At 63.4% G+C, this 57,056-nt stretch carries 50 protein-coding genes (1 of these 50 running past the window's edge); 22 read left to right on the plus strand and 28 right to left on the minus strand.

Features of this window, described 5'->3' with window-relative positions; genetic code table 11:
- Positions 1-338: 338 nt before the first annotated feature.
- Positions 339-1,046 carry a Crp/Fnr family transcriptional regulator gene (locus AC5ZGW_RS29050; RefSeq protein ID WP_130228645.1) on the minus strand — a complete coding sequence of 236 codons (708 nt, stop codon included), beginning with the start codon at positions 1,044-1,046 and terminating at the stop codon, positions 339-341.
- A gap of 607 nt (positions 1,047-1,653) precedes the next feature.
- Here AC5ZGW_RS29050 and AC5ZGW_RS29055 point away from each other — a divergent pair.
- The 5 genes from AC5ZGW_RS29055 (at position 1,654) to AC5ZGW_RS29075 (ending at position 5,652) form a co-directional block, all read left to right on the plus strand.
- Positions 1,654-3,234, plus strand: coding sequence for a flagellin N-terminal helical domain-containing protein (locus AC5ZGW_RS29055; RefSeq protein ID WP_130228644.1), 1,581 nt, complete (start codon positions 1,654-1,656; stop codon positions 3,232-3,234).
- Between the two features lie 169 nt (positions 3,235-3,403).
- Positions 3,404-3,784: a flagellar biosynthesis repressor FlbT gene (flbT, locus tag AC5ZGW_RS29060; protein ID WP_028162388.1), complete on the plus strand. Its 381-nt coding sequence runs from the start codon at positions 3,404-3,406 to the stop codon at positions 3,782-3,784.
- A gap of 244 nt (positions 3,785-4,028) precedes the next feature.
- The gene (locus AC5ZGW_RS29065; protein WP_130228646.1) at positions 4,029-4,412 is read left to right on the plus strand and encodes a response regulator; all 384 of its coding nucleotides are present in this window, start codon (positions 4,029-4,031) and stop codon (positions 4,410-4,412) included.
- A 32-nt stretch (positions 4,413-4,444) separates the two neighbouring features.
- Entirely contained in the window at positions 4,445-5,320 is an 876-nt protein-coding gene (locus tag AC5ZGW_RS29070) for a CheR family methyltransferase (protein WP_130228643.1), read from the plus strand.
- A 2-nt stretch (positions 5,321-5,322) separates the two neighbouring features.
- Positions 5,323-5,652, plus strand: a complete 330-nt coding sequence (locus AC5ZGW_RS29075; RefSeq protein WP_028162385.1) for a hypothetical protein — start codon at positions 5,323-5,325, stop codon at positions 5,650-5,652.
- A gap of 98 nt (positions 5,653-5,750) precedes the next feature.
- On the opposite strand, the gene AC5ZGW_RS29080 is transcribed toward AC5ZGW_RS29075, so the two are convergent.
- Positions 5,751-6,062, minus strand: coding sequence for a hypothetical protein (locus AC5ZGW_RS29080; RefSeq protein ID WP_130228642.1), 312 nt, complete (start codon positions 6,060-6,062; stop codon positions 5,751-5,753).
- A 150-nt stretch (positions 6,063-6,212) separates the two neighbouring features.
- On the opposite strand from AC5ZGW_RS29080, the gene AC5ZGW_RS29085 reads away from it, so the two are divergent.
- Positions 6,213-6,860, plus strand: coding sequence for a response regulator transcription factor (locus AC5ZGW_RS29085; RefSeq protein WP_028162383.1), 648 nt, complete (start codon positions 6,213-6,215; stop codon positions 6,858-6,860).
- Between the two features lie 82 nt (positions 6,861-6,942).
- Here the strand turns inward: AC5ZGW_RS29085 and AC5ZGW_RS29090 are convergent, their stop codons facing one another.
- Together AC5ZGW_RS29090 and AC5ZGW_RS29095 are read right to left on the minus strand one after the other, a co-directional pair.
- A complete protein-coding gene (locus AC5ZGW_RS29090; RefSeq protein ID WP_130228641.1) occupies positions 6,943-10,071 on the minus strand; it encodes a PAS domain S-box protein in 3,129 nt (1,042 codons plus the stop codon).
- A 315-nt stretch (positions 10,072-10,386) separates the two neighbouring features.
- A complete protein-coding gene (locus tag AC5ZGW_RS29095; RefSeq protein WP_130228640.1) occupies positions 10,387-11,106 on the minus strand; it encodes a GntR family transcriptional regulator in 720 nt (239 codons plus the stop codon).
- 112 nt (positions 11,107-11,218) lie between these two features.
- Between AC5ZGW_RS29095 and AC5ZGW_RS29100 the strand changes: the two genes are divergently transcribed.
- From AC5ZGW_RS29100 to AC5ZGW_RS29125, 6 genes are all read left to right on the plus strand, one after another.
- Positions 11,219-12,226: an ABC transporter substrate-binding protein gene (locus AC5ZGW_RS29100; RefSeq protein ID WP_245474946.1), complete on the plus strand. Its 1,008-nt coding sequence runs from the start codon at positions 11,219-11,221 to the stop codon at positions 12,224-12,226.
- A 4-nt stretch (positions 12,227-12,230) separates the two neighbouring features.
- Positions 12,231-12,995, plus strand: a complete 765-nt coding sequence (locus AC5ZGW_RS29105; RefSeq protein WP_130228639.1) for an ABC transporter ATP-binding protein — start codon at positions 12,231-12,233, stop codon at positions 12,993-12,995.
- A gap of 11 nt (positions 12,996-13,006) precedes the next feature.
- On the plus strand, positions 13,007-13,870 hold the full coding sequence (locus tag AC5ZGW_RS29110; RefSeq protein WP_130228638.1) for an ABC transporter permease: 864 nt from the start codon (positions 13,007-13,009) through the stop codon (positions 13,868-13,870).
- Positions 13,867-15,612 (plus strand): L-arabinonate dehydratase, encoded by a 1,746-nt coding sequence (gene araD, locus AC5ZGW_RS29115; protein WP_130228637.1) that lies wholly within the window; start codon positions 13,867-13,869, stop codon positions 15,610-15,612. Before AC5ZGW_RS29110 ends, araD begins: the two co-directional genes overlap by 4 nt.
- 216 nt (positions 15,613-15,828) lie before the next feature.
- The gene (locus AC5ZGW_RS29120; protein WP_130228636.1) at positions 15,829-16,548 is read left to right on the plus strand and encodes a ribonuclease activity regulator RraA; all 720 of its coding nucleotides are present in this window, start codon (positions 15,829-15,831) and stop codon (positions 16,546-16,548) included.
- Positions 16,549-16,648: 100 nt separating this feature from the next.
- Positions 16,649-18,091, plus strand: coding sequence for an aldehyde dehydrogenase family protein (locus AC5ZGW_RS29125; RefSeq protein ID WP_130228635.1), 1,443 nt, complete (start codon positions 16,649-16,651; stop codon positions 18,089-18,091).
- A 34-nt stretch (positions 18,092-18,125) separates the two neighbouring features.
- On the opposite strand, the gene AC5ZGW_RS29130 is transcribed toward AC5ZGW_RS29125, so the two are convergent.
- From AC5ZGW_RS29130 to AC5ZGW_RS29155, 6 genes are all read right to left on the minus strand, one after another.
- Positions 18,126-18,686 carry a flavin reductase family protein gene (locus AC5ZGW_RS29130; protein WP_130228634.1) on the minus strand — a complete coding sequence of 187 codons (561 nt, stop codon included), beginning with the start codon at positions 18,684-18,686 and terminating at the stop codon, positions 18,126-18,128.
- 306 nt (positions 18,687-18,992) lie between these two features.
- A complete protein-coding gene (locus AC5ZGW_RS29135) occupies positions 18,993-21,107 on the minus strand; it encodes a S9 family peptidase (RefSeq protein ID WP_245474945.1) in 2,115 nt (704 codons plus the stop codon).
- 196 nt (positions 21,108-21,303) lie between these two features.
- Positions 21,304-22,488 carry a pyridoxal-phosphate-dependent aminotransferase family protein gene (locus AC5ZGW_RS29140; RefSeq protein WP_130228632.1) on the minus strand — a complete coding sequence of 395 codons (1,185 nt, stop codon included), beginning with the start codon at positions 22,486-22,488 and terminating at the stop codon, positions 21,304-21,306.
- A gap of 74 nt (positions 22,489-22,562) precedes the next feature.
- Entirely contained in the window at positions 22,563-23,396 is an 834-nt protein-coding gene (locus AC5ZGW_RS29145) for an LssY C-terminal domain-containing protein (RefSeq protein ID WP_130228631.1), read from the minus strand.
- 47 nt (positions 23,397-23,443) lie between these two features.
- Complete coding sequence (locus AC5ZGW_RS29150; RefSeq protein ID WP_130228630.1) at positions 23,444-24,169, minus strand: thermonuclease family protein; 726 nt, start codon at positions 24,167-24,169, stop codon at positions 23,444-23,446.
- Between the two features lie 77 nt (positions 24,170-24,246).
- A complete protein-coding gene (locus AC5ZGW_RS29155; RefSeq protein ID WP_463327074.1) occupies positions 24,247-25,971 on the minus strand; it encodes a hypothetical protein in 1,725 nt (574 codons plus the stop codon).
- A 381-nt stretch (positions 25,972-26,352) separates the two neighbouring features.
- Here AC5ZGW_RS29155 and AC5ZGW_RS29160 point away from each other — a divergent pair, with 381 nt between their 5' ends.
- Positions 26,353-27,189 (plus strand): caspase family protein, encoded by an 837-nt coding sequence (locus AC5ZGW_RS29160; RefSeq protein WP_130231469.1) that lies wholly within the window; start codon positions 26,353-26,355, stop codon positions 27,187-27,189.
- Between the two features lie 108 nt (positions 27,190-27,297).
- Here the strand turns inward: AC5ZGW_RS29160 and AC5ZGW_RS29165 are convergent, their stop codons facing one another.
- The 6 genes from AC5ZGW_RS29165 to AC5ZGW_RS29190 all read right to left on the minus strand — a co-directional run bounded on the left by AC5ZGW_RS29165 (position 27,298) and on the right by AC5ZGW_RS29190 (position 32,879).
- Positions 27,298-28,179, minus strand: a complete 882-nt coding sequence (locus AC5ZGW_RS29165; RefSeq protein WP_130231470.1) for an efflux RND transporter periplasmic adaptor subunit — start codon at positions 28,177-28,179, stop codon at positions 27,298-27,300.
- Between the two features lie 140 nt (positions 28,180-28,319).
- Complete coding sequence (locus tag AC5ZGW_RS29170; RefSeq protein ID WP_130231472.1) at positions 28,320-30,152, minus strand: carbamoyltransferase family protein; 1,833 nt, start codon at positions 30,150-30,152, stop codon at positions 28,320-28,322.
- Positions 30,153-30,162: 10 nt separating this feature from the next.
- Complete coding sequence (locus AC5ZGW_RS29175; RefSeq protein WP_165435635.1) at positions 30,163-30,312, minus strand: DUF5989 family protein; 150 nt, start codon at positions 30,310-30,312, stop codon at positions 30,163-30,165.
- A 10-nt stretch (positions 30,313-30,322) separates the two neighbouring features.
- Positions 30,323-30,742 (minus strand): hypothetical protein, encoded by a 420-nt coding sequence (locus AC5ZGW_RS29180; protein ID WP_130231474.1) that lies wholly within the window; start codon positions 30,740-30,742, stop codon positions 30,323-30,325.
- Between the two features lie 533 nt (positions 30,743-31,275).
- Entirely contained in the window at positions 31,276-32,280 is a 1,005-nt protein-coding gene (locus AC5ZGW_RS29185) for an SGNH/GDSL hydrolase family protein (RefSeq protein ID WP_130230254.1), read from the minus strand.
- A 104-nt stretch (positions 32,281-32,384) separates the two neighbouring features.
- Positions 32,385-32,879 (minus strand): MarR family winged helix-turn-helix transcriptional regulator, encoded by a 495-nt coding sequence (locus tag AC5ZGW_RS29190; protein ID WP_130230256.1) that lies wholly within the window; start codon positions 32,877-32,879, stop codon positions 32,385-32,387.
- 81 nt (positions 32,880-32,960) lie between these two features.
- Here AC5ZGW_RS29190 and AC5ZGW_RS29195 point away from each other — a divergent pair, with 81 nt between their 5' ends.
- The gene (locus AC5ZGW_RS29195; RefSeq protein ID WP_165435588.1) at positions 32,961-33,392 is read left to right on the plus strand and encodes an anthrone oxygenase family protein; all 432 of its coding nucleotides are present in this window, start codon (positions 32,961-32,963) and stop codon (positions 33,390-33,392) included.
- Positions 33,393-33,469: 77 nt separating this feature from the next.
- Here AC5ZGW_RS29195 and AC5ZGW_RS29200 read toward each other — a convergent pair whose 3' ends face one another.
- Both AC5ZGW_RS29200 and AC5ZGW_RS29205 read right to left on the minus strand, forming a co-directional pair.
- Positions 33,470-33,655 carry a hypothetical protein gene (locus tag AC5ZGW_RS29200; protein WP_080663593.1) on the minus strand — a complete coding sequence of 62 codons (186 nt, stop codon included), beginning with the start codon at positions 33,653-33,655 and terminating at the stop codon, positions 33,470-33,472.
- Between the two features lie 796 nt (positions 33,656-34,451).
- Entirely contained in the window at positions 34,452-36,461 is a 2,010-nt protein-coding gene (locus AC5ZGW_RS29205; RefSeq protein ID WP_130230260.1) for an AsmA family protein, read from the minus strand.
- Positions 36,462-36,652: 191 nt separating this feature from the next.
- On the opposite strand from AC5ZGW_RS29205, the gene AC5ZGW_RS29210 reads away from it, so the two are divergent.
- Positions 36,653-37,327 carry a Crp/Fnr family transcriptional regulator gene (locus tag AC5ZGW_RS29210; protein WP_130230262.1) on the plus strand — a complete coding sequence of 225 codons (675 nt, stop codon included), beginning with the start codon at positions 36,653-36,655 and terminating at the stop codon, positions 37,325-37,327.
- A 2-nt stretch (positions 37,328-37,329) separates the two neighbouring features.
- Here AC5ZGW_RS29210 and AC5ZGW_RS29215 read toward each other — a convergent pair whose 3' ends face one another.
- The 4 genes from AC5ZGW_RS29215 to AC5ZGW_RS29230 all read right to left on the minus strand — a co-directional run bounded on the left by AC5ZGW_RS29215 (position 37,330) and on the right by AC5ZGW_RS29230 (position 43,855).
- A complete protein-coding gene (locus AC5ZGW_RS29215; protein ID WP_130230264.1) occupies positions 37,330-40,473 on the minus strand; it encodes an efflux RND transporter permease subunit in 3,144 nt (1,047 codons plus the stop codon).
- Complete coding sequence (locus AC5ZGW_RS29220) at positions 40,473-41,408, minus strand: efflux RND transporter periplasmic adaptor subunit (RefSeq protein ID WP_130230266.1); 936 nt, start codon at positions 41,406-41,408, stop codon at positions 40,473-40,475. The genes AC5ZGW_RS29215 and AC5ZGW_RS29220 overlap by 1 nt, the downstream gene beginning before the upstream one ends.
- Before the next feature lie 152 nt (positions 41,409-41,560).
- Positions 41,561-42,220 carry an OmpA family protein gene (locus AC5ZGW_RS29225; RefSeq protein WP_130230268.1) on the minus strand — a complete coding sequence of 220 codons (660 nt, stop codon included), beginning with the start codon at positions 42,218-42,220 and terminating at the stop codon, positions 41,561-41,563.
- 147 nt (positions 42,221-42,367) lie between these two features.
- On the minus strand, positions 42,368-43,855 hold the full coding sequence (locus AC5ZGW_RS29230) for a caspase family protein (protein ID WP_463327073.1): 1,488 nt from the start codon (positions 43,853-43,855) through the stop codon (positions 42,368-42,370).
- Positions 43,856-44,225: 370 nt separating this feature from the next.
- Here AC5ZGW_RS29230 and AC5ZGW_RS29235 point away from each other — a divergent pair, with 370 nt between their 5' ends.
- Positions 44,226-45,032 (plus strand): N-acyl homoserine lactonase family protein, encoded by an 807-nt coding sequence (locus AC5ZGW_RS29235; protein ID WP_463327072.1) that lies wholly within the window; start codon positions 44,226-44,228, stop codon positions 45,030-45,032.
- 384 nt (positions 45,033-45,416) lie between these two features.
- On the opposite strand, the gene AC5ZGW_RS29240 is transcribed toward AC5ZGW_RS29235, so the two are convergent.
- Positions 45,417-45,950, minus strand: a complete 534-nt coding sequence (locus AC5ZGW_RS29240; protein ID WP_130228955.1) for a MarR family winged helix-turn-helix transcriptional regulator — start codon at positions 45,948-45,950, stop codon at positions 45,417-45,419.
- 133 nt (positions 45,951-46,083) lie between these two features.
- On the opposite strand from AC5ZGW_RS29240, the gene AC5ZGW_RS29245 reads away from it, so the two are divergent.
- The 5 genes from AC5ZGW_RS29245 to fahA all read left to right on the plus strand — a co-directional run bounded on the left by AC5ZGW_RS29245 (position 46,084) and on the right by fahA (position 51,681).
- Positions 46,084-47,697 (plus strand): FAD-dependent oxidoreductase, encoded by a 1,614-nt coding sequence (locus AC5ZGW_RS29245; RefSeq protein WP_130228956.1) that lies wholly within the window; start codon positions 46,084-46,086, stop codon positions 47,695-47,697.
- Between the two features lie 7 nt (positions 47,698-47,704).
- Complete coding sequence (locus AC5ZGW_RS29250; RefSeq protein WP_028162352.1) at positions 47,705-47,935, plus strand: DUF2783 domain-containing protein; 231 nt, start codon at positions 47,705-47,707, stop codon at positions 47,933-47,935.
- A gap of 12 nt (positions 47,936-47,947) precedes the next feature.
- Entirely contained in the window at positions 47,948-48,904 is a 957-nt protein-coding gene (locus AC5ZGW_RS29255; RefSeq protein WP_130228957.1) for an MBL fold metallo-hydrolase, read from the plus strand.
- 2 nt (positions 48,905-48,906) lie between these two features.
- Positions 48,907-50,253 carry a homogentisate 1,2-dioxygenase gene (gene hmgA / locus AC5ZGW_RS29260; RefSeq protein WP_165435476.1) on the plus strand — a complete coding sequence of 449 codons (1,347 nt, stop codon included), beginning with the start codon at positions 48,907-48,909 and terminating at the stop codon, positions 50,251-50,253.
- A 156-nt stretch (positions 50,254-50,409) separates the two neighbouring features.
- Positions 50,410-51,681 (plus strand): fumarylacetoacetase, encoded by a 1,272-nt coding sequence (gene fahA / locus AC5ZGW_RS29265; protein ID WP_130228959.1) that lies wholly within the window; start codon positions 50,410-50,412, stop codon positions 51,679-51,681.
- 100 nt (positions 51,682-51,781) lie between these two features.
- Here fahA and AC5ZGW_RS29270 read toward each other — a convergent pair whose 3' ends face one another.
- A complete protein-coding gene (locus AC5ZGW_RS29270; RefSeq protein WP_130228960.1) occupies positions 51,782-52,093 on the minus strand; it encodes a DUF1272 domain-containing protein in 312 nt (103 codons plus the stop codon).
- A gap of 86 nt (positions 52,094-52,179) precedes the next feature.
- Positions 52,180-52,656, minus strand: a complete 477-nt coding sequence (locus tag AC5ZGW_RS29275) for an Lrp/AsnC family transcriptional regulator (protein ID WP_165435477.1) — start codon at positions 52,654-52,656, stop codon at positions 52,180-52,182.
- A gap of 121 nt (positions 52,657-52,777) precedes the next feature.
- Here AC5ZGW_RS29275 and hppD point away from each other — a divergent pair, with 121 nt between their 5' ends.
- The gene (hppD, locus tag AC5ZGW_RS29280) at positions 52,778-53,893 is read left to right on the plus strand and encodes a 4-hydroxyphenylpyruvate dioxygenase (protein ID WP_130228962.1); all 1,116 of its coding nucleotides are present in this window, start codon (positions 52,778-52,780) and stop codon (positions 53,891-53,893) included.
- A 110-nt stretch (positions 53,894-54,003) separates the two neighbouring features.
- Here the strand turns inward: hppD and AC5ZGW_RS29285 are convergent, their stop codons facing one another.
- From AC5ZGW_RS29285 to AC5ZGW_RS29295, 3 genes are all read right to left on the minus strand, one after another.
- On the minus strand, positions 54,004-55,110 hold the full coding sequence (locus AC5ZGW_RS29285; protein WP_130228963.1) for a CaiB/BaiF CoA transferase family protein: 1,107 nt from the start codon (positions 55,108-55,110) through the stop codon (positions 54,004-54,006).
- Positions 55,111-55,260: 150 nt separating this feature from the next.
- Positions 55,261-56,061 (minus strand): FAD binding domain-containing protein, encoded by an 801-nt coding sequence (locus tag AC5ZGW_RS29290; RefSeq protein ID WP_028162344.1) that lies wholly within the window; start codon positions 56,059-56,061, stop codon positions 55,261-55,263.
- A gap of 15 nt (positions 56,062-56,076) precedes the next feature.
- On the minus strand, positions 56,077-57,056 hold the 3' end of the coding sequence (locus AC5ZGW_RS29295) for a xanthine dehydrogenase family protein molybdopterin-binding subunit (protein ID WP_130228964.1). 1,360 nt of this gene lie beyond the right edge of the window; 980 of the gene's 2,340 nt are visible here — the last part of the coding sequence; its start codon lies beyond the right edge, outside the window; its stop codon occupies positions 56,077-56,079.

Below are 57,056 nucleotides of genomic sequence, written 5' to 3' on the forward strand. Positions count from 1 at the left end.
CAGCCAGCATGGTGAATCAGAAACCGCCTGATTTGGGAATCCCAAATCGATTCAAGCTAACTTCATTCCGCTTTAGAGCGTATCTCGGCCTGGCAGCTGACACACGCTGACCGAGTTGCAAGATGGCCTTGCCACGCATCGCGGGCAAGGAAAACCTGTTCATTTGACTGATGTCGTTTGATACTCGTCGGCGACTGTGGCCTCAGCGACGCAGGTTCCGCTGCTCAGAGCGTTTTCGAGCGAAGCGGAGACCGGTTCGCGTGAAGAAAACGCGTCAGAACAAGAATCTGGAGCTTCGGTTCTGATTCCATCAGAACCGAAAGTGCTCCAGAGGCTTCTCATTCCGTGTTGAGCAGTCGACCGCATTGCGTCCTCACGACGGTGTAGCACTCACAGGCGGTTTTCTGCAGACCTTCGAGATCGATGATTTCGATATTCCCGCGGCTGTAGCGGATCAGCCCAGCTTCCTGGAATGCGTGTGCCACGATCGAAATGGCATTACGCCGGACGCCGAGCAACTGCGACAGACATTCCTGCGTCAACGGGAGTGGTTCTCCGCCGCACAACTCTCGCGCGTGCAGCAGCCAGCGTGACAGCCGGGATTCGACCGTGTGAGATGCATGACATGTCGCGGCTTGCTGGGCCTGCACGGACATCGCCTGCTGGTGCCTGACCAGAACTTGCCGCAGAGTGCTGCTCGTCTCCATCGCGGCGCGCAGGCGATCGGTTGCGAGAACCGAGGCGATGCCGGGTATGATGACGACGGCATCCGCCAGCGATGGTCCGTCATGGAGCACGGCAGTGCCGCCGACAATGCTGTCGCGTCCAATCTTGGCGACTTCGACGGTTTCACCTTCCGTGAAGCCGACGATCAGTGAAACCACACCGCTATGCGGCAGATAGACATCGCCGATCGGCGCACCGGCCTCGAACAGCACGGCGTCTTTCGTCAGCTCGACGATTGCGAGATGCGGCCGCAGCAACTCGATTTCCGCCGCCGGCAGAGTCTGCAACAGATGATTGGACGGACGCGATGATCCAGACATTCCTTCTCCTGCCGAAAGGCGGGAGCTCACCGTCTCGCGTCACCTACTCATGGCATGTCGGATAGCGCGAAGAATAGCTTTCCCTCACGATTGCACAAGAGCTACACGCGCGTGGCTATACACCTTACCGGGCAGATAGACGTTTTCGTTTGCGACCGAACCAAAAATCGCGCGCTGATTCGTGCGAGGTGGGACAAGCGATCAACGGCGAAACGGCTGTGCGAATGGCGGCGCTGTGTGTATGCGAAATACCACGCACGATCGAAAGGAACTTGTTCGCGCAACGTGGCTGTCTTCTCCGACGAGACGAGCACGAAACATTCCAAATCCATCACGCTCGCTTTGTCTGTCGACGACGAGAGTTGCTGCTGTGCGATCCGCGATCGCAATCCATCATGCGTGCTGCTGTTTCGATCTGCGCGTTCACACTTGCGATCATCTCAGTAGAACTACTGAGAAATGCGTCTGCGCGCGGAGTTTCTGGGTATTTGTACTGAGGAGCGATTTAACGAACGGGTAGCGCCGCCGGAACAGTGTGGCACGGTCGCCGGAGTGAAGTTTCCGGCGGCTGCGTCAATCGTGTGTTCATCCAGAAGGGTATCAAACTATGTCCGGCATTATTCTCTCGGCTTCGGTTCGCCAGAACCTGCTCTCGCTGCAGTCGACCGCTGATCTGCTCGCCACCACGCAGAGCCACCTTTCGACCGGCAAGAAGGTCAACTCGGCCCTCGACAATCCCACCAACTATTTCACCGCCGCCTCGCTCGACAACCGCGCAAGCGACATCAACAACCTGCTCGATGGCATCGGCAATGGCGTGCAGGTGCTGCAGGCAGCCAACACCGGCATCACCTCGTTGCAGAAGCTGGTCGACAGCGCCAAGTCGATCGCCAACCAGGCGCTGCAGGCGACCTCAGGCTATTCGTCCAAGTCGACCGCCACGTCGGCGGCCGTGACCGGCGCGACGGCCACGAACCTGCTCGGCAACGCCGATACGGCCGCGACCGTGTCGGGCACCGCGGTCACCAACCTGGCCGGCACCGAAACCACCACCGCGGCCGGCTTTGCCAATGGCGACTCGTTCACCGTCAACGGCAAGACGATCACGTTCGCGACCGGCGGCGCTGGTGCCACCGCGGCCTCGACCACGGACGCTGCGGGCAACGTCACGATCAACCTGACATACACTGCCGGCGCCACCGACTCGACCGTGGCGGATGTTCTTACCGCGATCAATGGCATCACCGGTGGCACGTCGTCGGTCAGCGCCGGCAACGTCCTGACCATCAGCAACGCCGCCGCCGACAAGACCAACAGCATCACTCTTGGTGGGTCCAGCACGGTCCTCGCCAAGCTGGGTCTTACGGCCGGTGAGACCAAGCCGACCAATACCAAGGATAACCAGGTCCTCAGCATCGCTGCGATCGGCACCAAAGCGGCTCAGAACATCACCATCGGAACCGGCGCCGGTGCGGTGAACACCCTGGACGACCTCAACAAGAAGCTCGCCGACAGCAACCTGACGGCTTCGATCTCCAGCGATGGCAAGCTGAGCATCACGACTGCGAACGACGATGCGTCGGTTGATCTGACCGGCAAGATCACCGGCAGCGCCACGGGTGCTGGCGGTCTGCTCGGGACTCTCACCACGACCGCGCCTGTCAAGGACATCAACGCGCAGAACACCCGCGCCGATCTGGTCCGCCAGTACAATACGGTGATCGACCAGATCAAGACGACGGCGCAGGATGCGTCCTTCAACGGCATCAACCTGCTGAACGGCGATCAGCTCAAGCTGGTGTTCAACGAAACCGGCAAGTCGACGCTGACGATCAACGGCGTGACCAACGATCCGGCCGGCCTCGGCCTGGCGTCGTTGACTGCCGGGACCGACTTCATCGACAACGACAGCACCCAGACGGTTCTCACTTCGCTGAACAACGCGTCGAGCACGCTGCGTTCGCAGGCGTCGGCCTTCGGTTCGAACCTGTCGATCGTGCAGATCCGTCAGGACTTCTCCAAGAACCTGATCAACGTGCTGCAGACCGGCTCGTCCAACCTGACGCTGGCCGACACCAACGAGGAAGCGGCCAACAGCCAGGCGCTGTCGACCCGCCAGTCGATCGCGGTGTCCGCGCTGGCGCTTGCCAACCAGAGCCAGCAGAGCGTGCTCCAGCTCCTCCGCTGAGCGCTGCGACGAAACCGAACACGGAAGCGGCGGAGGCAACTCCGCCGCTTTCGGACTGACGAATTGCGAGACCGGATGGCGTCGCACCTGCTGCCGGTTTGCGCGACGAAGATTTCGAAGATTGAGGGCGAGCATGCCCCCGCGCCGTTGCCTAGAAAAGGAGACGATCATGCCGTTACGCGTCGAGCTGAAGCCGTTTGAACGGATCGTCATCGGCGAGACCGTGCTGATCAATTCCGGCACCCGCACGTCCTTCCTGATCGACGGCGAAGCGCCGATCCTGCGCGAACGGGACACCGTGACCGCGGAGACCGCCAACACCCCGGCGAGGCGGCTCTATCACTGCGTCCAGACCATGTATCTGAAGAACGAGGTCCAGCGTTATCGGACCGCCTATCTCGGCTTCGTCAAGGAGCTGCGGGAGGCCGATGCCAGCACGCGCGAGGCGCTCGATCTGGTTAACCGTCATGTCGCGGATGGCGCGCTTTACAAGGCGCTCAAGGAAATCCGCAAGCTGATGCAGCGCGAGCAGCAGCGCGCCGCGGCCTGAGCCTGCCGGCTCCGCCTCACACGCGAAAACTCCAGCGAATTCATTGTCTTCGTGTCTGGGCGCGCGACGGCCGTCGATGACGCGCCTCGGCGGTTCCCTGCCGCACGGTATCAACATGCCATCCGTATTCGCACGGACGGTAAAATTAAGTGGTTGTGAGCCGCCAAGGCCTATCGATTGATCAGCATCTACAAGAACAATCGAGAGGCGAATTCAGATGGACGATCCTCGTGTCGGCGAGCAGGTGCGGACCTGCCTTGTCGTCGATGATTCCAGCGTGGTGCGGAAAATCGCGCGCCGCTTCCTGGAAGAACTCAATTTCCAGATCATCGAGGCCGAGAACGGTGAGCGGGCACTGGACGCCTGTCGTCGTGCCATGCCCGCAGCGGTGCTGCTCGACTGGAACATGCCGGTGATGGACGGCCATGAATTCCTGCTCCATCTGCGCCGGCTGCCTGGCGGCGACCTGCCCAAGGTCGTGTTCTGCACGACCGAGAACAACATGGATCACATCTCGCGCGCGCTTGAGGCGGGCGCCGACGAATACATCATGAAGCCGTTCGACAAGGACATCATCGCCGCCAAGTTCCACGAAGTCGGCCTGTGTGCGGCCTCGATGCCCGCCTGATCATTCGAAATCTTTTGCGCCAAGAGGCCATCGTGAACGCTTCCGACTACGAGTATCTGCGCAAATTGCTCAAGGACCATTCCGGTCTCGATCTGTCCGCGGACAAGCAATATCTGATCGAAAGCCGCCTGCTGCCGCTGTCGCGCAAATGCGGTCTCTCCGGCATCGACGATCTCGTGCAGAAGATGAAGGGCGGATCGGCTCGCCACATCGCGCAGGTGGTCGAGGCCATGACTACCAACGAGACCTTCTTCTTCCGCGACAAGGCGCCGTTCGATCATTTCCGCGATACGATCATCCCGGAGCTGTTGAAGGCGCGGGCGGGCCGCAGGACGATCCGGATCTGGTGCGCCGCCGGCTCGACCGGGCAGGAGCCCTATTCGCTGGCGATGTGCCTGAAGGAGATGAGCGCGCAGCTTGCGGGCTGGCGCACCGAGATCCTCGCAACCGATCTGTCGCAGGATGTGCTGGAGAAATCCAAGGCCGGAATCTACAGCCAGTTCGAGGTGCAGCGTGGCCTGCCGATCCAATTGCTGGTGAAGTATTTCAAGCAGAACGGCGAGCTCTGGCAGGTCAACGCCGACATCCGCGCGATGGTGCAGCACCGGCAGCTCAACCTGCTGCATGACTTCGCGCAGCTCGGCACTTTCGACGTCATCTTCTGCCGCAACGTCCTGATCTATTTCGACCAGGACACCAAGATCAATATTTTCAACCGCCTCACCAGGTCGCTCGAAGGAGATGGCTTCCTGGTGCTCGGCGCGGCCGAAACCGTCGTCGGTCTGACCGACGTCTTCAAACCCTGTCCTGAAAAGCGCGGCCTCTATCGGCCGACCGGCACCCGTCCCGCGGTCGCCCCGATGGCGGCTGCCGCAATGCCCAGGATGGCCGCGATCGGAGGACGCTGACGATGAAGGAGACCAGCAGGGCAGCGGAGCGAGTGACATTCAGTCGCGGCTATGAGGTATGCATCATGGCTATCGATGGAACCTGGCGGCGCAATTGCGTGCTCAACGCCATCTCCGAGAATGACGCGGCCCTGAACGTCGAAGGCTCCATCCAGGGCCTCAACCTTAAGGAATTCTTCCTGCTGCTGTCCTCGACCGGGCTTGCCTACCGCCGCTGCGAACTGGTCCGCGTCAACGGCACCGAGATCGACATCCAGTTCATCCGGGGCAAGCCTGTGAGAAAGCGCCTCGCCGCGGCGTCGGGAACTGAAAGCCCCAAGACGGCCGGCTAAAGCGCGATAACTTTTCCTCGAATCGTCATCCCGCTCTAGCTCTTTGTTTGAGCATGATCTTTTTCGGAAAACCGGTTTCCACTTTTCCGGATCATGCTCTAGTTTAGCTGGTGCTCCATTGCCTTCGCCTCGAGCAGGAACTCGAGGGCCGCGCCGAGGCCGGCGTCGCATGCCTTCAGCGCCGCTCCCGCTACGGCATAGCGGGGCGTGACGTCATCAAGCACGAAAATGTCGGCGTCGGCGGCTTCCATGGAAGCAAGCGAGGTCTCGCAGACGATTGCGTTCTCGATCCGCGACAGGCTCGCCTGCACCTGCCCGATCAGGCACATCAGGTCCGAGACGATCGATTCATAGGCGTCGTTTCCATCGACGGCCTCGGCGGCGATATTGTTTCCTGCAGCTTTCTGCATGCGCATTCTCCACGGGAGCCTATCTTTAGCGACCGCGGTGCTACTTGTGCGTTAAGCCGTCGTCCCGTACAAATACGGGCCAATGCGATGCGATGTCGGTCGGAGCCATTGTTTCGGTTGCAGGTTTCACCAGTAGGGACGGAATGACCTATGGCTGAGAGTGCCCCCTCCCGCGGGGAGATTTTCGTAGTCGATGACGATCCCGCCGTCCGCGACACGCTTTCGATGGTGCTGTCCGCAGCCGGCTATCAGGTGATCTGTTTCGCCGACGGCGCCGCGCTGCTGTCGGTGGCGCGAACCAGGACGCCGGCCTGCATCCTGCTCGACGTCCACATCCCCGGCAAATCCGGCCTCGACATTCTCAAGGAACTGCACGGCGAGGAGTATCCGGCGCCGATCTTCATGATCTCGGGACAGGGCGACATCGCGATGGCCGTCAGCGCCATCAAGAACGGCGCGCTCGACTTCATCGAGAAGCCGTTCCGTGGCAGCGAGATCGTCGCTCGCCTCGACGAGGCGATCGGCGCCTATACGCGGCGCCAGGCCGACAGTTCCGCATCGCAGATAGCGACGCTGCATTTCCCGGGACGCGAGCCATTGACGCGGCGTGAGCGCGAGGTGCTGGAACAATTCACGGCGGGCGCTTCCAACAAGGAAGCGGGACGTCACCTCGGCATCAGCCCGCGCACGATCGAGGATCACCGCGCCAACATCATGAAGAAGCTCGGCGCCAGGAACGCCGCCGACCTCGTGCGCATCGTCATGACCGCGCAGCAGCAACAGCAGCGCTCGGCCTAGCCGTCGTCCCGGCTCAAGGCCCGGACGACATCGTCTTTTTTGCGCGGGCTAATTGCGACGTCTGATGCGATCGATTGCGTCGCTATCCAGCCAGCGCCTTGCGGATCATGATGGCCATGTCCGACTTGCGATAGGGCTTCGCCAGCAACAGCACGCCTTCGTCGAGCCGGCCGTGATGGATGATGGCATTCTCGGTGTAGCCCGAGGTGAACAGCACCTTCACGTCGGGCTTCAGCTTGTGGATCTCTTCCGCTAGCTGGCGGCCGTTCATGCCGGGCATGATCACGTCGGTGAACAAGAGGTCGAACGGTTTGCCGGCGCGGGTGATGGCGAGCGCGTCGGCAGCGTTTGCGGCATCCAGCGTGACATAGCCGAGCGAGTGCAATTGCGTCAGCACATAATCGCGCACCAGCTTGTCGTCCTCGACGACGAGGATGGTTTCGTTGCCGCCCTGCAGTTTCGCCGTGAGCGTCGGCTCGATCGTGGCCGTGGCGCTGGTCGCAGGCGGCAAGTACATCTTGACCGTGGTGCCGTGGCCTTCCTCGCTGTAGATCTTGATGTGCCCCGCCGACTGCTTGATGAAGCCATAGACCATGCTGAGGCCGAGCCCGGTGCCCTTGCCGGGCCCCTTCGAGGTGAAGAACGGATTGAACACCTTGTCGATGATGTCGGAGGGAATTCCGGTGCCGGTGTCGCTCACCGCGATCATCGCATAGCGCCCCGGCCGCACGTCGCCCTGCAGTCTTGCGTAGGTTTCGTCGAGGAACACGGTTCCCGTCTCGAGCACGAGCTTGCCGCCATCAGGCATCGCATCGCGGGCGTTGAGCGCGAGGTTGAGGATCGCGGTAACGAGCTGGTTGGGATCGACGATGGCAAGGCAGGTCTCGTCCTCGAAGATCGATTCGATTTCGACATGCTCGCCGAGCGTTCGCTGCAATAGCTTGGTGGTCTCGACGATCAGGAGATTGACGTCGATCTCGCGCGGGTCGAGCGGCTGCTTGCGGGCGAATGCAAGGAGATGCTGCGTGAGTTCGGCGCCGCGCGCGGCCGCCTCGTCGATCATCTTGGTGATCGCGGCAAGCTGCGGCTCGGTCTTCACCGCGTCGGCCAGGATCTCGATCGTGCCGGTGATGACGGTCAGGATGTTGTTGAAGTCATGCGCGATGCCGCCGGTGAGCTGGCCGACGGCCTCCATCTTCTCGGCCTGCCTCATGCGCTCTTCGGCGGCGATCTTATCAGTGAGATCGCGGACGAAGCCGTTGAACACGAAGCCGTCGCGGGTCTTCAGCGCGGCGATGCTCAGTTCCGCGGTGAACTCGGTGCCGTCGCGCCGCCGTGCCTGCACCTCGCGGCGCGGTTGTTGCAACTGTACGCCGCCTGAGTGCAGGAAGGCCCCCAGCGCCGCCTTGAGCGGGCCGTCCGGCCGCCCGAGCAGCTCGAACACGTTCTTGCCAAGCGCCTCGTCGCGGGGCCATCCGAACAGGCTCTCGGCTTGCGGATTCCAGTAGCGAATGATGCCCTTCTGATCGATCTGCACGAAGGCATCGAGCGCGCTGTTGATGATGCCGCGCGCCAGTTGCTCGCTCTCGAGCAAATTTTCCTGCGCCTTGCGGCTTTCGGTCATGTCGCGCGCGGTCTTGCAGATGCCGATGATGGCGCCGGATGCCGACTTGATCGGCGAGATCGAGAGCGAGACCTCGACCGGCTTGCCGTCCTTGCGCAGGCGCACGGTCTCGTTGTTCGCGATCGCCTCGCCACAGCCGATCCGGCGCAGCACGTCGTCGGTCTCCGCGGCGCGGTCGGGCGGCACGATCAGCGAGATGTGCCGGCCCACCGCCTCAGTCGCGGTGTAGCCGAACAGGCGCTCCGCGGCCGGATTCCAGCCGGTGACGATGCCGTCCAGCGACTCCGTGATGACGGCGTCGTTGGCGGATTCGACCGCGGCGCTGAACAGGCGCTCGCGCCCGGCGAGGCGGTCGCGCGCGGCTTCGGTCCGCAGATGTTCGACCACCTCACGCTCGAGCGCAACCGTCTTGGCATTCACCTCACTGATCACGCGCACGAAGGCGCGCGCCAGCACGCCGGTCTCGCCCGGCGCGTCGACCGGAATGGCGTCGGTGCCCTTCTGTGCGACGCTCTCGACCGCCGCCGTCAATTGCCGGATCGGCCGCATCAGCGATCTCGCGATCAGGATCGCCAGTCCCGCCGCGGCCAGCACGGCGAGCAGGCCGACCACGATCGAGCTGTTGCGGATCGTCGCCGCCGGCGCCATGAACACCGCGTTCGGAACCGTCTCGATCACCGCGATCCATTGATTGTCGACCAGCAGCGCGGGCGCCAGCGCGACGCCGTTCGGCCGTCCGCCCGCGCCTTCGACCATGCGCGAGAAGCCCTGCGTGGTCCCCTGCGCCGACGCCAGATAGGGGAAGTCGCGCCGCCAGTCGGCTCCCGATCCTGTCTGCCCGCCGAATTCGCGCGTGCGGTCGGGATGGACGAGGTAGTTGCCTCTGCCGTCGACCACATAGGCCGTTTCGCCCTGCCGTACCGAGTTTCGCGCGCGGTCCAACTCGCTGCGCATGTCGATCTCGATCAGGATGATCCCGAACGGCTTGCCGTCGGTCGCCGGCACCGGCGTCGCCACCCGCAGGATCGGCGCCGGCTGCGCCGCGCCGGCGTCCTTGTCCAGTTCGACCGGCGAGACATAGATTCCGCCGACGCCAAGCGCGAGCGTGTCGCGGACATAGGGCGCGTCGCCGGCGCGCGGCAGCTCTGCTTCGGGCACGGCGCGAACGGCGCCATGCGGCCCCGAACGGTCGACGCGGACGATCTCGTGCCCGCCATCGGCAACGCCGATATAGCGCAGCTGCGCGTAAGCCGGCTTGATCGCAAGCTGCGCGGCGAGGCGGCCTTCCAGCCGCTCGCGCCACACTGCCTCGCCGACATGATCGACCGGATCCGTTCCATCATTGAGACGGGCCCGCATCATTCCGATCACCGCGGCAAAATCGCGAAAGATCACGATGTCGGCGCGCGCGCTGTCGGTATAGGTGGCGAGGTCGCCCGCGACGAAGCGCGAATGCGCCTCGATCCGGTCGAGCACGCGCGGCACGATCTCCTGTTCCAGGCTGCGATGGCTCAGCCACGCGACCGCGCCCACTGTGATCGCAACCAGCGCAATCATGGCGATGGCGAGTCTGGTTGTGAGCGTCATCTGTGCGGTCGCGGCCTTCCTCTGTCCGGACCAGGCGACGGGGTGTCGCCATGGCCCGGGCGACCGATGCTAGAGCATGATCCGGAAAAGTGGAAATCGGTTTTTCGCTCGCGACAAACGCAAAAGCGTTTGCGCGGAGATCATGCTCCTACAAAGAGCCGAAGCGGGATGACAATTCGAAGAAAAGTCAGTTCGACGCCTGCGCGCCGCGCGCATTAGAGCGTTTTCGAGCGAAGTGGACACCGGTTCGCGTGAAGAAAACGCGTCAAAACAAAAACCTGGAGCTTCGGTTCTGATTCCATCAGGACCGAAGCTCTAGTCGTTGAAATAGTGCGGATGCCGCGCGCGAATCTGCGCGAGCTCGCTCAGCGTCCCCGACAAATGGGTTCGCAGATGTTTTTGCGCTTCCTCCGGCTCGCCGCCGGCGATAGCCTTGGCGATCAGCTTGTGATGGCGGACGATATCCTGCGCCTTGCCGGGCGAGGGCAGATGCAGCCGGCGCAACCTGTCGATGTGGCCGCTGCGGCTGCGGATGAGGGTCCAGATTTCCTGCTTGTCGGCGGCCTCGTATAGCTGCGCGTGGAACTCGTTGTCGGCGGCCATGAATTTCTCGAACGCGCCGGCCTTTGCGAACTGCTGTTGCCGCGCGATGGTGGAGTTGAGATCGGCGACGAGCGCCTCGTCCGGTTGCAGCGCGAGCACGCGCACGATCTCCAGCTCGACCGCCTGGCGCAGGAAATGTGCCTGCTGCGCGCGGCGCAGGTCGATCCGGCTGACGACCGTCGCATATTGCGGGAACACCTCGACGAGACCTTCCTCCTCGAGCCGCTTCAGCGCGTCGCGGATAGGCGTCGAGGACACCCCGAACTGTTCTGCCAGCGCGGCGCGCGACAGCGGTGAGCCCGGCGGCAGTTCCAGTGCGATGATCATGCCGCGCAGGCGCTCAAACACTTGCGGCGCCGCCTGACGGTCGCGATCGAGCAGCCCGCTCGATCGCGGGACGACACGACGCTGGCCGATGACCGGTGGATCCATTTGAATTGCCGTTACGCCCGCGAGAGGCTTGCCAACGATGCACTAATACATTAGTGCATTTCCGCAGGGGTGGTCAATCCGCAACCCTGAGAGGAAGCGCGTAATGAACAGGATGATGTGGCGGGCGCTTGCGAGCGCCGCCGTGGCGTTTGGTTTGCTGCAGGGACCGGCGGCACTGGCGCAGCAAAAGACGGAAATCGCCTTGTCGCGGCAGCCGGGTATTTTCTATATTCCGAGCCACATTATCGAGAAGCAGAAGCTGATCGAGAAACATGCCGCAGCGCTTGGCGTGCCCGGCATCACCACCAAATGGCTGACATTCTCCAGCGGCGGCGCGCAGACCGATGCGCTGCTTGCGGGCGGCGTCGACATCCTCAATACCGGCACCGGCAATCTCTTGCTGCTGTGGGATCGGACCCGCGGCGGCGTGAAAGGCATTGTCGCCACTTCCGCGCAGCCGATGACGCTGATCAGCCGCGATCCCAACATCAAGTCGCTGAAGGATTTCGGGCCGAACGATAAAATCGCGTTGCCGACCGTGAAGGTCTCGACGCAGGCCATCGTGCTGCAGATCGCGGCAGGCGAGTTGTTCGGCTCGGATCAATGGTCGAAGCTCGATCCCAACACCGTGCAGCTCGGCCACCCCGACGCCTATGCGGCAATGTCCAATCCGCAGCATGAGGTGCGCAGTCATTTCTCGATCCCTCCCTATACCTTCCTTGAGCTGAAGAATGTGCCGGGCGCGCATGTCGTGCTGAACTCGCCTGACGTGATGGGCGGCCCGCTTAGCCAGGCGCAATTCTTCACCACGACGAAATTCGCCGACGCCAATCCAAAAATCATCCAGGCCGTGCGGCTGGCGACCAAGGAAGCGCATGACCTGATCCGAAGCGATCCCAAGCTCGCGGTCGAAATCTATAAGGAGATCACTGGCGACAAGACGTCAGTTGAAGATCTGCTGGCCTGGCTGAAGGAGCCCGGCATGATGGAGTGGAATCTGGAGCCGCAGGGCACCATGAAATTCGCCAACCATCTCTTCAAGACGGGCACGCTGAAGACGCAGCCCAAGGCGTGGACCGACTATTACCTGCCGGTCGCGCATGACCTGAAGGGCAGTTGATCCCATGGCGCCGCTCCTTGACGTCTCCGATGTGACGCTGCGCTACAAGACGTCGAACGCGGTCATCACAGCGACCGAACGCGTCTCCTTCACGGTTGATCGCTCCGATCGCTTCGTGCTGCTCGGGCCGTCCGGCTGCGGCAAATCCACGCTGCTGAAGGCGGTCGGCGGCTACTTGCGGCCCAGCGAGGGCAAGATGCGGATTGACGGCCGCGAGATCGTCGAGCCGGGCGCCGATCGGATGATGATCTTCCAGGAGTTCGATCAACTCCTGCCGTGGAAAACCGTGCTGGAGAATGTGATGTTTCCGCTCCTGACCGCGCGGCGGCTACCTCGCAAGAAAGCCGAGGCGAAGGCTCGGGCCTATATCGAGAAGGTCGGGCTGACTCGCGTGGTCGATAGCTATCCGCATACGTTGTCTGGCGGCATGAAGCAACGCGTCGCGATCGCGCGCGGCATGGCGATGGAGCCGGACATTCTGCTGATGGACGAGCCGTTCGCGGCGCTGGACGCGCTGACGCGTCGGACTTGCCAGGACGAATTGCTGCAGCTCTGGTCTGATACCAAGTTCACCGTGCTGTTCGTCACCCATTCAATCGCGGAAGCTATCAAGATCGGCAACCGCATCCTGCTGCTGTCGCCGCATCCGGGCCGGGTGAAGGCCGAAGTCGTTGACGTCGACCGCGTCTCCAGCGAAGACGGCAGCGCTGCACGGCTGGAGAAGCAGATACACGATCTGCTGTTCGCTGAGCCGGCAACCGCACACTGAGGAGAGGCGCGATGGGAGAAGCAACGATCCTGCTGCGCGAGAGCAATGCAGTGGCCGCGCCGGCCGCAGGCGAGGTCGAGCGCAAGCTGAGTGTGTGGGAGCTGCTCTGGGACGACGGCTTTGTGCGCAAGGGGCTCATCATTGTCTTCCTGGCGGCAGCGTGGGAAGCTTACGGTCTGTGGCTCGACAATCCCCTGTTGTTCCCGACCTTCCATGATACCCTCGTCACCATGTTCGAGAAGGTGCGCGACGGCACCATCCCGATGCGGGCCTGGGCGTCGCTAAAAGTACTGTTCATGGGTTATTCCGCCGGCATCGCCCTGGCCTCGATCTTGACCATCCTCGCGATCTCGACCCGCATCGGCACGGATTTCCTCGAGACGATCACGGCGATGTTCAACCCGTTGCCGGCGATTGCGCTCCTGCCGCTTGCACTGATCTGGTTCGGGCTTGGCAATGGCAGTCTTGTGTTCGTGCTGATTCATTCCGTTCTCTGGCCGGTGGCGCTCAACACCCATGCCGGTTTCAAGGGCGTGTCCAACACGCTGCGCATGGTCGGTCGCAATTATGGCCTGCGCGGACTACCCTATGTGGCGCGCATCCTGATCCCCGCGGCTTTCGGTTCGATCCTGACCGGGCTGAAGATCGGTTGGGCCTTTGCCTGGCGCACGTTGATCGCCGCCGAACTGGTGTTCGGCGTGTCGTCGGGACAGGGCGGGCTCGGCTGGTACATCTTTGAGAACCGCAACCTGCTCGACATTCCCGCCGTGTTCGCCGGATTATTGACGGTGATCATCATCGGCCTGATCGTCGAAAACCTGATCTTCCGCACCATCGAGCGGAACACGGTCCAGAAGTGGGGCACCCAGACATGAGCGACAAAAGCAAGAAGAAGCGCCCCGACCAACTCCGCAGCGCGCGCTGGTTCGCGCCCGATGATCTCAGGGCCTTCGGCCACCGCTCGCGCGCCATGCAGATGGGCTACGCGCCGGAGGAGTGGAAGGACCGGGCGGTGATTGCGATCATCAACACCTGGTCGGACGCCCAGCCCTGTCACATGCATTTCAAGAGCCGCGTCGACGACGTCAAGCGCGGCGTGTTGATGGCCGGCGGCTTTCCGATGGAACTGCCGGCGCTGTCGCTGTCGGAATCGTTCCTGAAGCCGACCACCATGCTCTATCGCAACATGCTGGCGATGGACGCGGAAGAATTGCTGCGCGGCCATCCGGTCGACGGCGTCGTGCTGATGGGCGGCTGCGACAAGACCACGCCGGCGCTGTTGCTCGCCGCCACCTCCATGAACCTGCCCACGATCTATCTGCCGGCCGGTCCGATGCTGCGCGGCAACTGGAAGGGTCGCACGCTGGGCTCGGGATCGGACGCCTGGAAATATTGGGATGAGCGGCGTGCCGGCAAGATTTCCGATGATGATTGGGTCGACATGGAAGCCGGCATCGCCCGCAGCTACGGCACCTGCATGACCATGGGCACCGCCTCCACCATGACCGCGATCGCCGAATCCATCGGCATGACGCTGCCGGGTGCCTCCTCGATTCCGGCCGCGGACGCCGGTCATATCCGCATGGCCTCCGAATGCGGCCGCCGCGTCGTCGAGATGGTCTGGGAGGATCTGACCCCGCAACAGATCCAGACCCGGAAGGCGTTCGAGAACGCGATCACGGTGGCGATGGCGATGGGCTGCTCGACCAACGCGATCATCCATCTGATCGCGCAGGCCCGCCGCGCCGGCCAGGACATCTCCCTCGACGATTTCGAGAAGGCGAGCCGCGAGGTGCCGGTCATCGCCAATGTCCGCCCGAGCGGCGATCTCTATCTGATGGAGGATTTCTTCTACGCCGGCGGCTTGCCGGCGCTGATGAGCCAGATCAAGGATCATCTGCATCTCGACTGCCTGACCGTGACCGGCAAGACGCTGGGGGAGAATATCGCCCGGGCCGAAGTCCATAACGACGATGTCATCCGCAGCGTCGCCAACCCGATCTACAAGGAGGGGGCGCTCGCGGTGCTCAAGGGCAATCTCGCGCCCGACGGCTGCGTGATCAAGCCCAGCGCCTGCGATCCGCGCTTCCTGAAGCATTCCGGCCCGGCGCTGGTGTTCGACGATTACCCCTCCATGAAGAAGGCGGTCGACGATCCCGATCTGGATGTGACGGCCGATCATGTGCTGATCCTGCGCAATGCGGGGCCGCAGGGCGGTCCGGGCATGCCGGAATGGGGCATGCTGCCGATCCCCACAAAACTCGTGAAGCAGGGCGTGCGCGACATGGTGCGGATCTCGGACGCGCGGATGAGTGGCACCAGCTACGGCGCCTGCATCCTGCATGTCGCGCCTGAAGCCTATATTGGCGGTCCGCTCGCGCTTGTGCAGAACGGCGATCTTATCACCCTCGACGTCGCCGCCCGCAGCATCACCCTCGATGTGCCGCAGGAAGAGCTCGTACGTCGCCGCGCCGCCTGGAAGCAGCCGGAGCGCCGGTACGAGCGCGGCTATGGCTGGATGTTTACGCGCCACATCAAGCAGGCCAACGAAGGCTGCGATTTCGATTTTCTTGAAACCGGCTTCGGCAAGCCGGTCGATGAGCCGTCGATCTATTGACTCTTGTTTCACCTCTCCCGCTTGCGGGAGAGGCGTAGGCCGCCTTCGGCGGCCGTTCTTAAAGGACGCCGCAGCGAAGCTTCGGCTACGGCATAGCGCCGGGTGAGGGCTCTCTCCGCTGGGGGACTCGTGGAGAGAACCCTCACCCCAGCCCTCTCCCGCAAGCGGGAGAGGGCGCCGCAGCATCTCTCCCGGAATGACGAAGGAGCAGTTCACATGTCCAAGCTCAGCGACACCACCCGCAGCAAGCTGAAAGCCATCTCTACCGCCACCGTCGCCACCGCGCTGTACAAGCGCGGCTTCCGCATCCAGTGCATCCAGGACGTCCACCCCTTGAGCCCGGACCAGCCGACCATGGTCGGCGGAGCCTTCACGCTGCGCTACATGCCGGCGCGCGAGGACCTCAACAAGCTCGAGGTCTTCCGCGACCGTTCACATCCGCAGCGCAAGGCGATCGAGGATTGTCCGCCCGGCGCGGTGCTGGTGATGGACAGCCGCAAGGATGCGCGTGCCGCCTCAGCCGGCGCGATCCTGGTGACGCGCTTGATGAAGCGTGGCGTTGCTGGCGTCGTGACCGACGGCGGTTTTCGCGACTCCGCCGAGATCGCCAGGCTCGGCTTTCCCGCCTATCATCACCGGCCGAGCGCGCCGACCAATTTGACGTTGCATCACGCGATCGAGATCAACGTTCCGATCGGATGCGGCGACGCGCCGGTGTTTCCCGGCGACGTGATCCTCGGCGATGCTGACGGCGTCATCGTCATCCCCGCGCATCTCGCCGACGAGATCGCCGAGGAAACCTTCGAGATGACCGCATTCGAGGATTTCGTCGCCGAGGAAGTCCATAGCGGGCGCGGCATCTTCGGCCTCTATCCCGCCACTGATCCGCAGACATTGACCGATTTCGCGGCGTGGCGGAAAAGGAACGGACGCTAGATTTCGTTGTTCGAGCTGACATCGGCCCAAACGTTTCCGAGTCGGGCTCGAACTCTTAAACCGATCTTTGGCGCCAAGCCCATCAAGACGGAGGAAAGCCATGCTGATGTTCAACAATCTGATCGACGGCGAATGGATGTCGGACGGCGCGCGCTCGCCCAATGTCAATCCATCCGATACCAACGACATCGTCGGCGAGGCCGTGCGCGGCACCCGTGCTCAGCTTGATGCCGCGGTCGCGGCCGCCAAGGCGGCATTCCCGGCATGGTCGCGCGCGACGCCGCAGGCCCGCTATGACATCCTCAAGAAGGCGTCCGACGAAATCCTGGCGCGCAAGGATGAACTGGGCCGCCTGCTGTCGCGCGAGGAGGGCAAGACCCTGCCCGAGGGCATCGGCGAGGCCGCGCGTGCGGGGCAGATTTTCGCGTTCTTTGCCGGCGAGTGCCTGCGCATGGCCGGCGAGAAGCTGTCTTCCGTGCGGCCTGGCATCGACGTCGAGATCACCCGCGAGGCCCTCGGCGTGGTCGGCCTGATCACGCCCTGGAACTTCCCGATCGCGATTCCGGCCTGGAAAATCGCGCCCGCGCTCGCCTATGGCAACACGGTCGTGATCAAGCCGGCCGACCTGGTGCCGGGCTCGACCTGGGCGCTGGTCGATATCCTGCAGGGTGCCGGCCTGCCCAAGGGCGTGCTTAACCTCGTGATCGGCCGCGGCTCGGAGGTCGGCGCCGCGCTGCTCGAACATCCCGATGTCACGGCGATCAGCTTCACCGGATCGGTGGCAACCGGCCAGAAGGTCGCTGCGGCCTGCGTGGCATCGCGGCCGATGAAGAAATTCCAGCTTGAGATGGGCGGCAAGAATCCGCTGGTCATTCTCGACGATGCCGACCTGAAGGTCGCAGTCGAATGTGCCGTCAACAGCGCGTTCTTCTCCACCGGCCAGCGCTGCACGGCGGCCTCGCGGCTGATCGTCACCAAGGGCATTCACGACAAATTCGTCGCCGCGCTCACCGAGCGTCTGGGCGGCCTCAAGGTCGACGACGCCTTGAAGGCCGGCACCGATATCGGCCCGGTCGTCGACCAGAACCAGCTCGATCAGGACCTGAAATATCTTTCGATCGGCAAGGACGAGGGAGCCAAGCTGGTGTTCGGCGGCGAACGGCTGAAGCGCGATGCGCCCGGCTTTTATCTGCAGCCGGCGCTGTTCACCGAAGTGACCAACAAGATGCGGATCGCGCGCGAGGAAATCTTCGGCCCGGTGGCGGGCGTCATTCGCGTCAACGACTACGCCGAGGCGCTGGCGACCGCAAACGATACCGAGTTCGGCCTCTCCGCCGGCATCTGCACCACCAGCCTGAAATACGCCAGCGACTTCAAGCGCAACGCCGAGGCGGGCATGGTGATGGTCAACCTGCCGATCGCCGGCGTCGACTATCACGTCCCGTTCGGCGGCAGAAAAGGCTCGAGCTATGGTCCGCGCGAGCAGGGAAAATACGCGGCCGAGTTCTACACGACGGTGAAGACCGCCTATACGAATCCGTAAGAACGCATTCGGGCGGCGGGGCTCGGTCCCGCCGCTACAACATCTCCGGCTTGAACAGCTTGCGATATTTCCGCGTATTCTCGCCGGAGATCATGAACTCGCCGTCGCCGCGATAATGAATCGTCTTCGGATATTTCGGCGAGGTCGCGACATGCGCCTTCACCACCTCCAGCACGAACAGGCTGTATTTCCGGGTCAGGCTTGAATCGATCAGCCGGCATTCGAAATTGGCGTAACACTCCTCGATCAACGGCGCGCGCACCTGCTCGCCGGGCCTCGGTGTGAGGCCAAACGCGGCGAACTTGTCGATGTCGCGCCCGGAGCTGTTGCCGATCTTCACGACGGTCGGCGCCAGCTCTACGGTCGGCACATTGATCACGCACTGTTTGCTGCGGCGGATCAATTCGAACGAGTGGTTGGCGTCCCAGATGTAGCAGCCGATCAGCGAGGGCTGAAACTCCATGATCATGTGCCAGCCCATGGTCATGATGTTGGTCTCATTCCTGTGCGCGGAGGAGACCAGCACGATCGGCCCCGGCTCGAGAAAGCGGCGCACGTTGTCGACAGGAAAATCCGTCTTGGTGTAGCGCGGCATCGGGCCTCCTCTCAGTCGTCGTCCTCGTTTGCGCTTCAAACTCCGCCGTCGTCCCGGCCAAGCGAAGCGCGAGCCGGGACCCATAACCACAGGCAGTTATGGTGACGAAGACTCGGAGTTACCGCGTGGTTCAACAACGATGTTTGGTGGTTATGGGTCCCGGTCAAGCCCGGGACGACCTAGGGAGAGAGCGGCCGCTCATTCGCGCACTCGTAGCCCGTAGGGTGGGCAAAGCGAAGCGTGCCCACCATCCACGCTCGGTGCAAGTGAAGGTGGGCACGCTGCGCTTTGCCCACCCTACGTTTGCTACGCCGCCGCGTCCGCCAATCCCACTGCCCACAGCGCGAACGCATAGACGATCGCGATTTCATCGAGCCGGTTGAATCGTCCCGATGCGCCGCCGTGTCCCGCGCCCATGTTGGTGCGCAGCAGCACCGGCCCGCCGCCGGTCATGGTGGCGCGCAATCGCGCGATCCATTTCGCCGGCTCCCAATAGGTGACGCGCGGATCGGTCAATCCACCCATTGCGAGGATCGCGGGATAGTCCTTCGCCGCGACATTGTCGTAGGGCGAATAGGACAGGATGGTGCGAAAATCCTTCTCACTCTCGATCGGGTTGCCCCATTCCGGCCATTCCGGCGGCGTCAGCGGCAGCGTGTCGTCGAGCATGGTGTTGAGCACGTCGACGAAAGGCACCTCGGCGACGATGCCGCCGAACAATTCGCCGGCGCGGTTCGCGACCGCTCCCATCAGCATGCCGCCGGCCGAGCCGCCATGGCCGACGATGCGTTTACTGCTCGTGTATTTTGCATCGATCAGCGCGCGGGCGGAGGCCGCGAAATCATCAAAGCTGTTGGTCTTCTTCTCGCGCTTGCCGTCGAGATACCAGCCCCAGCCTTTGTCGGCGCCGCCGCGGATATGCGCGATCGCGTAGACGAAGCCGCGGTCGACCAGCGACAGGCGGTTGGTGCTGAAGGAGGCCGGCATTGCCATGCCGTAGGAGCCGTAGCCGTAGAGCAGCAGCGGCGCTGTGCCGTCGCGGACGAAATCCTTGCGGTGCAGGATCGAGACCGGGACCTCTGCGCCGTCATGCGATGTCGCCATGATGCGCGTGGTGACGTAATCGGCCGGGTCGTGGCCGGAGGGAATCTCCTGGCGCTTGCGCAGCACCCGTGTCCGCTTCGTCATGTCGTAGTCGTAGACTTCCGACGGTGTCGTCATCGACGAATAGGAGAAGCGCAGGTTTGTCGTCTCGAATTCGTAGGAGCCCATGGTGTCGAGCGAATAGGCCGCCTCGTCGAAGGCGATCGCATGCTCCTCGCCCGTGGCGAGATCGCGGATCACGATCGCGGGCAGCGCGTTGGCGCGCTCGAGCCGCACCATATGCCCGGAGAAAAGCTCGAGATCGAGGATGTAGATGCCTTCGCGATGCGGGATCAGGTCGTGCCAGTTCTTGCGCTCCGGCGCGGCGAGCGGCGCCGTCATCACCTTGAAGTCGATCGCGTCATCGGCGTTGGTGAGAATGAACAGCTCGTCGCCGCGGTCGGCGATCGAATATTGTACGCCTTCCTCGCGCTCGGCGATCAGCCGCGGCGCCGCTTCGGGATTTTGGAGGTCGATCAACCGCTGTTCCGAGGTCTCGTGGTCGCCGCCCGCGATCACGCAGAAGCGCCCGCTCGCGCTCTCATGCAGATGGGTGAACCAGCCGGAATCCTGCTCTTCATAGACCAGCACGTCGTCGGCCTGTTTGGTGCCGAGACGATGGCGCCAGACCTGCATCGGGCGGTGGTTGTCGTCGAGCTTGACGTAGAAGAAGCTCTTCGCGTCCGCGCTCCAGACCACACCGCCATCGGTCTCCTCGACGAGGTCGTCGAGATCGGCGCCGCTTGCCCAGTCGCGCACGCGGATCGAGAAATATTCCGAGCCCTTGGTGTCGGCGCTCCAGGCATGCAGCCTGTGGTCGGGCGAATGCCGGCTGCCGCCGAACCTGAAATATTCGGTGGCTTTCGCCAGCTCGTCGCCATCGAGCACGACATGCGCCTCGCCGCCGTCGCGCGGCATGCGGCCGAACATCTCGTGCTGTCCGCCCTCGCGGAATTTGCGGAAATAGGCGAACGGGCCGTCGGGCGAGGGGACGCTGGAATCGTCTTCCTTGATCCGCCCGCGCATCTCCGCAACCAGCTTCTTCTGCAACGGTGCGGTGTGGCCGAGCAGGCTCTCGGTATAGCTGTTCTCGGCTTCGAGATAGCTCCTGATGTCAGGATCAAGGATCGAAGGATCGCGCAGCACCTCCTGCCATTTCGGATCCTTCAGCCAGCCGTAATCGTCTGACACGGTGATGCCGTGCCGGGTGAAGGAGTGCGGCCGTCGCGGCGCAACGGGCGCGGGGTGGGCAGGTTTCTTGGTGGCGGATTGGTCCACTCGGTCCTCGTATGGTCTTTCGGTTCCGTGGTCTTGTTCGCTCGTCATGCGCGGTCTTGACCCGCGCATCCATCAAAGAAAGGCGTTTTTCGCAAGATGATGGATTGCCGGGTCGAGCCCGGCAATGACGACCACCGTCGGAACGAGATGTCATCGAGACATATATCGGTTCGAATGGGTGGATTGCCAGATGCGGTCAGGCGCGCACGCTTTCACCGAGCCATTCAATCGCGGCCTCGGTTCCACCCTTGCCGTGGGGAATGCCGAGCGCGTTGAGCGCGACCTCGACCACGCCGAGTGTGCCCAGGATCATCGGCGCGTTCACATGGCCCATATGGGCGATCCGGAAGGCCTGGCCCTGCAGATCGCCGATGCCGGTCCCGAGCACGACGCCGCATTTCTCTTTGCAATAGCGCTGCAGCGCCGCCGGGTCGTGGCCGTTCATGGTGACTGTGGTCACCGTGTTGGAGCGCTCGGCAGCCTCGGTGATGTTGAAGCCGAGCACCTGGCCCTCTGCCCATACCGCAACGGCACGCCGCACCGCTTCGGCAAGCAGGCGATGGCGCAGATGCGCGTTCTGCAGTCCCTCGGCCGTCAGCATGTCGATCGCCTTGCGCAGCGCGAACAACAGATGCACCGGCGCGGTGCCGGCATATTTGCGATAGTGCTCGGTGCCCTCGCGTTCGGTCCAGTCCCAATAGGGCGTGCGCAAATCGGCGCGCTTGTGCACCTCTTGCGCGCGCGCATTCGCCGCGACGAAGCCGAGACCCGGCGGCGTCATCAGGCCCTTCTGCGAGCCGGACATCGCGACGTCGATGCCCCAGGCGTCCATCTCGAACGGCATGCAGCCGAGCGAAGCCACGGTATCGACCATGAACAGCGCTGGATGGCCGCTCGCCTTGATCGCCTTGCCGATCGCCTCGATGTCGTTATAGGCGCCGGAGGCGGTGTCGACCTGCACCGCGAGGATCGCCTTGATCGTGTGCTCCCTGTCGCGCCGCAGCCGGTCTTCGACTTCCGCGGGCCGGATCGCGCGGCGCCAGTCGCCCCTCAACACTTCGACCTCGGCGCCCATTGCGGACGCGGCTTGGCCCCAGCCGATGGCGAAGCGGCCGCTCTCGAGCACCAGCACCTTGTCGCCGCGCGACAGCACGTTGGAGAGCGTCGCCTCCCAGGCGCCATGGCCGTTGGCGATATAGATGTAGGATTTGCCTTTGGTGGCGAACAGCTTTGAGAGATCGCGCAACAGGCTCTCGGTCAGTTCGACCATCTCTGCCGAATAGATATCGAGTGCCGGGCGATGCATCGCCTGCAGCACCTCGTCGGGCATCGTGGTGGGTCCGGGGATGGCCAGAAATTCCCGGCCCGCGCGAACGGTCATTGTTGGCTTCCTGCTTGATCTGCCCCGCAGAGGTGGATGCAGGGATTGGCCGCAAATTTCAACCCACAGGAGCGTTATTTTCCGATCGCATTGGCCACTGCATGCCAGATCTGATCCTTGATCTCGATCGCGGGCGGGCTCGGGATCGTCGTCGCCGGGCCGTCGCGCGGCTTGCATGCTTCCACCAGCCGCAGGATCCAGATCTCGCCATCGGTGTAATAGAGGTCGCCGCCGCCATTGCGGCCCGCGATCGTCGGGCCGATGCCGGTGACCTGATATTTCGCGGTGACCATGCGGGCGTTTTCCAGGTCGGCCGTGAGCAGGGCCCGCTCGGCATCGAGGTCGGGACCGATGTGATGCGTGATCGCGCCGGTGTAGTGGCTGACGCCGACGCTGCGATCTTGCGTGGCGGCGCCGAGCCACACCGGGCGGCCCTCCTCGCCCTTGTCGAGCACCTGCCAGTAGCGGACATGGTTGCGGCGATCGGCGCTGTTTCCGATCGGCTTCTCGAACGCGAGGTCCTCGCGGCGGCCGAGATAGAAGAGATTGCTGACCGGCGCGTCGCGATAGGGGCGGTCGAGCAGCACGCTGCCGACGATCTCGATCGATGATTTCAGCGTGATCGGATCGGCGGGATACCAGCCGGCGGCGTGCATGGCGCAGACCACGTCATACTTGTCGCCGATCAATCCGATATTCATGGGATCGCCGGGAATCCCCTGCGCGGTGCGCGTCACCATCGGCAGATTGGCGAGGCCCTTCTGGTGCTCGTGATGGGTCCACAATGCCGGCAGCAGCAGATAGGCGGCGAGGCCGTAGACTGCGAGTATGAAGACCAGCAGCAATTGGATGCGCCGGACCCGTCGCCGCCGCGCCGAAGGTTGCGCCTTGTCGTCGAGCTCTGTCACCGTGCCGCGCTCTCGAACCGAGGTTGCGCAGGCAGTTTAGAGATTGTTCAGCGCCTTGTCTCGCGGCAGCCGGCGGCTTCCGCCTCCTCGACCGAGCAGAACCAGCGCGTGCCCTTGGCGATCTTCATCTGGATCTTGGCGTACCAGCGGCTTTGCGGCGTGTGATAGATGCATTCGCCCGAGGTGTTGACATTGCCCTTGATGGTGCAGTCGGGCGAGGGCGCGACCGGGCCGGAGGCGGACGCGAGCAGGATGTTGCGGGCGTTCTCCGGCGGCTTCACGGCGCCGAGGATCGGCGTCTTCTTGTTGCGGATGCGCCAGTCCCAGGGTGCGATGAAGGCGCCCTGCCACATGCCGGCCTTGGCTTCGCGCGCGGCCTTCTCGTCGGCCTCGTACTCGTGCGACGCGCGCGTATAGGCCAGCGCCCAGCCGTTTGCCACCAGCCATCTCTGGATGTCCTGCCCCTCGACCTCGCAGCGCGCCAGGGTGCGGCCGCGGCGGTCGGTCGTGCCGCGGGTATGGCAGGTCCAGCTCTTGCCGCCGGCATGCTTGATCAGTTCGTCGCGCGCGGCGATCCCGCAGGTCCAACGCTCGCCCATGGTGTTGAGGCAGAGCTGGTCGGTGGAGGGCGCGTCGATGCCGCCGAGACGGATGCGGGCGGAGCCGATCTGGATCTGGTCGCCCTCGCGGATTTTCGGCACGCCGGTGATGTCTGCGGCCTGCGCCAGCGCGGGCAACAGCAGGAGGGCGGCGGTGAGGAGCAGCGGTCGCATCGGCAGGTTCACGGATTGGCGAGCAATTGTGCGGAGATTCGGGCAGGCAAACCAGTAGCGCGAACGCGGCAGCCTTTTCAACTTCGCGTCATTGCCCGCCGCGCCAGCGCCAGCGCCATCAGCACGAAGGCTGAGGTCACCTCGGGGCCGCCGACCAGGATCCGTGTCGGCGTCTTCATCTTGTTCCACTCATAGGCCTTGTATGGGGAACGCCGGCCGCCTTCGCCGAAGCTCGCGACGATGCAGTGCAGCGCCGGCGTGAAGGTCGCGACCTCGGCGCCGAGATGCGCCAGCGCCATCAGCGCCAGCGCGGCGTCGAACGCGTTCATCTCATGCGCGATCAATTCCTGCTGGACGTAGAGCAGCACCTGCGCGCGGATCATCGCGAACACCCCGCTTGGATCGATCACGCGCTGCGCCGCCGAGGGAAGCGCGATGAACGCGGCGTAGCAGCGGCCGAAATAGGCGCAGTAAAGCTCCGGCAGATAATAGATATGCGAGCGCGGCTTCCTGAACGCGCCGCTTTCCACTAATCGCCGCTGGAAGTCGATGATGCGCTGCACCGTCTCCAACCGCTGCGGCGTCTCCAGGATCCGCCAGCGCTTGAGGTTACGGAAGCTGACCTCGAGGATGTCGAGATTGAGCGTCGGATCGAGGTCGTTGCCGTAGGGACGATCACCGGCGAGATTGTCGATCCAGGTGACGACGCCGCCTTGGTAATCGATATTGTCGTTGAGCGGCACGGTGACGCGCGGCTCGTTCGCCCCGCTCCGCACCTGGTAGCCGCGATAGAAATCGAGCAGCGGCTGCTTGAGGATCGGATGATCGCTGCCGGCCTGCGTCGCCGCGGAGAACGAGCAGGCGGTGGTGTCGCAATCAGGCACATAGATGCCGAAGCCGAGATCCTGCTTGATCTGGGCGAAGAAGCGCGAGAAGCGCGGATGCGGCAATGGCGCCAGCGCCGTGATCACGTTCACGGTCGAGCCGTCATGCGAGGGCACCTCCTCGGCGCTGATCCGCAAGCAGAAGTCGACCATGTCGGCGATCGCCCCGCGCGCGGCGCTGGTCTCCGCGCCGGACGCAAGCCCGGTCTCGACAAAGCTGAGCAGCGCCTCGGTGAAGAACGCATCGTAATAGGCCGAGCGATGGCGGATCTGCATCGGCTGCCACATCGGCTCGGCGATCCCGCGCCAGGGCGGGTTGATCAGCGCGCGCGCCGGCGAATGCGCGATGTAGATGCGCGCGAGGTTGAACAGCAAAGTCGAGTTCTTGTAGCCGCGCGAGTTCAGCCCGGTCAGCGCCATCAGAAGTTCGCGCCCGCCCATGTCGGCATCGCCGATCAGGTTGAACGCCGCATAGGTCGGGATGAAGCCGTTCTTCGCGTAAGCGCGCAACAGATGCGCGCCACAGGCCCGGATGACCCGCTCGATCTCGGCCGCCGCGGGCGCGCGCGCAGGCGCCGCCGCCGCGGGCAGCGGATGCCGCACGTCGATACCTTCCATCAGCGCAGCCACAGGCGCGCCGATCGCCGCCCAGTCCGGCGCCTCGGCATCGCGCGCCTCCTTCAAGGCCGCCTGCAGCGCGCCGAGCCGCGCGTTATCGCGCAAGGCTGGCAGGCCGGTGCGCCGGAGCAGGCCGCGCAGCGCGGGATTGCCGATCGCGGTCCGGTAGAATTTTCCCAAATGCGCATCCCCGCCGCGATATTTCAGCAGCAGCGGATCGCAGACGTCGTAAAGCGACGGCCCGTCCTTACGGACCGTGAGCGATCGGCAGACCGCCCCGGCAATGTCATGAAAACCCATGCCACCCCTTTCTGGCACGCACGATCCGGAACAGCCGGGAACCGGCTTTTCCCGAAAAATCCTGCGCATCCAAGGAGGCCCCACCCAGAAGCCCCCTGCAAACCTTTGAATCGCACCACAAAATCGCGGGAAATACAAATGTGACCGATATCACATATGCTGCCGCGTTTTGGCACAAGTTTGACCCCGGCGCATTACGGATAAGGCCGAAAGGCCGAATCAGGTTGCCCCGGAAGGCTTCGCAGGTTAAGGGTTTCTGTGTTGCGGTGCCGCAAATTGCGCACAATCTGACGGCACTCGATCAGGCAACCCCTAAAACCACAGACGGCTATGACGCGACTATACAGTCGCGCCTTGGTCAACGATTGGGATCCGAAACGCATGAAGCTCAGGCAGCTCTCCCTTTCCGACCGCACGCTCATCGTCGCCGCCGCTTGCGTTGCGATGGTGTCGCTGGCGATCGGCGCGCATGCTGCGCTGAACAAGCGGCCGCTGGACGCGCCGAAGGCGGTCGCGACCGAGCAGGGTGTCGTGCCCGTGCAGGCGTCCCGCGTCGCCCTGATCATCGGCAACGGCCATTATCCCGACGCCAACCACCCGCTGCAGCAGCCGATCAACGACGCCCGCGATCTGGGCGCGGCGCTGCGCGGCAGCGGCTTCGATGTCGACGTCGTCGAGGACGCGACCAAGGACGATATGAGCCGCGCCGTCGAGCGCCTGAAGGCCAAGGTCGGGCCTGATACCGTGGTGATGCTGTTCTTCGGCGGCTTCGGCGTGCAGGCCGGCCGCGAGAGCTTCATGCTGCCGGTCGACGCCGCGATCTGGAAGGAAGGCGATGTCCGCCGCGATGGCCTCAGCGTCGAGCACGTGCTGGCCGCGATGGACGAGAAGGGCGCCAAGGCCAAGCTCGCAGTGCTGGATGCCTCCCGCCGCAATCCCTATGAGCGCCGCTTCCGCTCCTACAGCCACGGGCTCGCCCCGATCAGCCCGCCCGAGAACACGCTGGTGATATCATCGGCGACGCCCGGCAAGGTCACCGAGGAATCCAAGGCCACCAACAGCGTGCTGGTCTCCGAGCTCCTGAATAACCTGAAAACCCAGGGCGGCATCGAATCCGCCTTCAACAAGACCCGCGTCTCGATCTCCCGCGCCAGCGAAGGCGAGCAGGTCCCGTCGGTGTCGTCGTCGCTGCTGGAAGACATCCGCCTCGGCGGCTGAGAAAAACTCATTCGTCATGCCCGGGCCTGACCCGGGCATCCATCCAGCAAAGCGGCTCTTCAAGTTGCGATGGATTGCCGGGTCGAGCCCGGCAATGACGGCGAGCCGTCACTTCCCCTCCGCGCTCGCCATCACCGGCCGCACCGGGTCGCCCTCGCGCAGCAGGGCCCCCGCGCGCGCCACCACGATGTCGCCTTCCTGCACGCCCTCGCGGATCTCGACCTGTCCGGCCTGCATCAGCCCGGTCTCCACCCGCCGCGTCTCGACGCGGTCGCGCTTGACCACCTGCACCACGGTGCCGGCGCTGCCATAGAGGATCGCGGTCAGCGGCACCGCGACGCCGCAGCTCTGCCCGGTCTTGATCTGCGCGCGGCCGGATGAATTCACCAATAGCCGCCGCGGCGCATTGATGCCGACGACGACCTGGCCGAGCTGGCTGTTCGGCTCCACCGTCGGCGCCACCCGCCGCACCTTGCCGTCCATCTCCCCGGCGCCGATCACCTTGATCGATGCCGTCTGGTTCGCCTGCAGCTTGCCGAGGTCCCGCGTCGGCACCATGCCGATCAGGTCGAATTCGTTGCGCGCGATGATCGAGAACAGCGCCTCGCCCTTGCCGCCGGCGATCGTGCCGACGATCGCGCTCGAGGCCGAGATCGTCCCCGCCACCGGCGCGGTGATGTTGAGCTGCCCGCCCTCGGGCAGGTTCAGCCGCGCCAGCATCTGCCCCGCGGTAACATTATCCCCCGGATCCGCCATCACCTCCGCCACCTTCAGCCCGAACCGTTCGGGACGCACCTGCGTCTCCTCCCGCGGCATGATGATCCCGGAGACTTCGACGATATTGCCGAAGCAGGTTTTCGAGGCCTTCAGCACGGTGACGGTCGCCCCCTTTGGGCTCTCGGGCTCCTCGGCGGCGAGGGTGGGGGAGATGGTGGCCGCGGAGAGGGCGGCGGCGAGGAGGGTGAGAGAGAGGTCGCGCGCTGCAGGCATGGGTATCGTCGCTTAGCCTCAAGTTTCAGAATCTATGGATACCAGAGCGATCGCAAAGAGCAAAGCAAGGTGGGACAAGCGTCTAAGGCAAGCATCTCTGCGCGAAACCGCTGGCACGAGCGCGCTCGTCTCTCAGTTCATCAGTCGAGCTCGAATGCATTTTTGTAGTCGAGCTTTAGCGAGGGGGGCTGGTCCTCCTTATTCAGGAAGCAATTCCCGACGACCAACACCTCGATATCGGTGCCCATAAAGCAGCGGAACGCATCTTCCGGCGTGCATACGATTGGCTCTCCACGAACGTTGAAGCTAGTGTTGACCAGCACTGGACACCCCGTCTCAGCCTTGAACGCAGTCAACAAATCATGAAATCGCTTATTGGTATCGGCATGGACAGTTTGTATCCGCGCCGAATAGTCGACATGAGTCACGGCCGGGATTTCAGACCGCGGGATATTGAGGCGATCGATGCCGAACAACTCGTGGTCGCCTGGGTTGGCGGGCCGCCGGCGTCTGTGCACCACGTCAGCGACGATCTGCATGTAGGGACTGTCGCCGTCGAGATCGAACCAGTCGGCCACGTCCTCGCGCAGCACAGCTGGCGCGAACGGGCGGAAGCTTTCGCGAAACTTGACCCGCAGATTGAGCGAACTCTGCATAGAGGGCGATCGGGGATCGCCGAGAATGGAGCGCGCGCCCAACGCCCGCGGGCCAAATTCCATTCGCCCCTGAAACCAGCCAACCGCTTTCTCCGCAACCAGTGCCTTGACCGTGCTTTGAATGATTGCGTCGTCGTCAAGCTCTGTGAACGCGGCACCGGCCTGCCCAAGACGGTCTCTAATCTCGAATTGCGAGAAGGATGGCCCTAGATACCCGCCGGCCATTGCGTCACGCGCGGGTGCCGTACGTGGCCGACCTGCAAACTGATGGTAGGCAGCCAGCGCCGCGCCGACGGCGCCTCCGGCATCACCCGCCGCCGGCTGCACCCAGATATTCTCAAACGTGCGGTCGCGCAGAATTTTGCCGTTGGCGACGCAATTGAGCGCCACCCCGCCGGCAAGGCAGAGATTTTGCGACAGTCCCTCGCGAGCCAGACTGCGCGTGAGCCGTAGCACAATTTCTTCGGTCACCTGCTGGACCGAGGCAGCCAGATCCATATGGCGCTGTTCCAGCCGTTCCGAGGGATCGCGCGGCTTGCCGCCGAACAACGCTTCGAACCGGCCGTTGATCATGGTAAGGCCGGTGCAATAATCGAAATAATCGAGATCAAGTCGGAAACTGCCGTCATCCCTGAGATCGACGAGATGTTCGAGGATCAGGTCGGCGTATTTCGGCTGGCCATAGGGAGCGAGCCCCATCACCTTGTACTCACCGGAATTGACTTTAAAGCCGGTGTAATAGGTAAAGGCGGAATACAGCAATCCAATCGAGTGCGGGAAGTTGATTTCGCGCCGCAGGTCGAGCGTATTGTCTCTACCGTAGCCGGCCGACGTTGTCGTCCACTCACCGACGCCATCAAGAGTAAGAATGGCAGCCTCGCTGAAGGGTGAGGCAAAGAACGCGGATGCCGCGTGGCTCTGGTGATGATCGGCAAACAGCAGCTTTGCTTCCCAATCGACAGTGCTGTCGATTTCCCGCAGATGGTTGCGAAGCACGCTTTTTTGAAACAGCTTTTCCTTGAGCCAGACCGGGATCGCTTTACGGAACGAGTGAAACCCGCGCGGAGCGAAGGCGAGGTAGGTTTCGAGCAACCGTTCGAATTTCAGGAACGGCTTTTCGTAAAACGCAACATAATCGATTTCGCTCGCTTTGATTTTTGCCTCTGCAAGGCAGTAGCGGCTGGCGCACGCGGGAAAGCGTGGGTCGTGTTTCCGTCGTGTGAAGCGCTCTTCCTGGGCGGCGGCGACGATCTTGCCGTCGACCAGGAGAGCCGCTGCGCTGTCATGGTAGAATGCTGAAATGCCGAGGATGCGCACGAGGCCCCGCTTAGAACAGCGTGTAGACGAACGGCGCCAGCGCCGATCCTTTGGTCAACACCAATAGTCCGCCAAGAACAAGCATCACGGCAAAAATCGGGATCAGCCAAAACTTGCGCCGAGCCCGAATGAACGCAAACAGCTCTCGCATGAACGACATCTGGCCTGCCTTAGAATTGCTGCTGCATGGATTCAGACGGCGGCCGCGGATCGGAGCGCGGCAGCCAATAAGTTGGCGACGAAGCGTCACGTGCGAGCCGGAGGAAATCCTTGCCGAATAGGCGCATGGCCAATCCGATCGGCATGATCGCACCGAAGAAGAGGATGGCCATGACAACGGGATTGACTATGCGGTACATCAAAAGCCCCAGCTTTAGCCATGCACGGTTGGCAAGGCCCAAGGACTGCGGGCGCCAAAGTGTCAGTCCTGCGAAAACGATCGCGATGCAAAGCCAGACCGGAGCGTGGGACGAGCCGCTGTATAATCCAACGAGGCCGATCAGGGCAAAGACTGCAGCCATCGTGCCCCCGAAGCTGCGGTCGCTCGGTCCGACCACGACCTCGTCATGTTCGAAATTCAATAACTGCATCAGGCGCTCTCGGCCAGTTTAGACGAAACGTGATCACTTCTACTAAGTGCTCTCGCAGTGCGCCAGCACTATTTAAAGCTGTAATTTGTACATTTGCTTCTCCTGACTCCCCCCTTGGCCGGCCGACTCGACAAGCCATAGGCGGCTCGGTGTTGGTCATATGCTGCGAAGGGACCGCGACGAGTCGATGTCGCAGTTGGGTCACGCTCGGAACAGCTGCCCGTGAGCACGACAATTCCGCTTTACCGCAGCAGACGAGTCCGGGATTAGATCGGGGAGTGCCTGAGACTGCCGAGTGAGATCCGGCATGTTGGCGGCGCGAAGCTCTACTAAAGGATGATCCGGAAAAGTGGCTACCGGTTTTCCCTCGCGACAAACGTGAAGCGTTTGCGCGGAGATCATGCTCAAACAAGGTGCTAAAGCGGGAGGACGATTCGACGAAAAGTCGTCACGCTTTAAGCGTCCGAGTCGGGCCAATTGCGCGGACGTCGCGAGATCGTTCTGACGCTACTTCGCTTGGGATTGGCGGTGCACTAATTCCTTTGCGCGGCGGCGTCATGGTGACCGATGTTGTTCATGGACAGTAGGCCCAGAATGCGCTCAGCCACGAATTCATGACCATCGGGCGTCCAATGAGGGCCGAACCCTACGGCTTCTTTATAGAACGCGGCACCTTCGAGTTTCGCGAACGCGATTCGGTTCTCCTCTAGGTAGCCGACCATCTTTTCGTCGCGGCCTTGGATCCCAACCAAGAATTTGGCGCCATTCCCTTCCACGAATTCGCGGATCTTCCCCACCAGTTTTTCGGTGGGGTCCGGCACAACCAATGGCGGATACCTAAGCCGCATATAGACATCCACTGCCAGCCGCGCCAGCCAAAGGTTTCTCACCAGCCACTCATCCTTGAAGTAGAGCAGGTGCGATTTCGGGACTGGCTGTCCCGTCAGCATCAGCGACCCATCCGGTTGGGTCGCGAAGTAAGGTTTATAGTAGTTATAGGCGCGGAGATTTGTACTGTTATCCGACCGGTCGTTATCCGCGCAAAAGATTAGCACGACGACAGCCGGCTTAACCTTCGACCACAATCGCTTCAGCAGCAGATACTCCTGATCGGTTCCATAGCCCGCAACCCCTGCCGCCAGAATCTTGTAGTCGGGGATCTTTGGCTTCAACAGCTCGGTGAAGCGTTCGTTGGCTTCGGAATCGAGGCCCCAGACAAAGGAGTCCCCCAAGAACATGATCGTGGGCTTTGTGTCGAGGCTGAACTCCTCGTCACGCAGACGAAGGCTATTGTGCTTATAGTGTGTCGTGCGAAAAGTCGTGATGGCGCCTGAAGAATTTGGCGCCGGCGTCCAGCCGAGCTCGGCGTCATAGCCGTAGTTGAGTGACAGTTCGCTCAAGGTTTCTCTCAGTTCCCGAAAGTCGAGAAGGCGAAGAAAAACTTCCAATACGGCGAGGGTCGCGAGCGTAATACCCAACGACAGACAAGCCGATACAAATACATTCCGGACCCAGTTTCGTTTCGTCAAATGTTTCATCTTTGCGTTTCTCTGCTATCCAAAGCATCATAATCAACGAACGATTACTCGGTAAGCTATCGGCTTTCGGACAGGGTTTGAAGTGGTGTGGCTAACCGCGTGGCTCAGAGCTTCGTATTGCGTTCTTCTATTTTCATCTGCGGCTCAATCTCCAATCGCTCTCGCACCGCCTTGAGCACCGCATGCGCTGAGACGGCAGCCTTCACTCCAATCCCCCTCGCCAGCTTCCTCGCCCACGGCCTCTGCCTTCGCTCGGCGGTGCGATAAAGCGCCTCGCCCCTTTTCGTCAGGCGCACCAGTTTGGCGCGACGGTGGTGGGGGTTGTCGGCGAGGGTGACGATGCCTTCTTCGACGAGTTCGTTGACGATGCGCTGCACGCCCTGGCGGTGCAGGCCCATGGAGCGGGCGAGGCGGGCGACGGGCTCGGCCGTTGGCGACAGCGCGATGGCGCCCAGCACCTGCCAGCGGGCGCTGGTCAGGCCGAGGTCGGCGACGAGGCGGTCGCCGGCCGCGATCAGGCCGCCGTTCAGGCGGAACACTTCCAGGATCAGTTGCGTCAGCGCGTCGGTTTCGCGGTCGGCTGAGGGGCTTTGTTGCATGTCGACATAGTTCCAAATTGACAATATACTGTCAATTTGGATAGAAGAGGGCGTATCGGCTTTGCCGTGGAGGGAGCAATGGTGCCCGGACTGTTCGCCCTCATCACCGCGGCGGCGTTTGCCGGAGCAGCGTTCTATATCAACGTCGCCGAGCAGCCGGCGCGGCTCTTGCTCGACGATGCGAGCCTGCTGCGGCAATGGAAGCCGAGTTATGCGCGCGGCTTTGCGATGCAGGCGAGTCTTGCCGTCATCTCGGCGCTATCAGGATTTCTCGCGAGTTGGCAGTTGCAGGATTGGCGGTGGTCGGTCGCGGCGGTGCTGATGCTGGCGAACTGGCCCTACACGCTCTTGGTGATGCTGCCGACCAACAAGCGGATCGAAGCATGGCCGCCCGAACAGGCGAATAGCGAGTCGCGTGGGCTCGTCGTTTCCTGGGGCTGGATGCACGCGGTGCGCACGGCGCTGGGTCTGGCTGCAACCGCGATCTATCTGGCGCTGGCGGTCAGAGCATGATCCGGAAAAGTGGAAACCGGTTTTCCCTCGCGACAAACGCGTAGCGTTTGCGCGGAGATCATGCTCCAAATAAAATGCTACTTTCCGGCCGCTGCCTCGCGCGCCAGACGCTCGGCTTTCAGCCGCTCACGGTTTTTATGAAAGGCCTCTTGCGCGAGCTGATGCTCTCGCATGGCCTGCTCCGCATCGTGCCGTCGCTGGGCCTCCCTGGCCTTGCGCTGCTCCGGCGTTGGCTTCTCACGGGGTGTGTATGAATCAGACATGCAGCTTCAACGCGCGAGGCGACTAAAGGTTCCCTTCGCGTTGCGCGGCGAGACGAATTATCCCAATTAAATCAATATGATTTGGCCCGTCCAGGCTATCAGCGGAAAATAAACCGCTTCGGTTTCACCCCAAATCACCCCTATAAATCCGCCGTCCCGCCCGGCAAGAGGGGCGGATCGCGATCGTCACGAACGCGCGGCGGGATGCGGTGGACGCGAGGGCCGGCGAACGACGAACGCCCGGCTCTTCGCGGACGGCGAAGTCGTGTGGTCCTGGCGCCCCGACGCTGGCGCTAAGTCCTTGCGGGATGGAAACATCCTTAAGGGATGACGGTGGCAAGAAAGCCCGGTCACCGGGGAGAGCGCGAAGGAAACCGTTAAAACCATTGCGCAGGGAAGGCCGGCGTTGCTCCGGTTGACCTGTGGTCCTACCCCCGTGCTTTTTGTTGCACGGAGCCCACGGGTGCAATCGGCACCCGGCCTTCCCTGCGCCCTCTCTTTCTCGAGACGGGTGAAACAGACGCAAAGCTCGGGCAGTTCGTGCCGCGAGGATGCGGACGCGTGTTTCCTCTGCTGTTTGAAAATAGAATCGGAATCAGGCGCCGTCTTGTCGTCATTGCGAGCCACCGGGTCGGCGCGAAGCGCCGCCCGATGACAGGCTCCGCGAAGCAATCCATGTCGCCGCTTGCGGAGGTATGGATTGCTTCGTCGCTATCGCTCCTCGCAATGACGATGGTGCGAGCGTCCCCACCTCCCCATAAAAAAGGGCAAGTCGGGTGTGAAGACTCGGGGCGCCTCAGCGGTTGAAGAGTTGGCGCAGCACTTCGTTCATCGCCTGGCTGTCCGGCGTGTCGCCGCTGTCGCTTGGCGGCGAAGGTGGGGCGGACTGCGGCTGCGGTTCGGGCTGTTGCGGCTGCGCCGGCGGGATGCTGCGGCGCGGGCGCGGCGGCTGCGCTGCGCTGTTCAGGCCCTGCTGGATCAAATTGCCGATGGTCTCGCCAAGCTGGCCGCCGAGCAGCCCGCCACCTTGGCCGGATTGGCCGTTCGCGCTGCCGCCTTGGGTGCCGGCTCCGCTGCTGCCGCCGAGGAGTCCGCCGAGCGCGCCGTTCGGTCCGAACAGGCCCTTGCCCATCTCGCGCAGCTTGGCATAGGCGGCCTCGGGATTGTCGAGAATGCCCTGCATCTCCGGATAGATGCGCGGGCCGTCCCACGGCCCCTCGATCATCACGGGGATGCCGAGGCCGACCGGATCGCTAGTGCGGCCCTGGCCCTCGGTGGTCAGCACCAGCTTCGGCTCGACGCGGAAGCCGATCATCTTGGTGCCGAGGTCGATGGTGCCGACGCCCGTCATCTTCACCAGCGGGCCGACCAGATTGAGGTCGGTGGTCACCGCCTGGCCCTTGTCGATCTTGAAGGAGGCCGAGAGCTGGCTCAGATCGGTCGCGAGCTGATCGCCCTCCTGCCAGCCGGAGAGCGGGCTCGTCGTCAGCGAGCGGATCATCTGCGCGACATTGAGACCGCGGATCGCGCCATCCCGGAATACGGCGAAGGCCGTGCCGCTCATATTTCCCATGATCGCGCGCTGGCTGTTGCCGGAGGAGCGCACCGCGATCTTCGCCTGCATCCTGCCGTCGAGTTTGTCGAAATCGGCAAGGCTGCGCAGCAGCGGCAGCGCCCGCACATTGTTGAGGTCGGCGCCGAGCGCGTAGGTCGGATTGCTGGCGGAAACGTCGATGGCGAGATCGCCATTGGCGTTGCCCTCATAGGCGCCGAGATTGGCGAGCCGCGCCTTCATGACGCCGCTCATCAGCGTCGCCTCGATCGCCGCCGGCGCGAAACGGCCGTCGCCGATGTTGAGCTCGGCCGCGGAAATCTTCGCCTGCGCGTCGACATAGTTCAGCCCGATGAGGTCGAACGTGGCACTGCTCCAGGGTTGCGCCGCCGTGCCCGCCTGGCCGCGCTCCATCGCCAGCGAGAGCTTCTGGAAGTCGAGATCGAGCTTCACCAGCGGCTTGTTGCTGGCGATATCGACCGAGGCCCAGCCGTTGAACGCGCCGTCGCCGAGCGTGCCGCTGACGCCGTTGAACATCACCACCGCGCCGCTCAGCCGCACCTCCGTTCGCGCCGACAGCGGCGCCTGCAACAGGCCGGGCGCCTCAAAGGCGATTTCGGTCGGGATGTTCTGCCGCTCGATCGGCGCCGCTGGCGCGGTCGCCTTGATCTCGAATTTCAGCGGCTGGCCGCCGCCGCGCCCATTGCCGCTGATGACGATCTTGCGGTCGCTGCCGACGGCCATATCCGCGTTGACAGCCTCGATGCGGCCTTCGACGCGGTCGCGCACATTGGAGAACACGATCGTGCCGCCGGTGACGCTGACATGCTCGATGCCGAATTTGGCCTCGCTGGTCCCGGCGGCGCTGTTCCTTGGCGGCGGAGTGGGCTCGCGCACGCGCTGCAGCGGCATGGTCAGGACCGGACCTACGATCAGGAGGTCGGTGACGTGCGGCTGGCCCGACCACAGGCTCGCCAATGTGACGTCAGCCCGGATGCTGCTCGCGGTCAGGCGGTTGTTGATCTCGCGGTCTTTCGGATCCTGCAGCGCGATATCGTTCAGCGTGATGTTGAGCGACGGCCACAGGCTGATCTTGGCGCTGCCATTGATGGCGAGCCGGTAGCCGGTCTGGCGCTCGACCCGATCCTGGATCGCCGACGTCAGGAAACCGGAGGGGATGCCGATCACGGCAAGCAGCGCGATGACGACGATCACGGTTCCGATCGCGGCGCCTGCGATTTTCAGTGCTCTCATCTCGACATTCCAGACCGCGCCAACGTCACGCGCAAGTTTATCCCGGAAACAGGTTTCCGCTCAAAGCGGCCGAAAATAATCCGCCGCAGCTGCGAACTTATGTGACTTATGCCACACTTCCAGGGGGGTGGATTTTGTTAATCCGGGCCGCAACGCAAGCCGCACGGGAGATTGTTGTGGAAGGCAGTACAATGAGCAAACAGGCCGAATTTGCGGTCATTTTGAAGATGAACCCGATGTTCGCCGATTTGGGCGCGGACGAATTGCAGCGGCTTGCGGGCCTTTGTCACACCCGGCACCTCCAGGCGGGCGAGGTGCTGTTCCAGAAGGGCGATGCCGGTGACGCCCTGTTCGCGGTGCGACGCGGCCAGATTCGCCTCGAGACCGGCGCCTCCGACGGCAACCGGCTGACGCTCAACTTCATGAGGCCCGGTGAACTGTTCGGCGAGGTTGCCGTCCTCGACGGCCAGGACCGCACCCTGGACGCGACCGCCGGCGAAGCAACCGAATTGTTCGTGCTGAGCCGCCAGGATTTTCACCGTTTCCTCGAGCGCGAGCCGAAGGTTGCCGTGAAGCTGATCGAGCTGCTCTGCCACCGCATCCGCTGGATGAGCGAGCGGATGCAGGAGTCGGCGCTGCAGCCCTTGCCGGTCCGCCTCGCCAAGCGGCTCTGTGCGCTGGCCTCCGACTCCGGTTCCGAAGTCCACATTTCGCAGGAACAGCTCGGCACCTGCGTCGGCGCCGCGCGCGAAAGCGTCAACCGTCAACTCCAGCTCTGGCGCAAGGACGGTATTCTGGACGTGCAGCGCGGGCGGATCCTGCTGCACGACATGCCCAAGCTGACCGCGGTGGCGAGGAACGAGTAGCGCTACTCCGCCGCGGGCGACACCATCGTGGGCGGCTGCTTGGCCGGTGGCTCGCCGTGGTGGTCGGAGGGCGGTTCCTCGTCGGCGTGCGAGACGATCAGCCGCTTGCCGAAGCGCCAGATCACGTTGCCGACGTCGTCCATCACCATGAACATCGCCGGCACGAACACCAACGACAGCACCGTCGAGAACAGCAGGCCGCCGATCACGGCGAGCGCCATCGGCGAGCGGAACTCGCCGCCGGCGCCGACCGCCAGCGCGCTCGGCATCATGCCGGCCACCATCGCAACGGTCGTCATCACGATCGGGCGCGCACGCTTCATGCCGGCATCGATCATCGCTTCCTCGCGGCGTTTGCCGGCGCGGATCGCCTCGATGGCGAATTCCACCAGCATGATCGCGTTCTTGGTCACGATGCCCATCAGCATCAGGATGCCGATCCACACAGGCGTCGTGAGCTGCTTGCCGGTGAGCAGCAGAGCGGCGATCGCGCCGCCGATCGAAAGCGGCAGCGAGAACAGGATGGTGATCGGCTGCAGGAAGGTGCCGAACAGCAGCACCAGCACCGCATAGACCATCATCAGGCCGGCGGTGATTGCGGTGGCGAAGCCATCCGAAAGCTCATTGAGGCTTTCGGCGTCACCCGACGGGCTCACCTTGACGCCCTTCGGCAGGCTCTTCATCACCGGCAGTTCATAGATCTGCTTGGTGGCATCGCCGAGCGCGGCGTTGCCGACGAGGTCGGCCGCGACGGTGGCCTGCCGCTCGCGGTCGTAGCGGTTGATGCTGGTTGGCCCCTGATCGAGCTGGATGTCGGCGACAACAGACAATGGAACGCCGCCGCGTTCGCCGCGCTGGCCGAGCGGCACCCGCAATTGCTGCAGCATCTGCAGGTCGCTGCGCGCGCTATCCTCGAGCTGGACGCGGATCGGCACCTGGCGGTCGCCGGCATCGAATTTCGCCAGCGCCGGGCCGACATCGCCGATGGTTGCCACGCGGATCGTCTGCGACAGGCTTTCGGTGGAGACGCCGAGCCGCGCCGCCAGTTCGGAGCGCGGGCGGATGCGCAGTTCGGGACGATCGAGCGCGGTTTCCGAGATCACATTGGCAATGATCGGAATCCGCTTCATCTGCGTCGCCAGCTCGCTTGCGACGTTGTTGACGATATTACTGTCGACGCCGGTCACGACCAGCGAGATCGCGCGCAGGCCGTTCTCGTCGAGAAACCAGTAGCGGATGTCGGGGACGTTCTCGAGCTCATTGCCGATCGAGAGCTCGAGCTCGCGCTGGGTGATCTTGCGCTCGTTCTTTGGCGTGTAGTTGATGATGAGCGCGGCACGCCGCACTTCCTGCGTGCCCGGCGGAACCCGGCCGCCGTCGACGAATATGCTTCTCACCTCCGGCCGCTTGCGCAGGCGCGCGACGATCTCTTCCGTCACCTTCTCGGTCTGCGCAAGCTGCGAGCCCGGCGGCAGCTCCATCGCCAGCAGCGAGCGCGCGGTGTCCTGCGCCGGCAGGAATCCCTGCGGCAGCAGCTTGATGCTCCAGATCGATGCCGCGAAGACGGCAAAGCCGATCACCACTGTGATGTAATGATGCTTCACCGACCAGGTGACCAGGCTGTGATAGGTCCGCAGTATGCGGCCCGGCGGCGGCTCCTCGTGCGCCTGATGTTTGAGGAAATAGGCAGCCAGCATCGGCGTGACAAAGCGCGCTGCAAGCAGCGAGAAGAACACCTGAACCGACACCGTGATGCCGAACTGCTTGAAGAACTGACCGGCGATACCAGACATGAAGCTCGCCGGCGCGAAGATCGCGATGATGGTGAGCGAGATCGCGATCACCGCAAGCCCGATCTCGTCCGCGGCTTCCAGCGCAGCGCGATAGGGCGATTTGCCCATGCGCATGTGGCGCACGATGTTCTCGATCTCGACGATGGCGTCGTCGACCAGGATGCCGGTCGAGAGCGTGATGGCGAGGAAGCTGACGAGGTTGAGCGAGAAGCCCAGAATGTCCATCGCCCAGAACGCCGGGAAGATCGATAGCGGCAGCGAGACCGCGGCGATGATGGTGGCGCGAAGGTCGCGCAGGAACAACAGCACGATGATGACGGCGAGGATCGCGCCCTCGAACAGGGTCGAGATCGCCGCCTCATAGTTGCCCTTGGTGAATTCGACCGAAGTGTCGATCAGCTTGAGATCGACATCGGGGTAGGCGGCCTTCAGCGCATCGATCCGCTTCTGCACCGCGGCGGCGACCACCACATCGCTCGCGCCCTTGGAGCGTTTGATGCCGAGCGCGACCACCGGCTCGCCGTTGAAGCGGGCGAAGGTGCGGCGATCGGCGATGGTGTCGGTCACCGTGCCGAGATCGTCGAGCCGCACCTCGCCGCCGCCGAACAGCGGGATCATGGTGCCGGCAAGCTCGTTCAGCGTCTTGGCGCCGGCGAGCGTGCGGATCGCCTGATCGTTCTTGCCGATCTCGGCGCGGCCGCCGGCGAGGTCGACATTGGTGCCGCGCAGGATCTGGCTGACATTGACGGCTGTCAGCCCCGCCGCCTGCAGCCGGTCGGGATCGAGCGAGACCAGGATCTCGCGCTCGACGCCGCCGATGCGCTCGACCTGGGCGACGCCGCGCACGCCCTGCAGCGCGCGCTTGACCACGTCGTCGACGAAATAGGAAAGCTGCTCCGGCGTCTTGCCCGGTGAAATCGCTGCATAGGTGACGATCGGCAGGCCGATGACGTCGACGCGCTGGATCAGCGGTTCGGTGACGTTTTGCGGCAGGTTGGCGCGGACGCGGGTGACGGCGTCCTTGACGTCGTTCAGCGCGCGATCGGTGTTGGTCTCCAGCGCGAACTGGATCGTGGTCACCGACAGGCCGTCGGTGATCGAAGAGGAGATGTGGCGCACGCCCTCGACGCCCGAGACGCCGTCTTCGATCGTCTTGGTGACCTGCGCTTCCAGTTCCGACGGTGCTGCGCCGAACTGCGACACCGCAACCGAGATCACGGGGATATCGGCGCTCGGCAGCCGCGTGACCGCAAGCTTGGTGAAGGAGACCCAGCCCAGCACCAAAAGGATGATCGAGAAGACGATCGACGGCAGTGGGTTCCGAATCGACCAAGCCGAGATGTTCAAAGCCATTAGCGTGTCCGCGTGCGCTCGAGTTCGTCGGCGAACATGATCTTGATCTGGTCGCCGTCATGCAGCGAGGTGCCAGCGTCGGCGACGACGATTTCGCCGACGTCGAGGCCCTCAAGGATTTCCGTTGAGGTGTCCGAGGTCAGCCCGACCCGCACTTTCCGTGTCTCGATCGTGTTGCCCTTGACGACCTGCAACGTAAGGCGGTCGATCGCGGTGCGCGGAACGGCGACGCCGCAAGAGCGCTTGGCGTCGATATTGGCGCGGGCGAACATGCCGACCTTCAGCGAAGGATTGTTGGTAAGGGATATCCTGACACGGCCGAGCTGGGTGTTGCGGTCGATCTGCGGCGAGATCTGCCGTACCTTGCCGACCATGTCGGGCGCATCGTCGCGGCTGATCCGCACGGTCGCGCCCGGATTGAGCTTCAAGAGGTGAATGCTCGGCACCTCGGCTTCCAGCTCGATTTCGTTGTTGATCGCGATGCGGAACATCGGTCCGGCCTGCGGCGAGGCGGGGGCGCCCACGGCGGTCCGCACCTCGGTGACCAGGCCCGCGGCCGGCGCGCGCAAGGAAAGCGATGCTGCGCGTCCGCCGCCCTGGGCTGCCTGCTGTTGTTGTTGCTGCGGCGGCGGGGTCAGCCGCGCCAGTTCCTGGTTCTCGGTCACGGTGTCGCCCTCGCGGACCAGGACATCGCTGACCTTGGAGCCCTCGTGATCGACGCCAACCTGCGCTTCGCGCCGCGGCACAATATGGCCGGTGACGCGCACCATGTCGGAGAAGCAAGCATTGGTGGCTTTGGTGACGACGACGAGGGCCTGGCCCGGCGTGTCCTTCTCTTCCGGACGCGGCCGGTGCTCGAACCAGTAGTAGCCGGCGCCGAGTGCGACGACGAAGACTGTTCCGAGCACAGGCTTTAGGTATTCGGAGAATTTCATCGCCGGATCGATCCAGACCTGAAGTTTAGCTGAAGCGGAACGCTTCGAATTGTTTTCAGTCTTATTGCTAAAACAAATGCGTCTCGCAGGGGTGCGAGACGCATATTACCCTTAAAATAGCACGTGGCGCTACGCCGTTTACCCGGACGGGATTACTTGGACGCGGTTGCGTTGTTTTCCATGTTCACGACCTGCACACGGCGGTTCGCTTCCGCCAGCGGCTGGCTCGGATCCTTCAGCTTGCTCTTGCCGTAGCCGACGGTGACGAGATCGGAACCGTTGACGCCATATTTGTCGACGAGATAGCGCTTGATCGCCTCGGCGCGGCGCTCGGAGAGGTCCTGGTTGAAGGCCTCGCTGCCGGCGGCGTCGGTGTGGCCGGCTACGACGAAGGTCGAGCCCTTCAGGTCGGCATTGGTCAGAGCGCGGCCCAAGGCCTGCACGGAGGGCAGCGACTTGGCGTTGATCTGCGCCGAATTGTAATCGAAGTTGATCTCCAGATCGATCTTGGGCTTGTCCTTGACGATGGTCGCGATCTCCTCGCGCTCGGCCGACGACAGCGAGCGGGTGGAGCGGCCGCGGATCGTCTGCACGAACTTGTCCTCCGCGGCGTTTGCGGCTGGCTCGACCTTCGGCCCGATCGACAGGCCGCGGGTCAATGGCTTCTTCTCCGGCGTCAGCGCCCTCAGGATCTGCTCTTCGGTGACGTTGTCGCCGGCCCGGGCGGCCACCATGCCAAGGGCAAGCGTGGCGCCGATCGTCGCAACCGAAAGCATCGCAGCAAGATTCTTCTTCGCGGTGATCTCGAACATTGTCAGCCCCCGTTGCGCCGTGCGCGCGATTTCAAATCGATTAGCCAAATCACTGCCGGTGCTCGATCCCGGCCCATCTTAAATTCTTAGTCTCGCACATCCCGTCCGAGGTTCGAGGCCGGACGGAACCAGCTATCAAAATTGTCGTCACTGCACGCCATAATCGGCGAATTCCTTGACGATATTCGGGTCCATCGCCTTGGCGTTGGTGATGTCCAGATCCCCTTCCGCGACCGAGCCGTTGCGCTTCTTGGCAAGCCCGCGTCCGTAGAGAGATGACGTCAACCTGGGATTGAGCTTCAGCGCCGCATCGAAATCGGCAATGGCGTTCTTGGTTTGCCCGCTCTTCAGATTCAAAAGGCCGCGGCTGTCGAGCGCGTCGACGAAATTCGGCCGCAGCCGCAGCGCCTCGTTGCAATCCTTCAGCGCAGCCTGCAGGTCGCCGATCACGGTGCGGGCCCAGCAGCGGTTGTTGTAGGCTTCGACATCCTTGGGGTTTAATCGAAGCGAGTTGTCGAAGTCCTTGATCGCGAGCTCGTAGGCGCCCTTGCTGGCATAGACCTGACCGCGGCGGTAAAGAGCTGCTGCATCATCCGGATTGTCGTTGAGCCGTGCCGTCAGGGTCTTGATGGTCGGATCATCGGCCAGCGTGTCGGCCTGCTTCGGGGCGGGTGGTGTCGACGGTGCGGCGACGTCCGCCGGCCGCGGCATCGGCGGAGGTGGTAATGGCAACTGCTCGGACGGAGGCGGCGCCGTGGTGGTCTGCACCGGAGGCGCGGGCGGCGGCGACGGCGGAGCAGGTGGGGCCGGCGGGGCGACCGCCGACTGAGCCGGCGGTGGCGGCGGAGGTTCGGGCGGCGGCGGGCTCTGCGGCCGCGCCGCTGAACCTGGAACGAAAGAGAAATCTTCCGCGAGCGAAGACGAGATCCACGGCACCTGCTCGCTGCGCGAGGCGCGGGTGACACCGACACGGGTGCGATTCAGCGTCTCTTCCGCCATCAGGTCGGGGGTGCGGATCTCCTTGAGCAATTCCCGCACGAACAGGCTGTGGTCGCTGCCATTGTCCGAGATCACGGACGACAGCGCCGCCGAATACATCACCAGCGTTCCGTTCGGCGCGATCACCGGCGCAAGGCCGGCTGAAAAGCTGCGGAATCGGCGCTCGAACGGGTTGCGCCTGGAAGCATCGATCAGCGCGATCTTGACGCCGGCGCCGCGGCTGTTGATCTCGCCGAGCACCGTCTCGAGGCTGAAACCGTCGCGGCGGACGTCGGCCTCGCTCCAGATCTGGGCATCGATCGGGATCATATAGCTCTGGCGGCTGGACTGGATACCATAGCCCGAGAAGAACAAGAGGACGACCGAGCCCGGCTTGATCTTGCCGTAGAGTCGCTCGAAGGCGTGCCGCATTTGTTCGCCGGTCAGATTTTCCCCGATGTCGACATTGAAGCCGTCGCGCTTGAGCTCGTCGGCGACGTCGCGCGCGTCGTTGATCGGCTCCTTCAGCGGCGCATCCGCGTCCGGATACTTGGCGTTGCCGATCACCAGGGCGAAACGGTCGCCCGCAGCGAAAGAGGGTGCGGTCGAGGCGACGGCAAAAATCAATGTGAGGAGCAAAGCAAAGCAGATGTGCATAATCGCCGCAGTCTAGCCAAAAAGACGCCGATCCCGGTCTGCGCCGCGGCGACCTTACTTCACGCAACCGGCATTATCAAACCGCGCCCATGGGCCGTCAACCACTTGCGCCGTCGTCGTTAATTGCGACAATTAAGCGCGAAGAAGCGGCTTCCGGCAGGGAATGAAGCACGGTTGTTCCGGTGGCAGCGCTGGTTCCGTCGACAACGCCGCGGACCGCAATGCGACACCCCCTCACCCTGACGCCCTCTCACATTGGCTCGCACGGTCCTGTCATGCAGCCGCAGCAGGCCTGCAGGATTTGACCTTTGCGGATGACAATGGCTTGCTTGTCGCGCAAGCGGCCACTCAACCAAGAAAAGCGACGCCAATGGGAAACGCCTACGAGATCTATGCTCTGCGCTATGCGACGATGTCGCCGCGCACCCCGAACATGAACTTTCTTGCGCCCGATCCGCATGAGACCGCGGCGCAGGCCCTCGATTACTTCGTCTGGCTCGTTCGGGGAGCGGGCCGCGACATTCTGGTCGACACCGGCTTCAATGCCGAGGAGGCCGAGCTGCGCGCCCGCAAGCTGACTCTCAATCCGGTCGATGCGCTGGATCGCTTTGGCGTTTCGGCGGCATCGATTCGGGACGTGATCGTCACCCACCTGCATTACGACCACGCCGGCAATCTCGATCGCTTCCCGAACGCTCGCTTCCATTTGCAGGAACGCGAGATGAGCTACGCGACCGGACGATGCATGTGCAATGGCATGCTGCGGCACCCGTTCTCGATCGAGCATGTGACGCTGATGGTTCGCCACGTGTATGGCGAGCGCGTCACGTTCCACTCCGGAGATGGCGAGGTCGCGCCTGGAATCACCGTGCACCGTGTCGGCGGCCATTCAGATGGGCTACAGGTGGTGCGGGTCGAGACCGCGCGCGGCCCCGTGGTGCTGGCATCCGATGCCGCGCATTACTACGCCAATCTGCACAAGCGCAGTCCGTTTCCGATCGTCTACAATATCGGCGACATGGCGATCGGCTGGGAAACCGTCGAGCGGCTCGCCGGACATCCCGATCGTTTCATCCCCGGGCATGATCCAATCGTCGCCGAGATCTATCCGCGCGCGAGCGACAAGGTCGATGCGTATGCGCTGCATCTCGCGCCCTCGCGCTCGTTTGCGAAGTAGGTGTTGCTGGCGCCTTGCGCGTCATTACGAAGCACATCAGCCGCCCCTCATCCTGAGAAGCCTGCGCAGCAGGCGTCTCGAAGGATGAGGCCACCGGCCGGGCCTTATGGTTCGAGACGCCGCTTTGCGGCTCCTCACCATGAGGGTCTCACAACGGTACGTCCTAGAGCATGATGAGATCAGGTCGAATTGGCGCCACGTCGGAGGTGCCTTACCTCTCCCCGACGGAGAGAGGTCGGATCGCATCGTGAGATGCGATCCGGGTGAGGGGGATGAGCTCCATCGAGGAACCGTAACCGCTCACCCGGCGCTGCGCGCCGACCTCTCCCTATGGGAGAGGTGGACAATCGCGGTCACGCCGATTCAACCAAATGACATCATGCTCTAATACGTTTCCTTCGCGTCCGCCTCTTCGCTGGTCTGCACCAGCTCAAGGCCGTGCTCGATCTTGCCGAGCAGTTTTCCGAGTTGCCGCCGCTCCTGCGCCGACAGGCATGAGAAAATCTCCTGCTCCCTTCGGAGCAGGCGCGGGATCAGTTCCTCGTACAGCGCCTTGCCTTTGCGGGTGAGCTGCAGGCGGAATTCGCGGCGGTCGTCGGCATTCTCGACGCGCTCGATGATCTGCCGTTCCATCAGCGTGGTGACGGCGCGGCTGATGGTCGACTTATGTGTCCGCGTGCAATCGGCGATGTATTGCGCGCTGCAGGCTTCGCGGCGGAAGCCGAGCGTCGCCAGCACGCGCCATGAGGGGATGTCGAGCCCGTAGCGCGCCTGATACTCGGCGGAAAGCGCCGAGCTCACCTCCGCCGCCAATCGGTTCAGGCGGAACGGCATGAAGTGGAAGAGGTCGAGCCTTTTCTTGGCCGCCGCGTCCTCCTGCGGCGCGACCGAGTCGGGTTCGAATCGCGTCGCCGCCATGTCGTCGCTCGAAACCGATTTCGTCAAAATGCCTCCGAGGGGGAGTTGACGGCGGTGCCGTCAGGGGGTTTAAGATCGTTGCAAGTGAGACTAATTTAACAGGGCCACGAGGAAGCGGCAAGGGTTTGAGCGGATGACGCAGGGCAAAACCCGGTTCGGCTATCAGAGGCATCCCGACCAGGATCGGGTAGCGGCTAACGCGGCTGAATATCCGGTCGTGGTGGTCGGCGCCGGCCCTGTGGGATTGTCGCTCGCGATCGATCTCGCCCAGCGCGGGCAACCTGTGGTGCTGCTCGACGACGCCGACCGGATCGGCGAAGGCTCGCGCGCGATCTGCTTCGCGAAGCGCTCGCTGGAATATTGGGACCGGCTTGGCGTCGGCGACCGCATGGTCGAGAAGGGCGTGATGTGGAGCGTCGGTAAGATTTTCCATGGCGCCTCCCAGCTCTATCAGTTCAACCTGTTGCCGGAGGACGGTCACAAGCGGCCGGCCTTCATCAACCTGCAGCAATTCTATGCCGAGGCCTATCTGGTCGATCGCGTGCGCGAGTTATCGGCGATCGACCTGCGCTGGCGCAACAAGGTGGTTGCGCTGGAAAGCCGCAACGATGGCGTGGCGCTGACGATCGAGACGCCGGAGGGCGCCTACAGGATTCGGGCTTCCTTCGTGATCGCCTGCGACGGTGCACGCTCGTCGCTGCGCAAAATGGTCGGCGCGGAATTTTCCGGCCAGGTGTTCGAGGACCAGTTCCTGATCGCCGACGTCAAGATGACGGCGGCGTTCCCGACCGAGCGCTGGTTCTGGTTCGACCCGCCGTTCCATGCCGGGCGCTCGGCGCTGTTGCACAAGCAGCCGGACGATGTCTGGCGGATCGATCTGCAGCTCCATCCAGATGCAGACCCGATGCATGAAAGGAAGCCGGAAAATGTCCGGCCGCGGATCGCACGCATGCTCGGCCACGACAAGTTCGATTTCGAGTGGATCTCGCTCTACAAATTCCAGTGCCGGCGGATGGACAAGTTCATCCACGGCCGCGTGATCTTTGCCGGCGACGCCGCGCACCAGGTCTCGCCGTTTGGCGCGCGCGGCGCCAATTCCGGGCTCGAGGACGCCGAGAATCTGTCGTGGAAACTCGACCGCGTGCTGCGCGGGACGTCTCCAGAATCGCTCCTCGAGAGCTATCACATCGAGCGCAGCGCCGCGGCCGATGAGAACATCCGCGAATCCACCCGCTCCACCGATTTCATGGCGCCAAACTCGCGGCAGGAGGCGCGGCTGCGCCAGGCGGTGCTGGCGCTGGCGAAGGAGACCGAGTTCGGCAAGCGCATGGTCAATGGCGGCCGGCTGTCGGTGCCGTCGGTTTACGACACGCCGCTGTCGACGCCGGATGGTGACGCATGGTGCGGCGGGCCACGGCCGGGCGCGTCCATGCCGGATGCGCCGATTGCTGGACGCAGCGGCAATCCGCAGTTCCTGACCGAGGCGTTTATCGGCGCGGGAACGGGGTTCACGCTGCTGGAGTTTGGTAATGGCGCCGCGGTGGATGTGCCGGATGGCGTAAATACGATCCGCATCGGTGGCGACGATGGTTTCGCCGATGCCACCGGTCTCGTCGGCAAGCGGTACGATGCCGAACCCGGCACCGCCTATCTGCTGCGGCCCGATGGCTATATCGCCGCACGCTTCCGTCGCCCGACGCAGCCGCTGTTAGAGGCGGCGCTGGCGCGGGCGACGGGATTCAATTGAGGTTGCCATGGCGCTGTCGACCAGCTCGAACTTCGCAAAACCGGACGATGCCTTCCGCGCCGTCGTCGAAGCGCATCGCGGCTTGACGGAGGCGCAGAGCGCCGATCTCGATGCCGCGCTGGTGCTCGTGCTCGCCAACCATATCGGCGACATCGACGTGCTGCGCGAAGCGATCGCGCTCGCCAAGCGGCGGATGCTGGAGGCGAGCCAGCAGCAGCAACAACAGCAGCAACAATAACGAGGACACCCGATGGCAAAAGGCTTTGCGTCCACCACGGATCTTGCGGAGAAGAAGATCACCTTCTCCGAGATCGGCAGCGATCTCTACGCCTTCACCGCCGAGGGCGATCCCAACACCGCCGTGATCGTCGGCGACGACGGCTGCCTCGTGTTCGACGCGCAGGCGACGCCGGCGATGGCGAACAAGGTGATCGAGCGCGTGCGCACCGTGACCCACAAGCCGATCAAATATGTCGTGCTGTCGCATTACCATGCGGTGCGCGTGCTGGGGGCTTCCGCCTATAAGGCGCAAGCCATTGTCGCCTCGCAGGAGACCTACCGCCTGATCGCGGAGCGCGGCCAGCAGGATTGGGATTCGGAGTATGGCCGCTTCCCGCGCCTGTTCCAGGACGCCCAGAGCATTCCCGGCCTGACCTGGCCGACGCTCACCTTCGAGGGCGAGATGTCGATCTATCTCGGCAAGCGCGAAGTGCGGCTGATGCAGCTTGGCGCCGGCCACACATCCGGCGACATCGTCGCCTGGGTGCCGGATGCCGAGGTGATGTTCTCCGGAGATCTCATCGAATATCACTCGGCCTGCTATTGCGGCGATGCGCATTTGCGCGAATGGCCGATGACGCTGAACGAGATCCGCGCCTTCAATCCCAAGGCGATCGCGCCCGGTCGTGGCGATGCGTTGAAAGGCCTTGCCACTGGGCGCGAGGCGATCGCGATGACGCGTGATTTCGTCACGACGCTCTACGGTGCAGCCGAGGCCTCCGTGGCGAAAGGGCGCACGCTGAAGGAGACGATGGCGGCGACGCGCGAGGTGATGGATCCGAAATTCTCGAGCTTCGCGATCTACGAGCATTGCCTGCCGTTCAACGTCTCGCGCGCCTATGACGAAGCGTCCGGGATCGATGATCCCGTGATCTGGACCGACAAGCGCGACCGCGAAATGTGGGCCGCGCTGCAAGGAGGAGGATGACCATGAACATCAACACCTCGCCTGATGTGATCGCCAAGAGCTCCGCGCAAATCACGCCGGGCTACATGTCCGGCTTCGGCAACAGCTTTGAGACCGAGGCCTTGCCCGGCGCGCTGCCGGTCGGGCGCAACTCGCCGCAGCGCTGCGCCTATGGGCTCTATGCCGAGCAGCTCTCCGGCTCGCCTTTCACCGCGCCGCGCGGCGCCAATGAGCGCTCCTGGCTCTATCGGATTCGGCCGTCCGTGAAACACTCCGGCCGGTTTGAGAAAGCCGATGCCGGGCTGTGGCGCACCGCGCCCTGCCACGAATACGAGATGCCGATCGAGCAGCTCCGCTGGAATCCGGCGCCGATGCCGTCGCAGGAACAGACGTTCCTGCAGGGCGTGCAGACCATGACCACGGCCGGCGACGCCAACACGCAAGCCGGCATGGCGGCGCATGTCTATCTGATCACCAAATCGATGGTGGACCAGCATTTCTACAATGCCGACGGCGAGATGATGTTCGTGCTGCAGCAGGGCAATCTTCGCCTCGTCACCGAGTTCGGCCGCATCGATGCCGAGCCCGGCGAGATCGTGGTGATCCCGCGCGGCGTGAAATTCCGCGTCGAGATCCCGAACGGCCCCGCGCGCGGCTATCTCTGCGAGAATTACGGCGGCGCCTTCACGCTGCCGGAGCGTGGCCCGATCGGCGCCAATTGCCTGGCCAACTCGCGCGACTTCCTGACGCCTGTCGCCAGTTATGAGGACAAGGACACGCCGACCGAGCTCTATGTGAAATGGGGCGGCTCGCTTTGGAAGACGACGCTGCCGCATTCGCCGATCGATGTGGTCGCCTGGCACGGCAATTACGCGCCGTACAAATACGATCTGCGCACCTTCTCGCCGGTCGGCGCGATCGCGTTCGATCATCCCGATCCCTCGATCTTCACGGTCCTGACCTCGCCGTCGGAGACCGCGGGCACCGCGAATATCGATTTCGTCATCTTCCCGGAGCGCTGGATGGTGGCGGAGAACACGTTCCGGCCGCCGTGGTATCACATGAACATCATGTCGGAGTTCATGGGCCTGATCTACGGTGTCTACGACGCCAAGCCGCAGGGCTTCGTCCCCGGCGGCATCTCGCTGCACAACTGCATGCTGCCGCATGGCCCCGACCGCGAGGCGTTCGATCACGCCAGCAATGGCGAGTTGAAGCCGGTGAAGCTAACGGGCACCATGGCCTTCATGTTCGAAACCCGCTTCCCGCAGCGCGTCACCGAATTCGCGGCGAAGTCGGCGACGCTGCAGGACGACTACGCCGATTGCTGGAAGGGACTGGAGAAGCGGTTCGATCCGGGCAGGCCATAGTATAAGCTCTCTCCGTCATTCCGGGGCGCGCGCAGCGCGAGCCCGGAATCCATCTGTCCACCCGTGTCTGTGGCCGAATGGATTCCGGGCCTGCGCCTTCCGGCGCATCCCGGAATGACGAGTGGAGAATGCATCACAAAGATCTGGCAGGAAAGCATGTCCCATCCCAACGACCCAAAACTCCGCTCCTTCATCGACGTCGATCCCGCGTCCGATTTCCCGATCCAGAATCTGCCCTACGGCGTGTTCTCGTCCAAGGACGGTCTGGCTCCGCGCATCGGCGTTGCGATCGGCGATTACGTGCTCGATCTCTGGCAGCTCGCGCAGGACTGCCGCATCGATGTGGTCGAACCCGCGGTATTCGCCGCGTCCTCGCTCAACCCGTTCATGGCTCTTGGTCCAAAGGTCTGGTCGCGCACCCGCGCGCGGATCAGTGAACTCTTGCGCCACGACCATCCCGAGCTGCGCGACAATGAGCGCCTGCGCCAGCGTGCGCTGGTGCCGATGGCCGACGTGAAGCTGCACCTGCCGATCACGGTCGCCGGCTACACCGACTTCTATTCGTCCAAGGAGCACGCCACCAACGTCGGCATCATGTTCCGCGGCAAGGACAACGCATTGCAGCCGAACTGGCTGCACATGCCGATCGCCTATAACGGCCGCGCCTCGACCGTCGTCGTGAGCGGCACGAAAGTGCGCCGGCCGCGCGGCCAATTGAAGCCGCCAAATGTGGAGGTGCCGAGCTTCGGTCCTTGCAAGCGGCTCGATTTCGAACTCGAGATGGGCGCCGTCGTCGGCCAGCCGTCAACGATGGGCGAGATGCTGAGCGAGCAACAGGCCGAAGAGATGATCTTCGGTTTCGTCATTCTGAACGATTGGAGCGCGCGGGACATCCAGCAATGGGAGTATGTTCCGCTCGGTCCGTTCCAGGCCAAGGCGTTCGCGACCTCGATCAGCCCATGGGTGGTGACGCGCGAGGCGCTGGAGCCGTTCCGCCTGCAAGCGCCGATACAGGAGCCCGCGCCCTTACCGTATCTGCGCCAGACGCAGCCGAACAATTATGATCTCACGCTCGACGTAGGCCTGCGTGCGGCCGGGATGAACGAGCCGGCGCGGATCGGCCGCACCAATTTCAAATACATGTACTGGTCGTCGGTGCAGCAATTGCTGCACCACGCCTCCTCTGGCTGCGCCATGAATATCGGCGACCTCTTGGGGAGTGGCACCATCTCCGGGCCAGAGAAGGACCAGCGCGGCAGCCTGCTCGAGATAAGCTGGAATGGCACTGAGCCCGTCGAACTTGCAGGCGGCGTCAAGCGCTCCTTCCTCGAAGACGGCGATTCGCTCGTCATGCGCGGCTGGTGCCAGGGCGACGGCTATCGCGTCGGCTTCGGCGAAGTCGAGGGGACGATCGTGGCGGCGGAATAGCCATACGCCGTCATTGCGAGGAGCGAAGCGACGAAGCAATCCATCTCTCCTCGTGTGGAGGCATGGATTGCTTCGCTTCGCTCGCAATGACGGAGAGGATTCACCGCTGTTCCGACGGAATGTGGCGCAGTCGTGCCGAATGCGCCGCAACATCCTCCAGACTGTATTTCAGATGCACCCGCTTCCCCGACGGCGTTTGCTTCACTGCACACACGCCCGGGCGCCATTCCCGTGACGGCCTTATCGGGCGCGGCGCGAAGCCGCCGCCGCAGTTCGGGCAGACGTTGAACAGTCTGTGCTCCACGCAATCCGCGCAGAAAGTGCATTCATAGGAGCAGATCATCGCCTCCGTCGCGTTCGGCGGCAGATCCTTGTCGCAATATTCGCAGTTCGGTCGCAGTTGCAGCGCCATGGTCGTTTCTCAGGCTGAAGCGGGACGGATCATCGCAAACTAGGCCCGCAATTCGAATGACGGAATTCCCTCGATTTGCGCCATGCTTACTTGCCTAACGCCTTCAACGGCAATTTCGCGCTCTCCTTCAGCCGGTCCAGCACGATCGAAGAGCGCACATGGGCGACGCTCTGGTGCGGCATCAGCACATTGTTGACGATGTCGGACAGGCTCTTGAGGTCGCGCAGCACGGCCTTCAAGAGATAGTCGGCGTCTCCGGTCAGCGAATAGGCTTCCTGGATCGCGTCGACGCGGTTGATCAGCTCCCGGAATTTCTTCGCGTTGTCAGGCGAGTGCGTCGCCAGCGTGATCTGGATGAAGGCGATCAGCTCGAAGCCGAGTGCCTCGCCGGCGAGGTCGGCGTGATAGCCCGAGATCACTTTCTCCTCTTCCAGTCGCATCCGTCGCCGCGAGCATTGCGAGGCCGACAGACCAATGAGATCGGCGAGCTGTTGATTGGTCAGCCGGCCGTCGTCCTGCAATGCGGCAAGGATCTTGAGATCGAAGGTGTCCAACTGGATCATGCGCCATTTGCCGTTACGATGCACAAATTGTGCATGAGACTAGCCCATCGCGCGCCATTTTGCATGCACCTTGCGGCCCGGTCGGCGGAGATTCCGTCAACCAAAGTAGGGAGAATCGCCAATGGGTCCGTTTCCGCACGATGCGCCACCGGCCGAAATCAGCGCCGACAATCCGATGGGCACGGATGGTTTCGAGTTCGTCGAATACGCCCATCCGCATCCGGAAGAGCTGCACCGCCTGTTCAAGCTGATGGGCTATGTGCCGGTCGCCCGCCACAAGAGGAAGAAGATCACGGTCTATCGCCAGGGCGACATCAACTATCTCGTCAATGAGGAGCCTGATACCCACGGCCATGACTTCGTCGCCGCGCACGGGCCGTGCGCGCCGTCGATGGCGTTCCGCGTGGTCGATGCCAGGCGTGCCTATGAGCGCGCGTTGTCGCTCGGCGCGGAGCCGGCCGACAATGCCGCGCAGAAGACGCTCGACGTTCCCGCGATCAAGGGCATCGGCGGCAGCCTGCTCTATCTGGTCGATCGCTATGGCGCGAAGGGCTCGGCCTATGATCTCGAGTTCGAATGGCTCGGCGAGAAGAACCCGCGGCCTGAGGGCTCGGGGCTCTATTACATCGATCACCTCACCCATAACGTCCATCGCGGCCGCATGGATGTCTGGACCGGCTTCTACGCCAGATTGTTCAATTTCCGCCAGATCCGCTTCTTCGATATCGAGGGCCGCGCCTCGGGCCTGTTCTCGCGCGCCCTGACCAGTCCGGACGGCAAGATCCGGATTCCGATCAACGAGGATGCCGGCGATTCCGGACAGATCGAGGAATATCTCAACCTCTATCGCGGCGAGGGCATCCAGCACATCGCCTGCGGCGCGCGCGATATCCACCAGACCATCGAGACGCTGCGCGCGGCCGGGCTGCCGTTCATGCCGTCACCGCCTGACACCTATTTCGAGAAGATCGACCAGCGCCTGTCCGGGCATGGCGAGGATGTCGCGCGGCTGCAGCAGAACGGCATCCTGATCGACGGCGAGGGCGTGGTCGATGGCGGCCAGACCAAGGTGCTGCTGCAGATATTCTCGGCCAATGCGATCGGACCGATCTTCTTCGAATTCATCCAGCGCAAGGGCGACGACGGATTCGGCGAGGGCAACTTCAAGGCCCTGTTCGAATCGATCGAGGAAGACCAGATCCGCCGCGGCGTGCTGAAGGTGGACCACGCAGCGTAAGGCTGCCGTAGGGTGGGCAAAGCGCAGCGTGCCCACCTCTTCTTGCGCTGCTCTTGATGGCGGGCAGGCTGCGCTTTGCCCACCCTACGCCGAGCGGATAGAGGCGGCGGCTATCGCTTCCACGCGCTCAGCACATCGCCAAGCTCCGCTGTCACCGGCTCCCTGATCGCCGACGGTGTCCGCGAGAAGCGCGGCGCGGGCGCCGGCTGCGTGACGCCATGGCGTTCGACGAACACCTTTCGCGCGGCCATGTGCGGATGGTTCGGGGCTTCCGCCATGGTCAGGATCGGCGCGAAGCAGATGTCGGTGCCTTCCATGATCTTGCACCACTCCTCGCGCGTCTTGCTCTTGAATATCTCGGTGAGCTTGTCTTTCAGCGCGGGCCAGGCCTTGCGGTCCATCTGGGCGTCGAACTCGGCGTCCGTGAGGCCGGCGTGCTTGCGCAACAGGGCGTAGAATTGCGGCTCGATCGAACCGATCGAAACGAAATGGCCGCAGGCGCATTCGTAGACGCCGTAGAAATGCGCGCCGCCGTCGAGCATATTCTGGTCGCGTCCCTCCACCCAGCGGCCGCTTGCGGCCAGGTCAAAGAACATCGACATCAGCGACGCCGCGCCGTCGCACATCGCGGTATCGACCACCTGGCCCTTGCCGGATTTCGATGCTTCCAACAGCGCGGCTAGCACGCCGACCACGAGATAGAGCGCGCCGCCGCCGAAATCGCCGACGAGGTTGAGCGGCGGCACCGGCTTCTCTTTGGTGCCGATCGCGGCCAGCGCGCCGGTGATCGAGATGTAGTTGATGTCGTGACCGGCGGCGTTCGCGAGCGGGCCCTCCTGGCCCCAGCCGGTCATGCGGCCGTAGACCAGCTTCGGGTTACGCGCAAGCACGACGTCGGGACCGAGGCCAAGCCGCTCCATCACACCGGGACGAAAGCCCTCGATCAGCGCATCGGCATTGGCGAGGAGATCGAGCACCTGCGCGACCGCCGCCTTGTCCTTGAGGTCGAGTTCGACGACCTTGCGCCCGCGCGTGGAAACGCCCTTGAGATTCTTGCCGGCGCCGAGGCGGTCGAGGGTGATGACCTCCGCGCCCATATCTGCCAGCATCATGCAGGCGAATGGGCCGGGGCCGATGCCCGCGAATTCGACGATGCGGGTGCCGGCGAGCGGGCCGGAGGCCCGGACAGCGGATTGAGGGGCGGGTTTATCGAGCACGTTTCCATCCGTGTTTTAATTAGGCGATTAGCTAAATTGTCGGGCGATATGCCCGGCCTTGCAAGCGCTTTTTCCGAAGACCTTGATTTAAAGTGGAACGGCGCGCATCACTGCGCGCCGTTGCCACAGGCGAAGGTAGGATGCTCCGGATCAGCCCGCCGCCGTCACCGCGCGCTGCGCCATCACCTTGATGAGGTTGGCGCGGTAGTCGGCGGAGCCGTGGATGTCGCTGAGCAATCCGGCAGACGGAATTTGCACGCTGTCGAGCGCGGCTGCCGACCAGTTCGCCTTCAGCGCCGCTTCGATCGGGCCGACGCGCGTGACGCCGCTTTGCGACGCGCCGGTCGCGGCGACGCGGACGTCACCGTCCTTGGTCTTGGCGACGAACACGCCGGTTAGCGCAAAGCGCGAGGCGGGGTGCGGGAATTTGGCGTAGCCCGCCTTGGCCGGAATCGGGAACGACACGGCCGTGATGATCTCACCGTCTTCAAGGGCGGTCGAGAACAGTCCCTGGAAGAAGTCATCGGCTGCGATCGTGCGCTTGTTGGTTTTGATGGTCGCGCCGAGCGCCAGCACTGCGGCCGGGTAATCCGCGGCGGGATCGTTGTTGGCGAGCGAGCCGCCGATCGTGCCGCGATGGCGCACCGCGGGGTCGCCGATCAGCGAGGCGAGATAGGCGATTGCCGGGATCGCCTTTTGCGCCGCGCTGTTCTGCGCCACGTCACAATGCGGCGTCGCCGCCTTGATCGTCAGCGCGTCGGCCGTCGCGTCCACGCCGATCAATTCCTTGATCTTGCCGAGGTCGATGACGTCAGATGGCGAGGCCAGCCGCTGCTTCATCACGGGGATCAGCGTGTGACCGCCAGCGAGATATTTCGGCTCCTCACCTTTGGCGAACAGGGCAGCCGCTTCGTCGACCGATGAAGCGCGATGATAAATGGTCTCGTACATGGCTCACGCTCCTCGTTAACCGTGAATGGCATGCCAGACGCGATCGGGCGTCGCCGGCATTTCGAGCTTGTTGCTGCCGATCGCATCCGTGATCGCGTTGATCACGGCGGCCGATGCGCCGATCGCGCCGGCCTCGCCACAACCCTTGACGCCGAGCGGATTGCCCGGACACAGCGTTGTGGTGTGCGAGATCTGGAAGGACGGCAGGTCGTCGGCGCGCGGCATGGTGTAGTCCATGAAGGATGCCGTGACCGGCTGGCCGTTGCTGTCGTAAACCGCGCTTTCGAGCAGCGCCTGGCCGATTCCCTGCGCGAGTCCGCCATGGACCTGGCCCGCGACGATCATCGGGTTGATCAGCCGGCCGAAATCATCCGCCGCCACGAAGTTGACGAATGAAGTCTTGCCGGTCGTGGGATCGACCTCGAGCTCGCAGATATAGGCGCCGGCCGGGAAGGTGAAGTTGGTCGGATCGTAGAACGCCGTCTCCTTCAACCCCGGCTCCATGCCATCAGGCAGATTGTGCGCGGTATAGGCGGCGAGCGCGACCATCGGCAGCGCGATCGACTTGTCGGTGCCAGTGACCTTGAACTCGCCATTCTCGATCACGATGTCGTTCTCGGAAGCCTCCAGCGCGTGCGCGGCGATCTTCTTGGCCTTGGCCTCGACCTTTTCCATCGCCTTCACGATGGCCGCGCCACCGACCGCGATCGAGCGCGAGCCGTAAGTGCCCATGCCGAACTGCACCTTGTCGGTATCGCCATGGACGATCGAGACCTGGCTGATGGGGACGCCGAGGCGGTCCGCGATGATCTGGCAGAACGTGGTCTCGTGGCCCTGGCCGTGGCTGTGCGAGCCGGTGAGGATCTCGATCGTGCCGACCGGATTGACGCGCACCTCGGCCGATTCCCAGAGGCCGACGCCGGCGCCGAGGCTGCCGACCGCCTTTGACGGCGCAATGCCGCAGGCTTCGATATAGCAGGACACGCCGATGCCGC

It is taken from the genome of Bradyrhizobium sp. Crot121 (assembly GCF_059512385.1).

What these genes read in the sequence shown, in the direction of transcription:
- AC5ZGW_RS29050 (WP_130228645.1), bottom strand. Translation starts at nt 1,046, where the DNA reads ATGTCTGGATCATCGCGTCCGTCCAATCATCTGTTGCAGACTCTGCCG.
- AC5ZGW_RS29055 (WP_130228644.1), top strand. Translation starts at nt 1,654, where the DNA reads ATGTCCGGCATTATTCTCTCGGCTTCGGTTCGCCAGAACCTGCTCTCG.
- flbT (WP_028162388.1), top strand. Translation starts at nt 3,404, where the DNA reads ATGCCGTTACGCGTCGAGCTGAAGCCGTTTGAACGGATCGTCATCGGC.
- AC5ZGW_RS29075 (WP_028162385.1), top strand. Translation starts at nt 5,323, where the DNA reads ATGAAGGAGACCAGCAGGGCAGCGGAGCGAGTGACATTCAGTCGCGGC.
- AC5ZGW_RS29080 (WP_130228642.1), bottom strand. Translation starts at nt 6,062, where the DNA reads ATGCAGAAAGCTGCAGGAAACAATATCGCCGCCGAGGCCGTCGATGGA.
- AC5ZGW_RS29085 (WP_028162383.1), top strand. Translation starts at nt 6,213, where the DNA reads ATGGCTGAGAGTGCCCCCTCCCGCGGGGAGATTTTCGTAGTCGATGAC.
- AC5ZGW_RS29090 (WP_130228641.1), bottom strand. Translation starts at nt 10,071, where the DNA reads ATGACGCTCACAACCAGACTCGCCATCGCCATGATTGCGCTGGTTGCG.
- AC5ZGW_RS29095 (WP_130228640.1), bottom strand. Translation starts at nt 11,106, where the DNA reads ATGGATCCACCGGTCATCGGCCAGCGTCGTGTCGTCCCGCGATCGAGC.
- AC5ZGW_RS29100 (WP_245474946.1), top strand. Translation starts at nt 11,219, where the DNA reads ATGATGTGGCGGGCGCTTGCGAGCGCCGCCGTGGCGTTTGGTTTGCTG.
- AC5ZGW_RS29105 (WP_130228639.1), top strand. Translation starts at nt 12,231, where the DNA reads ATGGCGCCGCTCCTTGACGTCTCCGATGTGACGCTGCGCTACAAGACG.
- AC5ZGW_RS29110 (WP_130228638.1), top strand. Translation starts at nt 13,007, where the DNA reads ATGGGAGAAGCAACGATCCTGCTGCGCGAGAGCAATGCAGTGGCCGCG.
- araD (WP_130228637.1), top strand. Translation starts at nt 13,867, where the DNA reads ATGAGCGACAAAAGCAAGAAGAAGCGCCCCGACCAACTCCGCAGCGCG.
- AC5ZGW_RS29120 (WP_130228636.1), top strand. Translation starts at nt 15,829, where the DNA reads ATGTCCAAGCTCAGCGACACCACCCGCAGCAAGCTGAAAGCCATCTCT.
- AC5ZGW_RS29125 (WP_130228635.1), top strand. Translation starts at nt 16,649, where the DNA reads ATGCTGATGTTCAACAATCTGATCGACGGCGAATGGATGTCGGACGGC.
- AC5ZGW_RS29130 (WP_130228634.1), bottom strand. Translation starts at nt 18,686, where the DNA reads ATGCCGCGCTACACCAAGACGGATTTTCCTGTCGACAACGTGCGCCGC.
- AC5ZGW_RS29140 (WP_130228632.1), bottom strand. Translation starts at nt 22,488, where the DNA reads ATGACCGTTCGCGCGGGCCGGGAATTTCTGGCCATCCCCGGACCCACC.
- AC5ZGW_RS29150 (WP_130228630.1), bottom strand. Translation starts at nt 24,169, where the DNA reads ATGCGACCGCTGCTCCTCACCGCCGCCCTCCTGCTGTTGCCCGCGCTG.
- AC5ZGW_RS29155 (WP_463327074.1), bottom strand. Translation starts at nt 25,971, where the DNA reads ATGGGTTTTCATGACATTGCCGGGGCGGTCTGCCGATCGCTCACGGTC.
- AC5ZGW_RS29160 (WP_130231469.1), top strand. Translation starts at nt 26,353, where the DNA reads ATGAAGCTCAGGCAGCTCTCCCTTTCCGACCGCACGCTCATCGTCGCC.
- AC5ZGW_RS29165 (WP_130231470.1), bottom strand. Translation starts at nt 28,179, where the DNA reads ATGCCTGCAGCGCGCGACCTCTCTCTCACCCTCCTCGCCGCCGCCCTC.
- AC5ZGW_RS29175 (WP_165435635.1), bottom strand. Translation starts at nt 30,312, where the DNA reads ATGTCGTTCATGCGAGAGCTGTTTGCGTTCATTCGGGCTCGGCGCAAG.
- AC5ZGW_RS29180 (WP_130231474.1), bottom strand. Translation starts at nt 30,742, where the DNA reads ATGCAGTTATTGAATTTCGAACATGACGAGGTCGTGGTCGGACCGAGC.
- AC5ZGW_RS29185 (WP_130230254.1), bottom strand. Translation starts at nt 32,280, where the DNA reads ATGAAACATTTGACGAAACGAAACTGGGTCCGGAATGTATTTGTATCG.
- AC5ZGW_RS29190 (WP_130230256.1), bottom strand. Translation starts at nt 32,879, where the DNA reads ATGCAACAAAGCCCCTCAGCCGACCGCGAAACCGACGCGCTGACGCAA.
- AC5ZGW_RS29200 (WP_080663593.1), bottom strand. Translation starts at nt 33,655, where the DNA reads ATGTCTGATTCATACACACCCCGTGAGAAGCCAACGCCGGAGCAGCGC.
- AC5ZGW_RS29205 (WP_130230260.1), bottom strand. Translation starts at nt 36,461, where the DNA reads ATGAGAGCACTGAAAATCGCAGGCGCCGCGATCGGAACCGTGATCGTC.
- AC5ZGW_RS29210 (WP_130230262.1), top strand. Translation starts at nt 36,653, where the DNA reads ATGAGCAAACAGGCCGAATTTGCGGTCATTTTGAAGATGAACCCGATG.
- AC5ZGW_RS29215 (WP_130230264.1), bottom strand. Translation starts at nt 40,473, where the DNA reads ATGGCTTTGAACATCTCGGCTTGGTCGATTCGGAACCCACTGCCGTCG.
- AC5ZGW_RS29220 (WP_130230266.1), bottom strand. Translation starts at nt 41,408, where the DNA reads ATGAAATTCTCCGAATACCTAAAGCCTGTGCTCGGAACAGTCTTCGTC.
- AC5ZGW_RS29225 (WP_130230268.1), bottom strand. Translation starts at nt 42,220, where the DNA reads ATGTTCGAGATCACCGCGAAGAAGAATCTTGCTGCGATGCTTTCGGTT.
- AC5ZGW_RS29230 (WP_463327073.1), bottom strand. Translation starts at nt 43,855, where the DNA reads ATGCACATCTGCTTTGCTTTGCTCCTCACATTGATTTTTGCCGTCGCC.
- AC5ZGW_RS29235 (WP_463327072.1), top strand. Translation starts at nt 44,226, where the DNA reads ATGGGAAACGCCTACGAGATCTATGCTCTGCGCTATGCGACGATGTCG.
- AC5ZGW_RS29240 (WP_130228955.1), bottom strand. Translation starts at nt 45,950, where the DNA reads ATGGCGGCGACGCGATTCGAACCCGACTCGGTCGCGCCGCAGGAGGAC.
- AC5ZGW_RS29245 (WP_130228956.1), top strand. Translation starts at nt 46,084, where the DNA reads ATGACGCAGGGCAAAACCCGGTTCGGCTATCAGAGGCATCCCGACCAG.
- AC5ZGW_RS29250 (WP_028162352.1), top strand. Translation starts at nt 47,705, where the DNA reads ATGGCGCTGTCGACCAGCTCGAACTTCGCAAAACCGGACGATGCCTTC.
- AC5ZGW_RS29255 (WP_130228957.1), top strand. Translation starts at nt 47,948, where the DNA reads ATGGCAAAAGGCTTTGCGTCCACCACGGATCTTGCGGAGAAGAAGATC.
- hmgA (WP_165435476.1), top strand. Translation starts at nt 48,907, where the DNA reads ATGAACATCAACACCTCGCCTGATGTGATCGCCAAGAGCTCCGCGCAA.
- fahA (WP_130228959.1), top strand. Translation starts at nt 50,410, where the DNA reads ATGTCCCATCCCAACGACCCAAAACTCCGCTCCTTCATCGACGTCGAT.
- AC5ZGW_RS29270 (WP_130228960.1), bottom strand. Translation starts at nt 52,093, where the DNA reads ATGGCGCTGCAACTGCGACCGAACTGCGAATATTGCGACAAGGATCTG.
- AC5ZGW_RS29275 (WP_165435477.1), bottom strand. Translation starts at nt 52,656, where the DNA reads ATGATCCAGTTGGACACCTTCGATCTCAAGATCCTTGCCGCATTGCAG.
- hppD (WP_130228962.1), top strand. Translation starts at nt 52,778, where the DNA reads ATGGGTCCGTTTCCGCACGATGCGCCACCGGCCGAAATCAGCGCCGAC.
- AC5ZGW_RS29290 (WP_028162344.1), bottom strand. Translation starts at nt 56,061, where the DNA reads ATGTACGAGACCATTTATCATCGCGCTTCATCGGTCGACGAAGCGGCT.